The sequence below is a fragment of the Rhizobium sp. R634 genome, from assembly GCF_002211305.1.
In the GTDB taxonomy this organism is placed as follows: Bacteria; Pseudomonadota; Alphaproteobacteria; order Rhizobiales; family Rhizobiaceae; genus Rhizobium.
Genome location: NZ_LOKW01000025.1, coordinates 1 through 56,674 on the forward strand (window position 1 = coordinate 1; position 56,674 = coordinate 56,674).

Sequence of the window (56,674 nt, forward strand, 5' to 3'; positions counted from 1 at the left end):
AACACAAACCAGCAATCGCCAATCCGCTTGAGTTTCTTTAGAACGAAAGACTTCGTCGCCAGCAGCGCCGCCGCCCTCGTTCAGTGAGTGGGCTTATAGAACCAACCCCTTTTCTAAGTCAACAGCCATACCAAAAGTTTTTTGACAATTTTGTAACGGGTTGAAAATCAAGGGATTTTAGCTCGTATCTCCAAAAACAGGCAAAACCCCCGCATGGTGGGGCGGTTTTTGGGATTCATTTTCCGCCGAATCTCGAAGAGTGGCTTCGGCGGGTGGAGACAAGCCCTATATGGGAAGCTTTATAAGGATTTCCAGGGTGCTTGCCTGTCACGCGCCTCACTCGCTAGTTTGGCGAGACGAATGATCCGGCGGAGTGAAAGAATGCTAGTCCTCGACGAAGAACAGACGCGTGCGGCGCTGCCCTGGCCGGAATTGATCGAGGCGATTGCCGCGATGTTCACGAGCGAATGCGTGATGCCGGTGCGCCATCATCACGATATGGAGGTGCCCGGCGAGGAAAGCGCGACGCTGCTTCTGATGCCGGCCTGGGTTCCAGGGCGTTATGCCGGGGTGAAGGCAGTCTCGGTCTTTCCAGGCAATATGCGGCGCGGCCTTCCGGCAATCTCAGGGACCTATCTGCTTTCCTCCGGCGCCACCGGTGAAATGCTGGCCGTCATCGACGGCGGTGAATTGACGGCGCGGCGGACGGCGGCGACATCGGCGCTGGCGGCCCGCTATCTCGCCCGCCCGGATGCGGAGGAACTGCTCGTTTGCGGAACCGGGCGGCTGTCCCTCAACCTGATGCTCGCCCACGGCACGGCACGGCCAATCAAGAGATACAGGATCTGGGGCCGCAACGAGCAGGCGGCAGAGAAGATCGCCGCCGAAGCGCGAGCGCTCGGCCTCGATGCCGAGGCGGTGGCGGACAGACAAGCCGCAGCGCGAACGGCCGATATCATTTCCTGCGCCACGCTTTCCAGCGAACCGCTGATATCAGGCGCATGGCTGAAACCCGGCGCCCATCTCGATCTCGTCGGGGCCTTCAAGCCGAGCATGCGCGAAAGCGACGACGAGGCCATTCGCCGCGCTTCGGTCCATGTCGATACCCGCGCGGGTGCGATGAGCGAGGCCGGCGATATCGTGCAGCCGCTGAAAAGCGGTGTCCTGCCACCGAACGGCATCAGGTCGGAGCTTGCGGAGCTCGTCAGCGGCTCCCAAAGCGGGCGAAGCCAGGACACGGAAATCACCCTGTTCAAGTCGGTCGGCGCGGCGCTCGAGGATCTCGCCGGCGCCATTCTCGCCTATGAGACGGTGGCGGGCTGCAAGTGACAATCAGTGCATCCTTACCGGAGCTTCCGGTTTCGCATGTCCTGCCGGCCGTCGCCTCCGCGCTCGCCGCGCAGAAACGCGCCGTTCTTTCCGCCCCGCCTGGGGCCGGCAAGACGACGCTGGTGCCGCTTTATCTGCTCGACCAGGCCTGGCGCGGCGACGGCAAGATCATCCTGCTGGAGCCGCGGCGGCTGGCGGCGCGGGCCGCAGCAAACCGGATGGCATCCTTGATCGGCGAGCAGGTCGGCCAGACGATCGGCTACCGCATGCGCCTGGATACCAGGATATCGGCGGCGACCCGCGTCGAGGTGGTGACCGAAGGAGTCTTTGCCCGGATGATCCTCGACGATCCGGAACTCTCAGGCGTCTCGGCCGTGCTCTTCGACGAGTTCCATGAGCGTTCGCTGGATGCCGATTTCGGACTGGCGCTGGCGGTCGATGTCCAGTCGGCGCTGCGCGAAGATCTGCGCATCCTCGTCATGTCGGCGACGCTGGACGTGGAGCGCGTGGCCGCCCTGCTCGACCATCCGCCTGTCATCGAAAGCCTCGGGCGCAGCTTTCCGATCGATATCCGTTATCGGGACCGGCCAGGCGGCGAGCGCATCGAGGATGCCGTCACGCGGGCGATTATCGACGCGCATGGCGATGAGGATGGCTCGATCCTGGCTTTCCTGCCCGGCCAGGCGGAAATTACGCGCACCGTCGAGCGCCTGCAGGGGCGATTGGCGCCCGGAACGCTGATTGCGCCCCTCTACGGCAATCTCAGCCAGAAGGAGCAGGACGCGGCAATCCGGCCGGCGCTCAAGGGGACGCGCAAGATCGTGCTGGCAACGTCGATTGCCGAGACGTCGATCACCATCGACGGTGTGAGGATCGTCATCGACAGCGGTCTGCAGCGCCTGCCGGTTTTCGAGGCCTCGACCGGGATCACGCGGCTCGAAACGGTGCGGGTATCGCGGGCTTCCGCCGATCAGCGCGCCGGCCGCGCCGGGCGAACGGAGCCCGGCATCGCCATCCGGCTGTGGCACCAGGGACAAACGGCGGCGCTGCCGGCTTTCACGCCGCCGCAGATCCTTTCCAGCGATCTTTCCGGGCTGGTGCTCGATCTCGCGCATTGGGGCGTGCAGGATCCGGCATCCCTCGCCTTCGTCGATCAGCCGCCGGAAACGACGCTGAAAGAAGCGCGGGCATTGCTCGGCCAGCTCGGCGCGCTCGACAGGGACGGTGCGCTGACGGCCCGCGGCAAGGTGATGCGCGATCTCGCCCTGCCACCGCGGCTTGCCGCCATGGTCGTTTCAGCGGGGGAAACGGGGCATGCTCGCGAGGCGGCGATGATCGCCGTGCTTTTGACCGAACAAGGGTTTGGCGGAACGAGCATCGACATCGAGGAGCGGCTGCGGCGCTTCAAGGCCGAGCGGGGCGAAAGGGCCGAAGCTTCGCGGCGGCTGGCGGGGCGGCTAGCCGCCGACCTCGACAAGATTGCCGCGACGGCGCCGGCGCTTGCCGGTCAGCTGCTGCTGCACGCCTTCCCCGACCGCATCGCGCTTCAGCGCGGCGGGCGCGGGCGGTATGTGATGGCCAATGGCCGGGGAGCGGAACTACTGGAAACCGAGCGGCTGGCCGGCGGCCCGATGCTGGTCATCGCCGATCTCACCGGAAGGGCGGCGCAGGGGCGGATCCTTGCGGCAGCCGAGGTGACGCGCGGCGATATCGAAGCCGAACTGCCCGGCGAGATCAGGACCGACGACCAGACATTCTTCGACCGGCAGAGCCGGCAAGTCAGGGCGCGGCGGGCGACCCGGCTCGGCGCGATCGTCTTCGAGGAGACGCCCTTGCCGCGTCCTTCCGGGGCAGCGGTCACCCGGGCGCTGATGGAGGGGGTGCGCGAGCTGGGGCTCGATCAGCTTGCCTTCTCGAAGGAGGCCCTGCAGCTTCGCGAACGGATCGGCTTCCTTTACCGGACGATCGGCGATCCCTGGCCCGATGTCGGCGACGACGCCCTGCTTTCCCGGCTGGACGAATGGTTCGCGCCGTTCCAGAGCGAGGCCCGCGGTCTCTCCGATATTTCCGCAGGCGGGCTTTCGAACGGGCTGATGTCGCTGGTGCCGCATGAGCTGCAGCGCGATCTTAGCCGGCTTGCGCCGACGCATTTCGAGGCCCCGACCGGCCAGAGGCATCCGATCCAGTATGAAGGCGAGGAGCCGGTGCTGACGATCCGCGTGCAGGAACTTTTCGGGCTGAAGCAGCATCCGGCAATCGCCGGAGGCCGCCTGCCGCTGCTGCTGGAACTCACGTCGCCGGCGCATCGGCCGATCCAGACGACACGCGACCTGCCGGGCTTCTGGGCCGGCTCATGGAAGGACGTGCGCGCCGACATGCGCGGGCGCTATCCCCGCCATCCCTGGCCGGAGCGGCCGGAAGAGGCGCTGCCGACGACACGGGCAAAACCGCGTGGTACATGAGGCGATCCAAGGAGCCCCGGCATGATCGACAAGCCCGGCATAATCGACAAGACGGCGAGCCACACGCTGGAAGACCGGCACAGCAGCCGGAGACTGCGCCTGCAGACGCTGGTGCGGCTGCGCTGGCTTGCCGTCGGCGGACAGGCGGCGACGGTGTTCATCGTTGCCTTCTGGCTGAAATTTCCGCTGCCGCTGATCGCCAGCTGTTCGCTGATCGCCGCTCTTGCCTGGGTGAATTTCTACCTGACGATCCGCTATCCGCCGACGCACCGGCTGGGGCCGCCTGCCGCTTTCGCACTGCTCGGCTTCGATCTTCTGCAGCTCTGCGCGCTGCTCTTCATCACCGGCGGCCTTGCCAATCCCTTTGCCGCGCTCGTCTGCGTGCCCGTCATCATCTCCTTTGCCTCGCAGCCGATCCGCTACAGCACCGCGCTCATCGGCTTTGCGATGGTCTGCGTCACGGTGCTTGCCTTCTCGCCCTTCCCGCTGCCCTGGTTCGACGGGGTCGAGATCAACGTGCACAACGTCATGCAGTTCGGCGTCTGGTGCTCGATCGCCTCGACGATGGCCTTTGCCGCCTTCTATGCCTACCGCGTCTCGATGGAGGCAAGCCAACTCGCCGATGCGCTGGCGGCGACCGAATTGGTGCTGCAGCGGGAAAAGCATCTTTCGCAGCTCGACGGCTTGGCGGCGGCCGCCGCACACGAACTCGGCACGCCGCTTGCGACGATCAGCGTCGTTGCCAAGGAAATGGAGCGGGAACTCAAGGACGACGATCGTTTCCGCGAAGACGTCATGCTGCTGCGCAGCCAGAGCGAACGCTGCCGTGACATCCTGCGGCGGCTGACGACGCTTTCCTCGGAAGGCGAGGCGCATATGCGCCGGCTGCCGCTGTCCTCGATGATCGAGGAGATCGTCGCGCCGCACCGGGAGTTCGGCATCGCGCTCGAACTCATCGAAAAGAGCCCGCGCAAGGGCGAACCGGTCACCGACCGCAATGCCGGCATCATGTACGGGCTCGGCAACCTCATCGAAAATGCCGTCGATTATGCCCGGGAGAAGGTGACCGTGACGGTCGAGCACGATCACGACAAGGTGCGGATCGTCATCGAGGACGACGGCAATGGTTATTCGCCCGACATTCTGACGCGAATCGGCGAGCCCTATGTGACGAAGCGGCAAAAGGAGGATACGGCCGGCGGCCTCGGGCTCGGGCTTTTCATCGCCAAGACGCTGCTGGAACGCTCGGGCGCATCGCTGATTTTCGAGAACCGCGACCCCGAAAGCGCCGGTGCGCGCATCCGCATCGAATGGCCGCGGATGCTGATCGATGCAAATTCGACAAAATGAGATTATGGGCATAAACAGGATTTGCGGTTGACCGCGCTCGGGCGCGGAACCGCCGGGACCCAAGACGATGACAGAACAAAATCACGACAATTTCGCCGCTTCCGATGAAGACCATATCGGTCCCGACGCCAGCCTGCTGATCGTCGACGACGACGGCCCTTTCCTGCGCCGGCTGGCACGGGCAATGGAGACGCGGGGCTTCCAGGTGGAAACGGCTGAATCCGTGGCGGAAGGCGTTGCGAAATCGAAAGGCAGGCCGCCGAAATATGCGGTGGTCGACCTCCGGCTCGGCGACGGCAACGGGCTCGACGTCATCGAAGCGATCCGCCAGCGGCGCGACGACACCAGGATCATCGTGCTGACAGGCTATGGCAATATCGCCACGGCGGTGACCGCCGTAAAGCTCGGCGCCGTCGATTATCTGGCAAAGCCTGCCGATGCCGACGACGTCTTCTCGGCGCTGACGCAGCGCCCGGGGGAAAAGGCGGAGCTTCCCGAAAATCCGATGTCGGCCGACCGGGTGCGCTGGGAACATATCCAGCGGGTCTATGAAATGTGCGAGCGCAACGTGTCGGAAACGGCGCGCCGGCTCAACATGCACCGCCGCACGCTGCAGCGCATCCTCGCCAAGCGCGCGCCGAAATAGGCGAAGCCTCCGTCACACATCGTCCACGGTGAACGGTTTTCCGCTCGCCCATTCGGCCATCATCAGCCTTTGCGCGGCGGCGCGCGAGAAGTTGAGCGTCACGGATTTGCGCGTGGCGGGCGCCATGCGGTGCTCCGGCGCCCCACGAATCATATGGGCGCCGTAGCCGTCCGAAAGGAAAAGCCCGCATTCCTCGGGGAAGATATCGAGCGGCACATCCTGGTGAGTCGCAAAGAACAGCCGGTCGCAATGCAGCCTGTATTCCGGCCATTTGCGATCCACCCTGAAATCCTCGATGGACGTCTTGATTTCGATGATCCAGACCTCGCCCTTCTCCGAAAGCGTGATCAGATCGGCGCGGCGGCCACTCGCCAGCGGCAGTTCCGGCAGCACGGCGTGGCGCATTTCATGCAGCAATATCTGCGTGCCCCGCCGCACCATCATGGCCCTGTCCGACTGCCGGCCGTCGATTAACGGATTGTTATTGTAAACGCTCAAAATCGTCATGGATAACCATCCCAGGGGCTGGCGGGTTGTTGCAAAAAAACCATGCGCTTTTAATTTGCGCGGCAGACCAATTCCTCGCGCTGCAGCAGTCTTGCAAAGCGCAAGTTAATCGAAAATAAACCATAATCAACGATGGTCGAAAGACCTTCTCCTTGCCCCAAAACTTTCAAGAGTCATTCATGCGCATCCGCAATGCATTCCCTGTATTTGGCCTGCTGACGACGCTCGCTCTGGCCGGCTGCTCCACGACATCAGACAGCGCGTCCGTTGACAGCCAGGGCGCAGGCCCGACGGTACAGACGGCACAGATCTTCGATGAAGCCTACGGCGTGACGAAGGATGCTGGATATTCCCTGCCGGCGATCCCGATCAGCCGGGTCAAGCCGCAGTTCCGCCGCCAGGTCGTCAGCTACCAGACCACCGAGCGCCCGGGAACGATCATCGTCAACACGCGCGAGCGCTTCCTCTATTACATCCTCGCCAACGGCAAGGCGATGCGCTACGGCATCGGCGTCGGCAAGCAGGGCTTCGCATGGGCCGGCACCGCCTACGTCGCCTGGAAGCAAGAATGGCCGACCTGGCATCCGCCGAAGGAAATGGCGGTGCGCCGCCCCGACGTCGCCAAATATGTCGAAGACGGCATGGGTCCCGGCCTCAGCAATCCGCTCGGTGCGCGCGCCATGTATCTCTTCAACGAGGACGGCAAGGACACGCTCTTCCGCCTGCACGGCACGCCGGAATGGGCATCGATCGGCACCGCCGCTTCCTCGGGCTGCATTCGTCTGATGAACCAGGACGTCATCGACCTCTATAGCCGCGTGCGCCCTGGCAAGGGCACCTCCAAGGTCATCGTCATCCAGTAAGCTAGATGCCGAATTCGGTATAAAAAAGGCCGCCAGAACCTCGTTCCGGCGGCCTTTTCATATTCACACGGCCTGCTTCGCTTTCAATTCGAGGCGGCGGCGATGAAGCACCGGCTCGGTATAGCCATTCGGCTGCTCCCTGCCCTTCAGGACGAGATCGAGAGCGGCCTGAAAGGCGATCGAGCCGTCAAAATTGCCAGCCATCGGCTGGTAGGCAGGGTCCGACGCATTCTGCCGGTCGACGACGGCGGCCATGCGCTGCATCGTTTCGACGATCTGGGCTTCGGTGACGACCTTGTGATGCAGCCAGTTCGCCATGTGCTGAGCCGAGATGCGCAAGGTCGCGCGGTCTTCCATCAGGCCGACATTGTTGATGTCGGGCACCTTCGAGCAGCCCACACCATGATCGATCCAGCGCACGACATAGCCGAGGATGCCCTGGGCATTGTTGTCGAGTTCGCGCTGGATCTCTTCCGGAGACCAGTTCGGCCGCACTGCCACCGGCACGGAGAGAATGTCCGACAGTTTGGCGCGGGCGCGATCCTTCAGCCCCTGCTGGACCTTGGCGACGTTGACGCGGTGATAATGGGTGGCATGCAGGGTCGCCGCCGTCGGCGACGGCACCCAGGCGGTGTTGGCGCCGGCCTTCGGATGGGCGATTTTCTGTTCCAGCATCGCCGCCATCAGATCCGGCATCGCCCACATGCCCTTGCCGATCTGGGCATGGCCGGAGAGGCCGCATTCGAGGCCGATATCGACGTTCCAGTTCTCATAGGCCGAGATCCAGGCGGCCTGGCGCATGTCGCCCTTGCGAATCATCGGGCCGGCTTCCATCGAGGTGTGGATCTCGTCGCCGGTGCGGTCGAGGAAGCCGGTATTGATGAAGACGACGCGCTCGCGGGCGGCGCGGATGCATTCCTTGAGATTGACCGTCGTGCGGCGCTCCTCATCCATGATGCCCATCTTGATGGTGTTGCGCGCCATGCCGAGCATATCTTCGACCCGCGAGAAGATCTCGACGGCGAAGGCGACCTCTTCCGGCCCATGCATCTTCGGCTTGACCACATACATGGAGCCGGCGCGGGAATTCTTCTTCCGGCCGGCCGGACCAATATCGTAAAGCGCGATCAGGCCGGTGATGACGGCATCCATGATGCCTTCGGGCACTTCGTTGCCGTCGCGATCGAGAATGGCCGGATTGGTCATGAGATGGCCGACGTTGCGCACCAGCATCAGCGAGCGGCAGTGCACCTCGAAGGCGGCGCCATCGGGGCCTGTATATTCCAGGTCGGGGTTGAGCTTGCGGATAAAGCTCGCTCCGCCCTTGGCCACCTCTTCCTGCAGATCGCCCTTCATCAGGCCGAGCCAGTTGCGATAGACGACGACCTTGTCTTCGGCATCGACGGCCGCGATCGAATCCTCGCAGTCCATGATCGTCGTGATCGCCGATTCCAGCCAGACATCGGAAATATGCGCCGGATCGGCCTTGCCGATCGTCGTCGACGCGTCGATGACGATGTCGATGTGGATGCCGTTGTTCTTCAGGAGAATATGCGAGGGCGTGGCGGCGTCGCCGCGATAGCCGGCAAAATGCCCGCTATCCCGCAGCGCTACCTGCTCACCATCGGTCGATCGGACGATGAGCGCTCCATCCTTGACGGCGAAGCTGCCGACATCCTTCCAGCTCCAGTCCTGCAGCGGCACCGACGTATCGAGAAAATCGCGCACCCAGGCGATGACCTTCTCGCCGCGCTTCGGATTGTAAGCCTTGCCCTTTTCGGCGCCGTCGCTTTCCGGAATGGCATCCGTGCCGTAAAGCGCGTCATAGAGCGAGCCCCAGCGGGCATTGGCGGCGTTCAAGGCATAACGCGCGTTCATGACGGGAACGACGAGCTGCGGGCCGGCAATCGAGGCGATTTCCGCATCGACCTTTTCCGTCGAAACCTGGAAATCGGAGCCTTCCGGCAGGAGATAGCCGATCTGGCGCAGGAAGGACTGGTATTCGTCCATATCCGCCGGCGCGCCATGCTGGCGATACCAGTCGTCGATCTTTGCCTGCAGCTCGTCGCGTTTGGTGAGCAGCGCGCGATTCCTCGGGGCGAGATCGTGAACGATCGCCGAAAAATTGGCGAAGAATTTTTCCGCATCGACCGCCAGGCCAGGCAGCACCTCATTGACGAGGAAATCATGAAGGACGGCTTCGATGGCAAGACCGTTCTTATCAATGCGGCTCATGCGAGATTCTCCCTGCAGCGGCTTTCGGAAGCCGACACTTTGCCCGGCTTTCATTCACAGTCAATTCAGCAATAATTCGAAAGATTTATGCTCTTTCCGAAATTATGCGCGGCGTCACGCGCATCGGCAACCCGTTCTGCGGCTGCGTCGTCAGCTTCTGCACCGGCCAGGGATTGGTCTGATCGGTGGAATCAAAGCGATAGCGGTGCATCAGTACAGCGAGAGCAATCACTGCTTCCTGAAGCGCAAAGGTCGCTCCGATGCAGACACGCGGACCCGCCCCGAAAGGCAGGAACTGAAAGCGGCCGATGGAGCCGCGATTTTCCGGCAGGAAGCGTTCGGGCATATAGGCACGCGGCCTGTCCCAGTGACGTTCGTGGCGGTGCAGCGTCCATGGCATGATGAGCACGGTGACACCCGTCTCAATCTCGACCCGCTCGCCCTTGGCGCTCGTCCAGGAATCATCCGATATGGCGGCACGGTTGATCGATGGCGCCGGCGGATAAAGGCGCAAGGCCTCTTCGAAGGCAGCGCGCGTCTGCGGCATCATATCCAGCCACTCTACCGGCTCTACCCCGGTGGCAAGCACCGCGTCAATTTCCTCTTCCATCGCCTCGCGGATATGCGGGCTGTTCGATACGCAATACAGCGTCCAGGCCAATGCGCGGGCCGTGGTCTCATGCCCCGCGCCGATGAAGGTCAGGATATTGTCTTCGATCTCTTCCTTCGTCAGTCCGTCAGGGCCGGCCTGCTCCAGGAGCAGCGTCAGGAAATCCTCGGGCGCGCTGCTGCGGTCCGCCTTCATCTTTGCGAGCCGCATATCCATGGTGTCGCGGACGATGGCGCGGAATTTCTCCAGCACCTTCTGACCGCCGATGCGTGTCACACGTGGAACCCAGGACGGAGCACGCATCAGATCCATCGGATCGACGCGGCCCATGCGATGCAGGAGTTCGTTGACATCGTCGGCGAAATGGCCGCTCGAGGTGACGATTTCGCCTGAAAACAGCGTGTCCGCGAGAATGGCGAAGGTCAGCTCCGTCATGTCGGTGCTGATGTCGAAAATTGCGCCTGCCTCGCCGGCGCTCTCATATTTGCGGACATAGTCCTCGGACTGGCGCAGCATTTGCCCGGCAAAGCCCTGGGCATGACGAGGCGTAAAAACGGGCGCCACCGCCTTGCGCGATCTCTTCCAGACGGGACCTTCGGCGGTCAGAAGGCCGTCGCGGAGGATCGGACGCAGGACGAGCTGGCGAACATCCGACATGCGGTAATTATTGGCATTGTCGACCAGCACATGCTTGATGAGGCCGGGATCGTTGACGATCAGCGTCCTTTGGCCGAAGAAACTGGTGCGGATCCAGGGCAGCGTATAGGACGGCTCGCCCCAGAGCTCGAGCGGATTGCGCAGGATGATGCGGATGATATCAAGCCGGCTCGGCGGCTCTGTGCGCGGTAGCGGCGCCGGCGGAACGAAGGGATCAGGACGCATGTCCATCGTCAAAGCCTTTCGGGGAAGATCGGCGTCTTCCCGGCAAGCTTGAAGCTAGAGCAGGCCCTTGAGTTCGTCCAGCTTGTCGTTGATTAGCCAGCCGTAATAATTCTCCTCCGGCCAGACCGTGGCGCCGGAAGAACGGTTTTTCGCAGCAAGTGCCGCGGCGCGCTGGCGCGAATTGCCGACATTGTAAAGGGTCGCTGTCAGGCCGGGATTGCCCGAGATATCCATGCCGGCAATCTCCTTGTAATCGTCGATCGACCTGCGGATCGAAGCGGCGACGAAGGCGAGCGAGATATCGGGATCCATGATCGCCTTGTAGACGGCGCCGGCATTCTTCTCGTTCAGCTTCGGATATCCCGATACGCGGCTGACCAGATCGGAGAGCATCAGCGCCGTCAACGGATTGACCTGGCCGAGGCCGAAGGTCTGGCCGGCATAGAAAGGCTGGAAGAAGACCGCGCTGAAGCGGTTATTGGGGAAGTTTTCGCCACCGACGGTCTTGCCGCGGAAATCGCTCTCCCAGACGTCTTCCCGGCACGACCAGAGCGTATAGGAATCGCTCTTGCTCTTACATTCGGCAAATTGCGGCCGCGCCACGAAATCGTCGACGCTTTCGCCCTCATAGGCAAAGCGGAAGCTTTCTCCGGCATAGGAGGCAGCCTTGACGTAATAGGCCTGCAGCCGGTCATAGGCGTCGACATTATAGGTATGCTCGCCGACGATGGCGCCGACCACATGGATGGGATTGATGCCGTAAGCGCTGGAGACCTTGCGGATCTTGGCCATCAGCTCGCGATCGGTCGCCAGCAGGTCGTGGACCTTCTCATATTTCACATCGAAGCTGCTTTTGGTGCCCTTGGTGCGCCTGATAGAAGCGCCCGGTATGTCAGGCTGCTCGGCATGGCGGTTGCCTGCCGGAACCGTCTGCATTGCGAAGGCCGGCGCCGAATTCAACAGCGCAGCGGCAATCATAAGGCTTGTCAAAAGGCGTCGCACGATCCGCTATCCCGTCCGTTCATCGTCCTGTTCGCGATGCGGCTGACTGGACCAGAATCTTGGCCGAATAAAGCCGGAGCGGAAAACAAAACGGGCCTTCACTAGAAAGTAAAAGGCCCGCTGTCGAGAGAGAGTTCATCACAATGCGGCATTCAAGCCGGCAAAGACAAGAACCGGTGCGCCGATATCACAGAATGAATCGCGAGAGGTCGGTATTCTGCGCGAGATCGCCGACATGTTCGCGGACATAGGCAGCGTCGATCGTGATCGCCGTGCCGGAGCGATCCGGAGCGTTGTAGGAAATGTCGTCCAGAACCCGCTCCATCACCGTCTGCAGGCGGCGTGCTCCGATATTCTCGACGGAAGAGTTCAAATGCACGGCGACATCGGCAAGCGCATCGATCGCATCTTCGGTGAAATCGAGGCTCAGGCTTTCCGTCTCCATCAGCGCACGATACTGGCGGATGAGGCTCGCCTCCGTCTCGGTCAGGATCCGGCGGAAATCCTCCTTGTTCAGCGCCCGCAATTCGACGCGGATCGGCAGGCGACCCTGCAGTTCGGGGAGAAGATCCGAAGGCTTGGAGACATGGAAGGCGCCCGACGCGATGAACAGGATATGGTCCGTCTTCACCGGCCCGTATTTGGTCGATACGGTCGTGCCTTCGACGAGCGGCAGAAGGTCGCGCTGGACGCCTTCGCGCGAAACGCCGGCGCCCATGCCGCCGTCGCGGGCTGCGATCTTGTCGATTTCGTCCAGGAAGACGATACCGTCATTCTCGGTGGAACGAACGGCCTCGCGCTGGATCACCTCATTGTCGATCAGCTTGTCGGATTCGTCGCGGATCAGATCGGTGTAGGAGGCTTTGACCGTTGTGCGGACCTTCTTGGTGCGCCCGCCCATCGCCTTGCCGAACATTTCCGACAGGTTGAGCACGCCGATATTGGCGCCCGGCATGCCGGGGATCTCGAAACCTCCCATGCCGGAACCGGCATCGGCCACTTCGATATCGATTTCCTTGTCGTCGAGTTCGCCATCCCTCAACTTCTTGCGGAAGCTTTCGCGGGTCGCCGGCGAAGCTGTGGTGCCGACCAGGGCATCCAGCACGCGCTCCTCGGCACTCACATGCGCCTTGGCCTGCACTTCGGCCCGCTTCTTCTCGCGCACCAGGCCGATGCCGACTTCGACCAGATCGCGGATGATCTGCTCGACATCGCGGCCGACATAGCCGACTTCGGTGAATTTGGTCGCTTCGACCTTGATGAAGGGTGCGCCGGCGAGCTTCGCCAGGCGGCGGGAGATCTCGGTCTTGCCGACACCGGTCGGGCCGATCATCAGAATGTTCTTCGGCATGACTTCGTCGCGCAGGCTGGGATCCAGCTGCTGGCGGCGCCAGCGGTTGCGCAGCGCAATCGCAACGGCGCGCTTGGCGTCGTGCTGGCCGATGATGAAGCGATCGAGTTCGGAAACGATCTCGCGAGGGGAAAAAGTCGTCATATCACATCCGTTTCTTGCGGTGGGTCCAAGACCATGAAATGGGCCGGACCGTATATTGAAGTTCTCGTATCGACGTGCCGAAAGCCTGCCTTCTCGTAAGCGCGGATCGCTCGTGTATTGGCCGGATGGGGATCGATCACAATCCGTTTCGCGCCAGCGGCGAAAAGTTCGGCAGCCATCTGCCGAATGATCGCGCTGCCATGGCCCTTGCCCAGCAAATCGCTGTTGCCGATTGAAATATCTAGTCCGATCGTGCCTTTCGGCTGATCCTGATAGGGATGATCCTCTTCAAGATGCGGATCATAGGTTTGGATATAGGCAAGCGGCGCTCCATCCAGTTCCACGATCATCGGCCGGGTTTCCACACTCGTCATCGACGCCTTGATCGAAGCAAGCTCCTCATCGACAGCATCCCACCATTCTGCGATATGCGGTTCGGCCAGCCAGCGGGCGAGCAGAGGGAAATCCTCATCGACCACACCGCGGAATGCGTAGTGTGTGGTGGCGTCAGCTTTCGGCATCCAAGGTTTCCACCACGATGTTGTGGTTCGTGTAGACACAAATATCCGCGGCAATTTCGAGCGCGCGCCGTGCGATCTCCTCTGCCGATTTGTCGGTATCCATAAGCGCGCGCGCAGCCGCGAAAGCAAAGTTGCCGCCCGAACCGATCGCCGTCGTGCCGTGTTCAGGCTCCAGGACATCGCCGTTGCCGGTGATCGCGAGCGTGATCGACTTGTCGGCGACGAGCATCATGGCTTCGAGATTACGCAGGTATTTGTCGGTCCGCCAGTCCTTGGCGAGCTCGACGGCGGCCCGCATCAGCTGGCCGGGATATTGCTCCAGCTTCTTTTCAAGTCTTTCGAGCAGGGTGAAGGCATCGGCGGTGGCCCCGGCAAAACCGGCGATCACTTCGCCCTTGCCGATGCGGCGCACCTTGCGAGCATTGCCCTTCATGACGGTCTGGCCGAGGCTCACCTGGCCGTCGCCCGCCATCACCACCTTGCCGCCTTTTCGAACTGTAATGATCGTTGTCATAAAACACCTGTCTGCCCATGACGCGGGCAATCGCGTTAGGCCGCACACCGGCCTGTTGAGCCCTATGTAAGTGGGCAGGAGCCGATTGCAAATGGGCGGGCTTTTCTCTTCCCCGGCTTCTGGATATTTGCCGATGCGCCTGATAAGGAACGGCCTTATTCCCGATGGAGGGCCATATGGCCGAGACCGCAGCAAGCCGCACCGGCAGCGTTTCCCGCAAGACCAACGAGACTTCGATCTCCGTTTCCGTCAATCTCGACGGCACCGGCAAGTCGAAAATTTCGACGGGCGTCGGCTTCTTCGACCATATGCTCGACCAGCTTTCGCGGCATTCCCTGATCGACATGGAGATCGAATCCAAGGGCGACCTGCATATCGACGACCACCATACGGTCGAGGATACCGGCATCGCCATCGGCCAGGCGATCTCCAAGGCGCTCGGCGACCGGCGCGGCATCACGCGTTACGCTTCAATCGATCTCGCCATGGACGAGACGATGACCAAGGCTGCCGTCGATCTTTCCGGCCGGCCGTTCCTCGTCTGGAACGTCGCCTTCAGCGCGCCGAAAATCGGCACCTTCGACACCGAACTCGTCCGCGAATTCTTCCAGGCGCTCGCCCAGAATGCCGGCATCACCTTGCATATTCTCAACCATTATGGCGCCAACAACCACCATATTGCCGAGACATGCTTCAAGGCCGTTGCCCGCGCGCTGCGTACGGCGACAGAGATCGATCCAAGACAGGCGGGCCGCGTTCCCTCGACGAAGGGCACGCTCGTCTGAGCCTCTCAAGGGAGCGGCGAGAATGACATCAAGCTATATTTTCCTGACGCCGCCCGGCAGCGCGGACACTCGCCCTGACGAGACGCGGACGATCCGCGACGGCTTCACCTGGCTCGGCTTCCTGTTTCCATGGGCCTGGCTGTTGGTCCATCGGTTGTGGCTGGCTGCGATTGCAGCCTTTCTCCTGCAGGCGATCGGCGGTGGGCTGATGGATCAATCCGGTCTCTGGCCGGCGGGCATGGCAATCACGCTGGGCGTCAATCTGCTGGTCGGCCTGGAGGGCCAGAATTTGCGTGTCCGCAACCTCTCCGCCAAAGGCTGGAACGAAGACGGACTCGTTGCAGCCGATACGATCGGCATTGCCGAGGATGTCTATTTCTCCGGCAAGGCAGATATTGTGGAGAGCGATGCCGCCGCGGCGCCGGACTGGGAGAACAAGACCCGGCCGAACCGCCCGCATGGCCAGGCCACATCGCTTGGTCTCTTTGGTTTTGATGGAGGACGCTGACGATGCGCGTCGCGATTATCGACTACGGTTCGGGCAACCTGCGCTCGGCGACCAAAGCTTTCGAACGGGCCGCCCGCGAGGCGGGTATCGATGCGCATATCGATCTCACCGACAAGGCCGAGAATGTTGCCGCGGCCGACCGCATCGTGCTTCCCGGCGTCGGCGCCTATGCCGATTGCCGGCGCGGCCTCGATGCCGTGCCTGACATGACCGAGGTGCTGATCGAGACCGTCGAGAAGAAAGCACGGCCGTTCCTCGGCATCTGCGTCGGCATGCAGCTCATGTCGTCGCGCGGCCTCGAGAAGACCGTGACGCAGGGTTTCGGTTGGGTTCCCGGCGACGTCGTCGAGATGACGCCCGGTGATCCCGCGCTCAAGATCCCGCAGATCGGCTGGAACACGCTCGACCTGAAGCGCGAACATCCCCTGCTCGACGGCATTCCAACCGGGCCGCAGGGACTGCACGCCTATTTCGTCCATTCCTACCATCTTGCCGCCGAAAATGCCGACGACGTCATCGCAACCGTCGACTATGGCGGCCCGATGACCGCTCTCGTCGGACGCAACAATATGGTCGGGGCACAGTTCCACCCGGAAAAGAGCCAGAAGCTTGGCCTGGCGCTGATTGCCAATTTCCTGCGCTGGAACCCGTAATACGGCCGCCTTATTTTCCCTTTATGGAAACGGCGGAACAGGAGTTCGCTCGATGCCGGCTTCGCGGAAATCAGGCAAGGTGTTCTATATGCTGAAGCCCGTTCGCGAGGGGCTGCCGCCCTTCTCGGATATCCGGCTTCCCGATGGCACGATCATTCGCCGCGTCGATGTGGCCATTCATAAAAGAGCGCTTTCCAATGCGGCCAAGGCGTTGAAAGAAAGGCTGGACCGATGATCCACGAATTCCTTGCCGGCAATGAGAATTCGCAGCTGCGCGCCAATGGGATCAATGCCGGTGACATCACCGAGGCCGTGCTGGAATTCTATATCGAAGGCGAGGACGACCTGATCGGACTGCTCGCTTACGCACTTTACGAGCGGCAGAAGCGCGATTTCGTGCTCAGCTACCGCAAGCGCAATGCCGGCCGCTCGCCCAATGAAGCGGAACTTGCCGCCGTCAGCAGCAATTATCTCTCGACCGACCTGCGCAATACGCTGCGCGACCGCGCCTCGCAGATCCTTTCGAGCTATGCCGAGACCTATGTCGAGGCGATGGAGCCGGAAATCCGGCTCGCCGCGGTCAACAGCGCGGCGCTACGCGAAATGAGCGACATCCAAAAATCGATGAAGAAGCGGCTGGGCTTCTGGCGCCAGGTGCGTTCCGGTTTCACGGTCATCCTGCTCCTTCTTCTGCTTTTCGGCGCGGCCACCATTGCCGCTGTCTTTTTTCGCTCGGATATCGTAGATGCGTGGAATGCGCTGATGGTACCGACCACTTTACGGACGTAAGACGACATGATCCTTTTTCCCGCGATCGACCTGAAGGGCGGCCAATGCGTCCGCCTGAAGCTCGGCGACATGCAGCAGGCGACGGTGTACAACACCGATCCGGCCGCCCAGGCGAAATCCTTCGAAGAGCAGGGTTTCGAATGGCTGCATGTGGTCGATCTCGACGGCGCCTTCGCGGGGCATTCGGCCAATGGCGATGCCGTCGAAGCGATCCTGAAGGCAACGAAGAACCCGGTGCAGCTCGGCGGCGGCATTCGCACGCTCGATCATATCGAAGCGTGGCTCGCGCGCGGGCTGCGGCGGGTCATTCTCGGCACCGTCGCGGTCAGAAATCCTGATCTGGTCATCGAGGCCTGCCGGAAATTTCCGGGCCATGTCGCCGTCGGCATCGACGCCAAGGGCGGCAAGGTGGCGGTCGAAGGCTGGGCGGAGGCTTCCGAACTCGGTGTCATCGAGCTCGCCAGGAAGTTCGAAGGCGCCGGCGTCGCCGCGATCATCTATACCGATATCGACCGCGACGGCATTCTTGCCGGCATCAACTGGGCTTCGACCCTGGAGCTTGCCGAGGCCGTCTCCATTCCCGTCATCGCCTCCGGCGGCCTTGCCTCGCTGGACGACGTCAGGCGCATGCTGCAGCCCGATGCGCGAAAGCTCGAGGGCGCGATATCAGGCCGGGCGCTTTATGACGGGCGTATCGACCCAACGGAAGCGCTGGCGCTGATCAAGGCCAGCAGCGCCAAGGAGACCGCGTAATGACCCTCAAGGCCCGTGTCATCCCCTGCCTCGACGTCAAGGACGGCCGTGTCGTCAAGGGCGTCAACTTCCTCAATCTCGTCGATGCCGGCGATCCCGTCGAGGCGGCGAAAGCCTATGACGCGGCCGGCGCCGATGAACTCTGCTTCCTCGACATCACCGCGTCTTCAGACAATCGCGAGACGATCTTCGACGTCGTGTCGCGCACGGCCGACCAGTGCTTCATGCCGCTGACGGTCGGCGGCGGCGTGCGCACCATCGCCGATATCCGCAAGCTGCTGCTTTGCGGCGCCGACAAGGTCTCGATCAATTCGGCGGCCGTCAGCAATCCTGATTTCGTCGCCGAGGCGGCCGACAAGTTCGGCGACCAGTGCATCGTCGTCTCGATCGATGCCAAGCGCCGGCGCACGCAGGCGGTCGGCGGCGACAATCTCAGCGCCTGGGAGATCTATACGCATGGCGGCCGCAACGCGACCGGCATCGACGCCATTGAATTTGCCCAGAAAATGGTGGCGCGCGGCGCCGGCGAACTGCTGGTCACCTCGATGGACCGCGACGGCACCAAGGTCGGCTACGATCTGGAACTGACGCGGGCGATCGCCGATTCGGTGCGCGTGCCGGTCATCGCGTCCGGCGGCGTCGGCGATCTCGACGATCTCGTCGCCGGCGTGAAGGAAGGCCATGCCAATGCCGTGCTCGCCGCCTCGATCTTCCACTTCGGCACCTATTCCGTCGGCGAAGCCAAGCATTATATGGCGAAGTGCGGCATCGACATGCGTCTCGACTGAACCTTGAAAGCGCAGATATGAGCGGATTTTCCCTTTCCGATCTCGAAAGGATCGTCGCGGAGCGGTCGAAAGCCTCGCCGGATCAATCCTGGACGGCCAAGCTTGTGGCCGCCGGCCAGCCGAAAGCTGCAAAGAAGCTCGGCGAAGAGGCGATCGAAGCGGTGATGGCGGCGGTGACCGATGACCGCGACAATCTGACCTATGAAGCCGCCGACGTGCTCTATCATCTCTTGGTCGTATTGCGGATTGCTGAAATACCGTTAGAGAATGTCATGGCCGAACTCGAGCGCAGAACCGCGCAGTCCGGCCTCAAGGAAAAGGCCAGCCGGCAGAGTTCATGAGTATCGCGACTGAGATTATCGGGGTGCCGGAAACGTTGGATCACTTCCAGTCGGAATCCTATTCGCCCTACCATTTCTTCTCTTCCGAACAATGGGCGAAATTTCGAGCCGACACGCCGCTGACGCTGACCAGCGACGAGGTCAAGCGGCTGCGCTCAATGGGCGACCCGATCGATCTCGACGAGGTCCGGCGGATCTATCTTTCGCTGTCGCGCCTGCTGTCGTCGCATGTCGAATCCTCGCAGATGCTTTTCAACCAGCGCAACCGCTTCCTCAGCATGTCGGATGTGACGAAGACGCCCTTCGTCATCGGCATCGCCGGCTCGGTCGCCGTGGGAAAATCGACCACCGCCCGTATCCTGAAGGAGCTCCTCGGGCGCTGGCCCTCCAGCCCGAAGGTCGATCTGATAACCACCGACGGCTTCCTGCACCCGAACGCCGTGCTGCAGCGGGAAAAGCTGATGCAGCGCAAAGGCTTCCCGGAGAGCTACGACACCGGCGCGATCCTGCGCTTCCTCTCCGCGATCAAGGCGGGGCAGCCGGATGTGAGGGCGCCCTGTTATTCGCACCTCGTCTATGACGTGCTGCCGGACGAATACAAGATCGTCGACCGGCCCGACATCCTGATCTTCGAAGGCATCAACGTGCTGCAGTCGCGCGACCTGCCGGCCGACGGCAAGATCGTGCCGATGGTTTCCGACTTTTTCGATTTCTCGATCTATATCGATGCTGCGGAAAGCCAGATCCATAACTGGTATGTGACGCGCTTCATGCGGCTGCGCGAAACCGCCTTCCGCGATCCCAATTCCTATTTCCATCGCTACGCGTCGATCACCGATGCGGAGGCGCTCGAAATTGCCGAAGATCTCTGGACGAACATCAACCTGAAGAACCTGCGGCAGAACATCCTGCCGACGCGGCCGCGCGCCGATCTGATCCTGAAAAAGGGCAAGGATCACCTGATCGAACAGGTCGCGCTGCGGAAACTATAGAGCGTGTCGCGCAAAAGTGTGCGCGGTTTTGCGATAACGACACGCGTAAAAATAAAGACCTAAAGCACGGGGAGCGAATCTGAAAGATCGCGACGTGCTTTAGAAGGCGATTGATTTCAAGGATTGACGCGGCGCAGCGTCAGATTGATGCGGCCGCCATGCTTCAGCAGCGTCGACGTCGCCGGATGGATGCGGTCGACACCATGGAAACAGAGCCTCCCCTCGCCGCCAAGGACGACCAGATCGCCGCTCGACAGCTTGAAAGATAGCGTGCGATCATTACGGCTGAGGCCGCCGACGCGGAAGAGGCAGCTGTTGCCGAGCGAGATCGAAACGACGGGCGCCTGCAAATCCGTCTCATCCTTATCCTGATGCAGGCCCATGCGGGCATCGTCGGAATAGAAATTGACGAGACAGGCTTCCGGCGGCTTCTCGTAGCCCGAGACGTCATTCCAGATGTCGAGCAGGAGCTGCGGCAGATCGGGCCAGGGCTTGCCGGTTGCCGGGTGCGCCGGCTGATAACGATAGCCGCGCTCCTTGTCCGTTACCCAGCCGAGCGGCCCGCAATTGGTCATCCTGACCGACATCGGCTTGCCGGTGCCGGGCATGACGGGCACGAAAAGCGGCGCCTCGGCAACGACGGCGCGGATCACCTCGACCAATTCTTCCTGACGCGCCCGGTCGAGATAGCCGGGGAGATGGCGGATGCCGTTCAGAAGACCGGGCATGTCATTCGCCGCCGCCGGGGCGGCCGCGCATTTTCTTGACTTCGGACCGACCGGATTTTTCTTTCAGGCGCCGCTCGACCGAACCCTTGGTCGGTTTGGTCTTCTTGCGTGGCGGCGGTGGCGGCTTGGCCGCTTCCAGAATCAATTCCTTCAGCCGCTCGCGCGCATCCTCGCGGTTGCGGTCCTGGCTGCGAAAGCGGCTCGCCTCGATCATCAGCACGCCCTCCTTCGACATACGCCGGCCGGCAAGCCTGATGGCATTGGCCTTGACACGATCATTGAGGGAGGGCGAGTTCGGGATGTTGAAAAACAGCTGGACCGCGGTCGAGACTTTGTTGACGTTCTGCCCGCCCGGGCCGCCCGCCAGAACGAATTGTTCCGTCAGTTCCCATCCTGATATGGTGATCCTGTCATCGATATAGAGCGCGTCGCTGGCCATGCGGCGTTCTATCTCATATCAGCCGCCAATTGAAAACATCGGCTTCGCAAGCAAAACCCGGCAATCCTTAGATGCCGGGTTTCACGTGAGTCAAAGACCCTTTTTCTTATTCGGCTGCGACCTTTACGCCCGGGGCAGCATCGCGGACGCCGCCGTCGACGTGGTTCTCGAACTTGGCGAAGTTGGCGATGAACATCGAGACCAGCTTTTCGGCCTGGGCGTCATAGGCTGCCTTGTCGGCCCAGGTCGAGCGCGGGTCGAGAATGCCGCCGTCGACGCCGTTGACGGAGACCGGCACGGCAAAGCCGAAATTCGGATCCGCGCGGAATTCGACCTGGCCGAGTTCGCCGCTCAGCGCAGCGGCGAGAAGCGCGCGCGTCGCCTTGATCGGCATGCGCTTGCCGGTGCCGTAGGCGCCGCCGGTCCAGCCGGTATTGACCAGCCAGCAGCTGACGCCGTGACGGCTGATCAGATCCTTCAGCAGGTTGCCGTATTCTGCCGGATGCCGCGGCATGAAGGGCGCGCCGAAGCAGGTGGAGAAGGTCGCTTCCGGCTCGACGACACCCTTTTCGGTGCCGGCTACCTTGGCGGTGTAGCCGGAGAGGAAGTGGTACATGGCCTGATCGGGGGTCAGGCGCGCAATCGGCGGCATGACGCCGAAGGCATCGGCCGTCAGCATGATGATCGTCTTCGGATGGCCGGCGCGGCCGGTTTCCGAGGCGTTCGGGATGAAATGCATCGGATAGGCGCAGCGGGTGTTTTCCGTCAGCGAACCGTCGTCGAAATTCGGCTCGCGGCGGTCGTTCAGCACCACGTTTTCGAGCACGGTGCCGAAGCGCTGCGTCGTTGCGTAGATTTCCGGCTCGGCCTCGGCCGAAAGACGGATGGTCTTGGCGTAGCAGCCGCCTTCGAAATTGAAGATGCCGTTTTCGCTCCAGCCGTGTTCGTCATCGCCGATCAGCGTGCGTGCCGGATCGGCCGAAAGCGTCGTCTTGCCGGTGCCGGAAAGGCCGAAGAAGACTGCCGCATCGCCATCCGGGCCGACATTGGCCGAGCAGTGCATCGGCATCACGCCCTTGGCCGGCAGCAGGTAATTGAGCACGGTGAAGACCGACTTCTTCATTTCGCCGGCATAGGATGTGCCGCCGATGAGTACGAGACCGTTGGTGAGATCGCAGGCGATCACCGTTTCGGTGCGGCAGCCGTGGCGGGCCGGATCGGCCTTGAAGCTCGGCAGGTCGATGATCGTCAGCTTCGGCACGAAGGTCGCGAGCGCCGCCGTCTCCGGACGGATCAGGAGATTGCGGATGAACAGCGAATGCCAGGCGAACTCGGTGACGACGCGGGTCGGCAGGGCATGGCCTTCCTCGGCGCCGCCGACGAGATCCTGAACGAAAAGATCCTTGCCCGCGGCATGGGCCAGCATATCGGCGCGCAGCAGGGCGAAATGTTCAGGCGAGAGCGGCTTGTTGTTGTCCCACCAGATTTCGCCGTCGGTATTGGCGTCGCGAACAACGAACTTGTCGCGCGGCGAACGGCCGGTGTGCTGGCCGGTGAGAGCCCGGAGCGCGCCCTGAGCGGTCAGTTCGGCTTCACCCCGGCGGATCGATTCCTCATAGAGCGCGGCGGCGGAAAAGTTATAGCGAACGCTGGCTGCGCTGCCCAATCCAACCGTTGCAAGCTCCGTTGCCGGGTTATGAACTCCGAACTTTTCCATGGCTAGTTCCCTTTGCTCAGGCTCGTTGCCGTTAAAACTAAGGGCGAAAATACGGGGAGAAATTTTAAAAGACAAGAGACCGAAATTGAGAAAATTCAGTAATATCAAACAATTAATCGATTTAAATTTCCGCCGTTATTTTTAAATCGTTTGAATGCACCGCGTTGCAACATTTGGATGCACGACTTTGAGTTGCCGGCGAATTTTAAGACAATCCTCCCCTTTATCTTTGCCACAATTTGTTCCACCTTTATCCTCCATAAGCGCATCCGGTCACTGAGACCGCCTGGGGACGACGAAAATCCGGGAGATTGCGCACCGATGATGGAGACCAACACCATGCCGACAATCGCGCTCGTTGACGACGACCGCAACATCCTCACCTCGGTGTCGATCGCACTGGAGGCCGAAGGATATAAGGTCGAGACCTATACGGACGGTGCCTCAGCGCTCGACGGCCTTCTGGCGCGACCGCCGCAGCTTGCGATCTTCGATATCAAGATGCCGCGCATGGACGGCATGGAACTGTTGCGCCGTCTGCGGCAGAAATCGGATATTCCGGTCATCTTCCTTACCTCCAAGGATGAGGAGATTGACGAACTCTTCGGCCTGAAGATGGGTGCGGACGATTTCATCACCAAGCCTTTCTCGCAGCGCCTGCTGGTGGAGCGCGTGCGCGCCGTCCTGCGCCGCGCCTCGAGCCGCGAAGCCGCGGCTGCCGGCGGCACGAGCCCGAGCGGCGCACCAAAGGCCGGCGCCGTGCAGCAGGCCCGCTCGCTGGAGCGCGGACAGCTGGTCATGGACCAGGAACGCCATACCTGCACCTGGAAGGGCGAGGCCGTGACGTTGACGGTGACCGAGTTCCTGATTTTGCATTCGCTGGCGCAGCGCCCGGGCGTCGTGAAAAGCCGCGATGCGCTGATGGATGCAGCCTATGACGAACAGGTTTATGTCGACGATCGGACCATCGACAGCCACATCAAGCGGCTGCGCAAGAAATTCAAGATGGTCGATACCGATTTTGATATGATTGAAACGCTCTACGGAGTGGGATACCGCTTCCGCGAAGCAGCCTGAGCCCAGCGGGCGCGGCGCGAGAGAACGTTCAGGGCTGCGGGCCGGTTCATCCGGCCCCGCCCTTTGAAAGGGCCTGTCATTGGCACAGTTGGTGCAGGAAAGGGATCTGGACGATGCGGAGGGCGTGAGCACCCGTCGCGTCCGAGGCCGCCGTTGGTCGCATCCCTTCACGCTGATCCGCCGCATCTTCGGCAACGCCGTGTTTTCGAGCCTGACGCGGCGCATCCTGTTCTTCAATCTGGTCGCGCTGGTCGTGCTCGTCGGCGGCATCCTCTATCTCAATCAGTTTCGCGAAGGCTTGATCGACGCCCGCGCCGAAAGCCTGTTGACGCAGGGCGAGATCATCGCCGGCGCCGTCTCAGCCTCCGCGTCGGTCGATACGAACTCGATCACCATCGATCCGCAAAAGCTGCTCGAGCTGCAGGCCGGCCAGAGCATCACGCCGGTGCCGAACGACGAGGATCTCGAATTCCCGATCGATCCCGAGAAGGTCGCCCCGGTCCTGCGCCGGCTGATCTCTCCGACGCGCACGCGCGCGCGCATCTTCGATGCCGACGCCAATCTGCTGCTCGATTCGCGCCACCTCTATTCGCGCGGCCAGGTGCTGCGCTTCGACCTGCCGCCGGTCGAGGAAGAGAAGCAGACCTGGAGCGATTGGTTCGTGACGCTGTTCAACAAGGCGCTGCAGCCGGGCAATCTGCCGCTCTATAAGGAAGCGCCAGGCGGCGACGGTTCGATCTATCCCGAAGTCATGAACGCGCTGACCGGCGTGCGCGGCGCGGTCGTGCGCACAACGGAAAAAGGCGAACTCATCGTTTCTGTCGCGGTGCCGATCCAGCGCTTCCGCGCCGTGCTCGGCGTGCTGCTCTTGTCGACGCAGGCTGGCGATATCGACAATATCGTCCATGCCGAACGGCTCGCCATCATGCGGGTGTTCGGCGTGGCGACGCTCGTCAACGTGCTGCTTTCACTAGTGCTGTCGTCGACCATCGCCAACCCGCTTCGCCGTCTTTCGGCAGCGGCGATCCGGGTGCGCCGCGGCGCCAAAACGCGCGAGGAGATTCCCGACTTCTCCGCCCGCCAGGATGAAATCGGCAATCTTTCCATTGCGCTCCGCGAAATGACGACGGCGCTTTACGACCGCATCGATGCGATCGAAAGCTTTGCGGCCGATGTCAGCCACGAGCTCAAGAACCCGCTGACCTCGCTGCGCAGCGCCGTCGAAACGCTGCCGCTCGCCAAATCCGAGGATTCCAAGAAACGGCTGCTCGACGTCATCCAGCACGATGTGCGCCGCCTCGACCGGCTGATCAGCGATATTTCCGACGCCTCGCGCCTCGATGCCGAACTTGCGCGCGTCGATGCCGGCTCCGTCGACATGGAAGTGCTGCTGCGCGACCTGATCGACGTGTCCCGCCAGATCAGGGGCAGCAAGAAGCAGGTGGAGATCGAATATGCGATCGAACGCAAGCCGAACATCAAGACGCGCTTCGTCGTCAACGGCCACGACCTGCGCATCGGCCAGATCATAACCAACCTGATCGAGAATGCCCGCTCCTTCGTGCCTGAGAAGGGCGGCAAGATCACCGTGCGGCTGGTGCGCACACGCTCGCGCTGCGTCACTACCATCGAGGACAACGGTCCCGGCATCCAGGCGGAGAATATCGACCGGATCTTCGAGCGCTTCTATACGGACCGCCCGGAATCGGAAGGTTTTGGCCAGAATTCCGGCCTTGGCCTGTCGATCAGCCGGCAGATTGCTGAAGCCCATGGCGGTTCGCTGAGGGCGGAAAACATCACCGACGGCGAGAACGGACGCATAATCGGCGCGCGCTTCATCCTCGCACTTCCCCTTAACGCCGCCGCATGAGCGAGGCTCCCAACATCCATGCGACGGCGATCGTCGTGGGCAGGACGGGGCTCCTGTTCAGCGGGCCTTCCGGCTGGGGGAAATCGATGCTGGCCTTTACCTGCATGAGCGAGGCCCGCCGGCTCGGCCTCTTCACGGCGCTGGTCGCAGACGACCAGGTGCTTCTCTCGGAAGAGAGCGGCTCGGTGATTGCCTCGTGCCCGCCGTCGATCGCCGGGCTGATCGAGCTTCGCGGCACCGGCATCGTCCGGCAGGATCACGTCCCGCAGGCAATCATGCATTATGCCGTCCTGCCCGGCAGCGCGTCCGGTGAAAACCGCGTCCCTCCCGAGGGCGAAATCGTCAGTCTCGCTCCCGGTTTTTCGCTTCCCGCATTGCGGTTGCTCACAAACATCCCCTCGCCGCTCGCGGTCCTGATGGCGAAAGCGCCGGATATCGGGTGCTGAAGGCTTCCGGATTGATCAATCCGCCTTATATATTTGCATTTTTATCTTGCACTTCGGCTTTTCATCGCCAAGATGTGCCGCCACCGGTGGACGTAATTGCTGCATTGCGATATCTCAGCCACCGTTTGCGGATATGGGAGCAGTAATATCATGATCGGACTTGTGCTTGTCACTCATGGCAAGCTGGCTGAAGAGTTTCGTCATGCTGTCGAGCACGTCGTCGGTCCTCAGAAATTCATCGAGACGGTCTGTATTGGCCCCGAAGACGACATGGACCAGAGACGGCAGGACATTCTGGCAGCCGTTTCCGGTGCAGACGACGGCCATGGCGTCGTCATCCTGACCGACATGTTCGGCGGTACGCCGTCCAATCTCGCAATATCGGTCATGAGCAGCGGCCATACCGAGGTCATTGCCGGCGTCAACCTACCGATGCTCATCAAGCTCGCCGGCGTGCGCGGCGAGAACAACATGGAGAAAGCGCTGGTGGAGGCTTCCGAAGCCGGGCGGAAATACATCAATGTCGCGAGCCGTGTGCTCAGCGGAAAATAACGGGCCTTCATGACGTCGCTTTCCCGGGAACTCCTCATCATCAACAAGCGCGGTCTTCACGCGCGCGCCTCCGCCAAATTCGTGCAGATGGTCGAGAATTTCGATGCCGCCATCACCGTTTCCAAGGATGGAATGACGGTCGGCGGCACCTCGATCATGGGCCTCATGATGCTTGCGGCAAGCCCTGGTTCGAGCGTTCTCGTCTCGGCAAGTGGCAGCCAGGCCGCCGAGGCGCTGGAGGCGCTGGATCAGCTAATCCAGAACAAGTTCGGCGAAGAAATGTGAGCTCATAGCGCCGCGCTTCTTTTGAGACGCGCAAGGGACGCTGTAGCACGTTTTGATTGCTGCATAATTCATCCTCAAATCAATTCCGATTGAAGGAATTATGCAGCGGGCAGAGATCATATAAACATATAAAGACTTCTTTATATCCTTATTGCCATCCCCTGCGAAGCCTGCTAAACGGCGAGCATGCCGTGCGCTTGCTTGCGCCTGCGCCAATTTTTGAGACGTTTTTCAGCCTGGAGACCTCTATGAGCACTGAAAAAGATTATGTCGTCGCCGATATCGGGCTTGCGGATTTCGGCCGCAAGGAAATTACGATCGCCGAAACCGAAATGCCGGGCCTGATGTCCTGCCGCGCCGAATTCGGCCAGGCAAAGCCGCTGAAGGGCGCGCGCATCACCGGCTCGCTACACATGACCATCCAGACGGCCGTGCTGATCGAGACGCTGGTGGCACTCGGCGCCGAAGTCCGTTGGGCCTCCTGCAACATCTTCTCGACGCAGGACCATGCCGCTGCCGCGATCGCCGCTGCCGGCGTTCCGGTCTTCGCCATCAAGGGCGAGTCGCTCGAGGATTACTGGGTCTATACCGACAAGATCTTCCAGTGGGCCGATGGCGGCCTGTCCAACATGATCCTCGATGACGGCGGCGACGCCACCATGTACATCCTGCTCGGCGCCCGCGCCGAAGCGGGCGAGGACGTGCTTTCCAACCCGCATTCCGAAGAAGAGGAAATCCTCTTCGCCCAGATCAAGAAGCGCCTTGCCGCTTCGCCCGGCTGGTTCACCAAGCAGCGCGACGCCATCAAGGGCGTTACCGAGGAAACCACGACCGGCGTCAACCGCCTCTACCAGCTCAGCCAGAAGGGCCTGCTGCCCTTCCCGGCGATCAACGTCAACGATTCCGTCACCAAGTCGAAGTTCGACAACAAGTACGGCTGCAAGGAATCGCTGGTCGACGGCATCCGCCGCGGCACCGACGTTATGATGGCCGGCAAGGTTGCCGTCGTCTGCGGTTACGGCGACGTCGGCAAGGGTTCTGCCGCTTCGCTTTCCGGCGCCGGCGCCCGCGTCAAGGTGACCGAAGCCGATCCGATCTGCGCCCTGCAGGCCGCCATGGACGGTTACGAAGTGGTTCTGCTCGAGGATGTCGTTTCCTCGGCCGATATCTTCATCACCACCACGGGCAACAAGGACGTCATCCGCATCGACCACATGCGGGAGATGAAGGATATGGCGATCGTCGGCAATATCGGCCACTTCGACAATGAAATCGAAGTCGCCGCCCTGCGGAACCTCAAGTGGACGAACGTCAAGCCGCAGGTCGACCTGATCGAATTCCCGAAGGGCAACCGCATCATCCTGCTCTCCGAAGGCCGCCTGCTCAACCTCGGCAACGCGACGGGCCATCCGTCCTTCGTCATGTCGGCTTCCTTCACCAACCAGACGCTGGCGCAGATCGAGCTTTTCACCAAGCCCGGCCAGTACGAGAACAAGGTCTACATCCTGCCGAAGCACCTCGACGAGAAGGTCGCGCGCCTGCATCTCGACAAGCTCGGTGTGAAGCTGACTCAGCTTAGCGAAGAGCAGGCTGCCTATATCGGCGTCTCGCCGAAGGGCCCGTTCAAGTCCGACCACTACAGATATTGATCTCATCATCAATATCCACAAGATGTAGAAGCCGCAGCATTGACAAATGCCGCGGCTTATTTTTTGGACGCTCCCTTCCCGCCGATTCCCTTCCGAAGTATTGTTTTAAGACTTGATTCGTGGCGTCGGACCCGATCCGTCCGCCCCGAAAATGGGATGTCTTGTCGTAATGCGGCACATTGAAGGACGGAGACATACCGCGGATGTCGAAAATGAAAAACAGCCTGCCCCGTCAGGCGGATGACGGCGCTCGCGCCGGTCGCCGCCCGTTTACGGCAGGCCAAGGATATAAATCTGCAACGGCGCACGAGGCCGCAAAGCAAGAGCATGGATCATTGGCGCGCTTCCTGAAAACCTGCGCGGCCGGCACAGCGCTTGCCGCGCTGGCGCGGCCGGTTCTGGCACAGACCGAGCAGCAGGCGGCGGCCTCGGCTCATCTCTTCACATCCTCGCAGGTGGTCGGCGTTTCCGTCGTCATCGGCGTCATATCGGCAGCGCTGCTTTCGACGCTGTGGCTCGTGCGCCAGCGCGGCAATCTGGAAAGCGAGAGCCGCGAAATCCGCTCGGCGCTTTCCGATGCACAGCAGCGCATTTCGCAATACCAGGCGCTGATTGCCGACAAGAACCGGCGGATCGTCATCTGGGACGGCAATACGCGCCCCGAGCTTCTCGGCCAGCTTCCGCCGGAAACCGGCGCACCGCAGGACGGCGAGTTCCTGGCCTTCGGCCTGTGGCTGAAATCACGCTCGGCCGCCGACCTGGAAAAGGCGATCGACCGGCTGCGTGACGGCGCACAGAGCTTCGACATGGTGGTCGAAACTATTCGCGACGAAGTCCTCGAGGCGCAGGGCCGGGTTTCCGGCGGGCGCGCCTTCGTTCGCTTCGTAGCGCTCAACAATCTGCGTGCCGAACTCGCCGAGCTCAGGATCGAGCGCGACCGGCTGATGACCTCGATCTCGGCCTTCCAGACCATGCTCGACGCAATCGACATGCCGGCCTGGCAGCGCGACCCGGCGGGCCGGCTGACCTGGGTCAACCAGGCTTACGGCGAGGCGGTCGAGGCACGCACGCCGCAGCAGGCGATCAATGAAGGCCGCGAGATGCTGACGACCGTGGCGCGCGAACGCATCCGCGCGACGACGACGCCGGAATCGCCCTTCCACGACACGATCTCGACGGTGGTGCGCGGCAACCGCACATTCTTCGACGTCGTCGACGTCAAGGTTCCCGGCGGCTCGGCCGGCATTGCGGTCGACGTTTCCGATATAGAAGCGGTGCGCGCCGAGCTGGAACGGACGCTGAAGAGCCACGCCGAAACGCTCGATCACCTCGCCACCCCCGTCGCCATTTTCGACGGCGACCGCAGGCTGCAATTCTACAACCAGGCCTTCGTCGCCCTCTGGGAGCTGGATATTGCCTTCCTCGAAGGCCGGCCCGACAATAGCGAGCTGCTTGAGCGGCTGCGCGCGGCCAAGAAGCTGCCGGACCAGCTTAACTGGAAAAGCTGGAAGGAAGCAGCCCTTTCCGTTTACCGCGCGCTCGACACGCAATCCGATCTCTGGCACCTGCCGAACGGGCAGACGCTGCGCGTCTTCGCGACTGCCCACCCGCAGGGCGGCGCCACCTGGGTGTTCGAAAACCTGACCGAACAGGTCGATCTCGAAACCCGCTACAACACGCTGGTCAAGGTGCAGGGCGAAACCATCGACCATCTCTCCGAAGGTGTGGCGGTGTTCGGCCCCGATGGGCGTATTCGCCTGTCGAACCCGGCCTTCCGCGCGCTCTGGGGGATCACGGAGGCCGAAGCCAAGCCCGGCACCCATATCCGCGCGCTCGGCGAGGCCTGCGCGCCCTCCTACGACCGGCCGGACGGCTGGAAGACCTTTGCCGAACTGATCACCAGTTTCGACGACGAACGCCGCTCGGGCCAGGGCACGCTCGAACTCTTTTCCGGCCTCGTGCTCGACTATGCCGTCATCCCGCTGCCGAATGCGCAGACCATGCTGACCTTCGTCAACATGACGGACAGCGTACGCGCCGAGCGGGCGCTGACCGAGAAAAACGAAGCGCTGCGCAAGGCCGACGAGCTGAAGAACGATTTCGTGCAGCACGTATCCTACGAGCTGCGCTCGCCGCTGACGAACATCATCGGCTTCACCGACCTGCTGCGCACGCAGGGCGTCGGACCGCTGAACGAGCGGCAGGCCGAATATATCGACCACATCTCGACCTCGTCCTCGGTTCTGCTGACGCTCGTCAACGATATTCTCGACCTGGCGACCGTCGATGCCGGCATCATGCGGCTGAACTATGCGGAGATCGATCTCAACGACCTGCTCGACGACGTCTCGATGCAGATCGCCGATCGCCTTCATGAGAGCGGCGTGGCGCTCGAAATCACCGCGCCGGCCTATCTCGGCTCGATCGTCGCCGATCCGCAGCGGCTGAAGCAAATCCTGCTGAAACTGCTTTCCAATGCCGCGAATTTCTCGCCCGAGGGCACTTCGATCTCGCTGGAATGCCGCCGCGAAGGCACCGATTTCGTCTTCGCCGTCAGGGATAACGGCCCCGGCATCTCCCCCGACATGATCGCGACCGTCTTCGACCGCTTTGCGACGGGAGCAAAAAGCGGTAAACGCGGCGGCGCCGGCCTCGGCCTCTCGATCGTCGACAGTTTCGTCAGCCTGCATCATGGCGACGTGACGATCGACAGCGAACCGGGCAAGGGCACGACGGTGGTCTGCCGCATCCCTTCGGTCGATATCCCGCATTCCGCCGCCGCCGAATGACGACCGGCGACGCGATCTCGCTTTTCCTGAAGGACGAGGCGGCCACCATTCGCTTCGGAGAAGATCTGGCGCTCGCCCTGAAGGCCGGCGATTGCCTGGCGCTCTCGGGCGATCTCGGCGCCGGAAAATCCTCGCTCGCACGCGCCATCCTGCGCGCCATGGCCGATGACGAGGGTCTGGAGGTTCCAAGCCCGACCTTCACGCTGGTGCAATCCTACGATCTCAGAATCCCCGTTTCGCACTTCGATCTCTACCGGCTGGGCGACCCGGCCGAACTGACAGAACTCGGTTTCGACGAGGCACTGCAGAACGGCATCTGCCTGGTCGAATGGCCCGAGATGGCGCAAGGCGAATTGCCTGAAACACGCATCTCGCTGCGGCTCGACCATGAAGGCGCCGGCCGCCGCGCGACGATTGCGGCGGCTGAAAAAACCGCGGCCCGTATCCGCCGCGTGCTTGATATCCGCAGCTTCCTTGCCGATGCCGGCTATGGGGAAGCCAGGCGGCGGTTTCTGATTGGCGATGCGTCGCTGCGCGCCTATGAATCCGTCTATCCAAAAAAGGGAAAACGCAAGATCCTGATGGACTGGCCGCCGCTGCCGGACGGGCCGCCGGTGCTGGACGGCAAGCCTTACCCCAAGGTCGCCCATCTCGCGGAAAACGCCTATCCTTTCGTGGCGATCGCCAATGCTTTGCGCGAACGCGGCTTTGCCGCGCCGGAGATCTACAAGGTCGATTACGAGCGGGGCATCCTGCTGATCGAGGACCTTGGCAGCGAAGGCGTGCTCGATGAAGCCGGGCGGCCGATCGCCGAGCGTTACCGGCAAAGCGTCGCCTGCCTTGCGCATCTTCATTCCATGCAGTTTCCGAGGGATATCCCGGTCTCAGCCACGCATACGCATCACATTCCCGACTTCGACCGCACGGCGATGAAGATGGAAGTGCGGCTGGTGCTCGACTGGCATATTGCCTGGAAGCGCGGCACGCCGCCGACGGATGCCGAGCGCGAGGAATATCTCGCGATCTGGGACGATCTGATCGACGAGCTGAAATCAGCTGAAATCAATCTGCTGCTTCGCGACTTCCATTCGCCGAATATCATCTGGCGCGGGCATGAAAGCGGCGTCCGCAAGATCGGCATCATCGACTTCCAGGATTCGATGATCGGGCCGACCGCCTATGACCTTGCCTCCATCGTCCAGGATGCGCGCGTCACCATCGAACCGGATCTTTTCAGGCAGCTGATGGACGATTACCTGACGATCCGTCGGGCGCAGGCGGGCTTCGACGAAGCCGAATTCATGAAGGCCTGGGCCATCATGTCGGCGCAGCGCAATTGCAAGCTTGCCGGTCTCTGGGTGCGGCTGTTGCAGCGTGACGGCAAGTCCGGCTATCTCAAACATATGCCGCGAACGCTTGCCTATCTCCGGGTCGCGCTCGAGCACGAAACGCTTGCCCCCTTGCGCGATTGGTGCGCAAGGGCTGGAATAGGCCAAAGCGAATCATAAGTTCCGGATCAGCATGACGATCAGACAAGCCATGGTACTGGCCGCGGGTCTCGGGACCCGTATGCGCCCGATCACCGACACGATCCCGAAGCCGCTGGTGAAGATCGACGGCAAACCGATGATCGACTATGCGCTGGATTCGCTCGTCGCTGCCGGCGTCGAACGGGCCGTCGTCAACGTCCACCATCACGCCGGCCAGATGCTCGACCATCTTGGGAAATATCGCGGCCTCGACATCGTCATATCAGACGAGCGGGAGGCGCTGTTGAATTCCGGCGGCGGGCTGGCGAAGGGCCTGACGCTGCTCGGCCGCGATAACCTCTTCGTCATGAACGCTGATCTCTTCTGGATCGGTGAAAAGCCGGGGCGGCCGACGAATCTCCAACGCTTAGCCGGATTCTTCGATGCCGCGCGCATGGACATGGCGCTGCTCTGCGTCCGGATTGAGGATACGACCGGTCATAACGGCAAGAATGATTTCAGCCTTGCCGCGGACGGCCAGCTGACCCGGTATCGCGACGATCCGTCCAATCCCGTCGTCTATGCCGGGGCGATTGTCATGAACCCGGCGCTGTTCGACGATGCGCCACAGGATGCCTTCAACCTCAATATCTATTTCGACCAGGCGATCGCGCGCGGCCGGCTGTTCGGCATGGTGCTCGAAGGCCATTGGCTGACTGTGGGCACACCGGAGGCGATCGGCGAAGCGGAGGAAACGATCCGCAGGTTGCGGGCGTTCGCGTGAGCTTATGGCGGAGCGGCACCAGCCACGCATTCTGACGATCCCGGCGGGCCTTCCCTTCCTGAAAACCCTGGCGGCGACACTGTGCGACGGCCGGCTGACGCCTCTCTTCCGGCATGAGGCCGACGATCCGCTGTCGCTCGCGGGGGTGACGATCTACCTGCCGACCCGGCGCGCCGTGCGCGTGCTGCGCTCGGAATTCGTCGATGTGCTCGGCGGCCGCTCGGCGATTCTGCCCGTCATCCGTCCGCTCGGCGAAACCGATGACGACAGCGGCTATTTCGACGAAGCGCTGCCGGCGACCATCGACCTCGCCCAGCCGCTGTCGAACACCGCCCGCCTGCTGGAGCTTGCCCGCCTCATCCTTGCCTGGCGAAACAAGCTGCCGGAGATCGTCCGCCACATTCATTCGGACTCGCCGCTCGTGGCGCCGGCAAGTCCCGCGGACGCGATCTGGCTCGCCCGCAATCTCGCGGAGCTGATCGATTCCATCGAGACCGAGGATCTCGACTGGTCGGAGCTGTCGAAGCTCGACACCGGCGACTATGCCGCCTGGTGGCAGCTGACGGCGGAATTCCTGCAGATCGCCAGCGCATTCTGGCCGGCACGGCTTTCCGAGCTCGGCAAATCTTCGCCGGCGCGGCACCGGAACGCCATTCTCCGGGCTGAGGCAAACAGGCTTTCGACAATGACGCCGACCGGGCCGATCATCATTGCCGGTTCGACGGGCTCCGTTCCCGCCACCGCCGATCTCATCGCCGCCGTCGCCAATCTGCCCGAGGGCGTGATCGTGCTGCCTGGGCTCGATCTCTCCATGCCGGATCGTCACTGGCCGATGGTCGCGCCGGAGCCGGCGCCCGGACAACATGCCAACCCCGCAAGCCGCAGCCATCCGCAATATGGCCTGTCATCGCTGCTGAAGCGGCTGAAACTCACGCGTGCCGACGTCGCGCCCCTCGATGGCCCCGAGGCCGATCTCGATCGGCGCGCCGAAATCCTGTCACGCGCGCTCACTCCGTCCGAGGCAACCAGCGACTGGGGCGCCTGGAAGAACGACCTGCCCGCCGGCGCCCTATCCTCGGCCTTTGCCGAGGTTTCGCTGATCGAAGCCGCCAACGAGCGCGAAGAAGCGACCGCGATCGCCATTGCGCTGCGGCTCGCGCTGGAAAGGCCGGGCCAGGATGGCGAGAGCCGGGCGGCGCTGATCACGCCGGACCGCAATCTCGCCCGGCGTGTAATGGCCGAGCTCTCCCGCTTCGGCATCCTCGCCGACGATTCGGCCGGCACGCCGCTTGCAGCCACGCCGCAGGGCACGCTGCTGCAATTGCTCCTGGAGGCAGCGCTGCGGCCGGGCGATCCGGTGGCGATCGTCTCACTGCTCAAACATCCGCTCGCCCGTTTCGGACTGGAACGCGACGCGCTGATTTCCGCCACCGAGGCGCTCGAGCTGCTGGCGCTGCGCGGCGGCGTGGCCGAGGTGGATATCGGTGCACTCGAACCGCTGCTTACCCATCAGCTTGCCGAACAAGCCCTGGACAGGCACGCGCCGCAATGGCGAAAGACGCTTCCGCCCGAGGCAGCCGATGCCGCCTACGAGCTCGCGCGCCGGGTCCAGCGGGCAACCGAGCCTCTGGCTTCGGCGCTGATGCGGCACCGGCCGGAAGATCGCGGTCGAACGGCAAGCTTTACCTTGTCCGACTGGGCGGAGCGCACCGGCCGTTGCCTGGAAGCTGTCGCGGTGGATCCGAAAGGCAACCTTGCCGATCTCTGGTCCAATGAAGCGGGCGATGCGCTCGCCTCGCTGCTCGGTGAAGTCATCGATACGGACGGCCAGATGGAAGCCGACGGACCGCAATGGATCGACATCATGGCGGCCCTTGCCGCCGGCCATGCGGTCAAGCCACGGGCGCTCAGCCATCCCCGGCTCTTCGTCTTCGGCACGCTGGAAGCCCGCCTGCAGAGCGTAGATACGATGATCCTCGGCGGCTTGAACGAAGGCTCCTGGCCAGGGCAGACCGCCAACAATCCCTTCATCCCGCGCATGATGAAGACGGAAATCGGCCTGGAGCCGCCGGAACGGCGCATCGGCCAGCTGGCGCATGATTTCGAGATGGCGAACGGCACGCGACATCTGATCTATTCGAGAGCGCTGCGCCAGGGTTCGACGCCGACCGTCGCCTCGCGTTGGCTGCAGCGGTTATTGGCGCTCGGCGGCGAGGCGTTCGAAGCGGAATTGAAAGGACGCGGCAACCGGTTCCTGCAATGGGCGGGCCTCATCGACCGAGGCGAGGTGCAAGCTCCGGCGCAGCGGCCCTCGCCGAAACCGCCGCTGGCGCTGCAGCCGAAATCCTATTCCTTCAGCGAAGTCGGCCGGCTGCGCCGTGATCCCTATGCGATCTATGCGCGCCGTGTTCTGCGGCTCGACCCCGTCGATGCATTCAATCGGGAGCCGGGAGCGGCCGAACGCGGCACGCTCTATCACAAGATCATCGACCGGTTCATCCGCGAGGCGCATGTCGCGGGCACGCCGGAAGCGGTTGCGGCGATGGAACGCATCCTTTCCGAGCTTTTCGACATGGAGAAGCTGCCGCCGCATATCGACGCCGTGTGGCGGCCACGCTTCCGTGAGGTGGCCCGCGCCTTCCTCGCATGGGAAGCCGACCGGCGGCCGGGCATTCGCAAGACGCTGACGGAGGTGCGGGGCGGCGTCGAGCTGGAGCCGATCAATATCCGGCTCACCGGCGTCGCGGACCGTATCGACGTAGTGGGACCGAACGGCGCCGATATCATCGACTACAAGACCGGCTACAATCCCTCGCCGGCGCAGGCGCGCGCGCTTCTCGATCCGCAGCTTGCTCTCGAGGCGGCAGCGCTCAGCGCCGGCGCCTTCCGCGATGCCGGCAGCCTCGTGCCGCAGGATCTGCTCTATGTCCGCCTGCGGCCGGGACGGCGTTTTCTGGTCGACACCGTCAATAACGAGAGCTCGGCGCGCAGCGACAAGGCAAAATCGGCAATGGATCTGGCCGAGGAATCGATCGACCAGCTGGTCAAATTCGTGGGGTTGCTGCAATCCGGCGAAAAAGGCTTCACCTCGCGGCTCATTCCGGCGCAGCAATTCGATTTCGGCGGTGACTACGATCATCTCGCCCGCGTCTCCGAATGGTCGACGGCCGAAAACGAGGAAGGCGGCGGCGATGAATGAAACGACCGACCTTCCCGACAACGACGAGCCGGGCGCCTGGATCGGCTGGACGACGATCCAGCAGGCGATCGCCTCCGACCCGGCGCGTTCAGCCTGGGTGTCGGCCAATGCCGGGTCCGGCAAGACCCACGTTCTGACCCAGCGCGTCATCCGGCTTCTGCTTGCCGGGGCGCGGCCTTCGGCCATTCTCTGCCTCACCTATACGAAGGCGGCGGCGTCGGAAATGTCGAACCGCGTCTTCGAGCGGCTGGCGGAATGGGTGGTGCTCGACGATGAAGATCTCAGCCGGCGGATCAGCCAGATCGAGGGCGCAGCACCCGACAGGATCAAGCTCGCCGAGGCCCGGCGGCTGTTTGCCAAGGCGCTGGAGACGCCGGGCGGCCTGAAGATCCAGACGATCCACGCCTTTTGCGAGGCGCTGCTGCATCAGTTCCCGCTGGAGGCCAATGTCGCCGGGCATTTCTCGGTTCTCGACGATCGCGCCGCGGCGGCGCTGCTTTCCGACGCACGCCGCGCCTTGCTGACGGCGACCGCACCGGCGGGAGACAGCGCGCTTGCCGAGGCCTTTGCCTATGTGCTCAATCTCGGCGACGAATCCGGTCTTGAGAATCTGCTCGGCGACATCGTCGCCAACCGCAATGCCATCCGCCGTTTCACCGCGACGGCCGAACAGCAGGGCGGCGTGGAGATGGTGCTGCGCGGGAGGCTTGGCCTTGCCGCCGATGACACGGAAAGAGGGATCGCGGCACAATATTGGCCGTTGCCGGAGCTTTCGGGCGCCACGCTGGAGCTTTATCTCTCCCTTGCCGACCAGAAGGGCGGTGCGAAGGCGCAGGAGGTTGCCTACGGCCTCAGGCTGGCCGGACGTGAGCGCGACGACACGAAACGCGCGGAAATGCTCGAAAAGATCTTCCTGACGGCGGCGAAGGGCGAGCCGAAGGCGGATTCGCAATTCTTCGTCAAGGCCATGCTTGCCGAAGCGCCGCAGCTGGCCGATGCCATTGCTGCTGCCCGCGCCCATGTCGCGGCGAGCCGCGACCGGCTGAAAATGATGCGGATGTACGGCGCCACCCATGCCGCACTCGTGCTCGCCGACCGGCTGAACCATGACTATGAGGAGCTGAAGAAGCAGCGCAGCCAGCTCGATTTCGAGGACCTGATCACCAGAACGGCCGACCTGTTGACGAAAAACGGCGTCGGTCCCTGGATCCATTACAAGCTCGACCGGGGTATCGACCATATCCTGGTCGACGAGGCGCAGGATACCAGCCCGATCCAATGGAGCGTCATCCAGTCGCTTGCCGAGGATTTCTTCTCCGGCGAAAGCGCCCGGCCGGTCGTGCGCACGCTCTTTGCCGTCGGCGATGAGAAGCAGTCGATCTATTCCTTCCAGGGCGCGCGGCCCGAACGGTTCTCCGAGGAGAGCGACCGGACGCGCCGGCGCGTTTCCGACAGCGGCCAGAGCTTTTCCTCGATCCGGCTGCCGCTTTCTTTCCGGTCGACCGCCGACGTGCTCGAAGCCGTCGACCAGATCTTCACGTCAGCCGACAATGCCCGCGGCCTCAGCGCGGTCGGCGAACCGGTCGTGCATCGCTCCAGCCGCATCGGCCATCCCGGTGCCGTCGATCTCTGGGAGATGGTCGCCCCTGAAATCGTTGTGAAGGAAGAGGACTGGACGGCGCCCTTCGACGCCACGCCGGAAAGCGCGCCGGCCGCAATCCTGGCGCGGCGGATCGCCCATTCGATCGGCGCGCTCGTCGGCCGCGAGACGATCGTCGAAAAAGGCAGGGAGCGCCTCATCGAAGCCGGCGACATCCTCGTGCTGGTGCGCAAGCGCGACGCCTTCGTCAATGCGCTGACGCGCGCGCTGAAGCGCCGCGGCGACATCCCCGTCGCCGGCGCCGACAGGCTGGTGCTGACCAGCCATATCGCCGTGCAGGATCTGCTGGCGCTTGGCCGCTTCCTGCTTCTGCCCGAGGACGATCTTTCGCTTGCCGCCGTGCTCAAGAGCCCGCTTTTCGATCTCTCGGAGGATGATATCTTCGCGCTCGCCGCCCTGCGGAGCGACAATGAGAGCGTCTGGAACCATCTCAAGAAATTCGCCGCCGATGGCACGGAACGTTTCCGTATCGCGTTCGAGAAGCTGGAGCTCTTTCTGCGCCAGTCAAAAAGCCTTTCGGTGCATGATTTCTATGCGCGTGTGCTGGGCAGCCATGGCGGGCGGCGGCAATTCCTGGCGCGTCTCGGCGCCGAGGTCAGCGATATTCTCGATGAGTTCCTGACGTTTACCCTCGACCACGAAACATCCGGCCTTCCCGGGCTGCAATCCTTCATCTCGACCCTGGAACTCGAGGCGCCGGAGGTGAAGCGCGAGCAGGACAAGGGGCGCAACGAGGTCAGGATCATGACCGTGCATGCGTCCAAGGGTCTGGAAGCGCCGATCGTCTTCCTTGTCGACGGCGGCTCGAAAGCCTTTACGCATACCCATCTGCCGAAGCTTCGGCTGATCGAATCGAGGTCTGGCGAGCCGCCGATGCCGGTCTGGGTTCCTGCTTCCGACCTCGCCAACTCGCTGACGCAGAGCGATGCGGCGCGTATTCAGAAGCTGGCGGAAGAAGAATATCGCCGGCTGCTCTATGTCGCCATGACGCGCGCCGCCGATCGCCTCGTCGTCTGCGGCTATCGCGGCGTGCGTGCCAATAACGACACCTGGCATATGATGATTTCGGCTGCGCTGCACGAAAATCATCCCTATGTGGAAAACGCCACATTCGCCGGCCCGGACGGCGAATGGCAGGGCACCAGATGGCGCGTGCCGCGCGTGGAGCTGAGCTTCGAACGCCTCGACCGCAGCCAGCACCACGAAAGCGAGGAGGCCCTGCCGGAGGGCCTGTTGCGGCCTCTGCCGCCGCAGGCCGAGCTGCCGCGGCCGCTCAGCCCTTCCGGGGCCGGCACGATCGTCGACGAAGACGAGGGCGGTCTGCTCGTCACTTCGCCGCTGTTCGGCGAGACGGCGCGCAGCGATCGGTCGCTGGAGAAAGGCAGGCTGATCCATCGCATGCTGCAGGCGCTTCCCGACATTCTGCCTTCGGAACGGCCCGATGCTGCGGAGCGCTATGCCGAGCGGGCGGCCCGGTTCTGGCCGGAGGCCGAGCGGCGCAAACTGGTCGATTCGGTTCTGAAATTATTGGACGAGGAAGGACTGCGGCCCATGCTCGGCGAGCAGGCGCGGCCCGAAGTCTCGATCATGGGAACCCTGACGCTGGACGGCAAGCGCTATGCCGTTTCCGGCCGCATCGACCGGCTTGCCGTGCTTGCCGACCGCGTCGTCATTCTCGACTACAAGACCAACCGGGTGCCGCCGGCGAGCGAGGAGGCGATCCCCTTTGCGCATAAGGCGCAGCTTGCGATCTATCGCGAGATCCTGGCGCCGCTCTATCCCGGCAAGCGCATCGAGTGCATGCTCGTCTACACAGAGAATGCCTCGCTCTATATGCTCAGCGAAACGGCGCTCGGTTTGGCGCTTGCAGGACTCAAGACAAAGTGAAATACCGGACATTGAAAATTCGGCACCACAGCATCACATGTGGTTCAACACATAATTCCGTTAAAGGAGCAGCCTATGGCTACCGTGAAAGTCGATATCAATAACTTCCAGTCGGAAGTTCTGGAATCCGCAGAACCCGTCGTCGTTGATTTCTGGGCTGAATGGTGCGGCCCGTGCAAGATGATTGCTCCGAGCCTCGAAGAAATCTCGGTCGAAATGGAAGGCAAGGTCAAGGTTGCCAAGCTCAATATCGACGAGAACCCGGAACTCGCCGCACAGTTCGGCGTGCGCTCCATTCCGACCCTTGCGATCTTCAAGGGCGGGGAAGTCGCCGATATTTCGGTCGGCGCCAAGCCGAAGACGGCTCTGTCGAACTGGATTTCGAACGCTGCCTAATCGATTGATGTCACATTGACGAAAAAGCCCGGTTTCGACCGGGCTTTTTTCATTTTAGGCTCTTCATGTCGCCGCTCACTTGGGAGGCGTGCCGTTATCGGCAAGCACGTCGCCCACCAAGTAAAGTGAGCCGCCAACCAGAATGCGCGGCGGCAATGCCTCCGGATCGAGCGCGGCCTTTATCGCTTCCAGCGCATCGGCGACCGTCGACATCGGTTCGGCGACGAGGCCGGCATCATAGGCGGCATTCGACAGTATCACCGGATCGATCATTGCATCGCTGCCGCGGATCGGCACGCAGAACACCTTTTCGACCAGGCCTGCGAAGGCCTTGAAGTAACCGACCGGGTCCTTGGTGTTGATCATGCCGATGATCAAGAAAAGCGGGCGCGGCTGGCGCTCCTCAAAATTGGCCATGGCTTCGGCGATGACTTCACCGGCGCCGGGATTATGCCCGCCATCGACCCAGATCTCGGCGCCGGCCGGCGCGTTTTCCAGCAGCCGGCCTTCGCTCAGGCGCTGGAGCCGGCCCGGCCACTCCACGAGATTCATCGCCTTTTCCATCATCGTCTCGGTGACGGTGAAGCCCGCGGCCTTGACGGCGCGAATGGCGGCGGCGGCATTGGCATATTGATGGCGGCCGGGAAGCCGCGGCAGCGGCAGGTCGGCAAGGCCATATTCGTCCTGATAGACGAGCCGGCCATATTCCTCATGCGCCATGAAATCCTGGCCGAAGACCGCGCTCGGGCAATGCAACCGCTCGGCCGTCGACATCAGGACGTCGAGTGCGGCGTCATATTCCTGGTGGCCGATGACGACGGGCAATCCCGGCTTCATGATGCCGGCCTTTTCAGCCGCGATCAGTTCGACCCTGTCGCCGAGATAGGGCTGATGATCGAGCGAGATCGGCATGATGACCGAAACGGCCGGATCGGAAATGACATTGGTGGCGTCGAAGCGGCCGCCGAGACCGACTTCGATGATCGCGGCATCGGCCGGGTGTTCGGAAAACAGGATGAAAGTGACCGCCGTCAGGATTTCGAAGACGGTAATATGCTGCCCGGCATTGGCTTCTGCCACGCGGCGGAGAGCATCGGCGAAGACGGCATCGTCCACGAGCTGGCCGCGTCCGCCCGCCACACCGATGCGATAGCGCTCGTGCCAATTGACGAGATGCGGCGAGGTGTGGACATGGGCGCTATAACCGCCGGCCTCGAGCAAGGCGCGGCAGAAAGCGGTGACCGAGCCCTTGCCATTGGTGCCGGCGACATGGATCACCGGCGGCAGCTTCCTGTGCGGATTGCCGAGCATATCGAGTAGACGGGTGATGCGATCGAGGGACAGATCGAACCCCTTGGGATGCAATCCCATGAGTTTTTCGATCTCTTGCGCTGCCTCACTCACCGCGGTTTGGCCTCTGGGTATCAATTCGGCACCCCGCCTGCTTGTCGGTTATCAGGCGCTCGCCGCCAGGGCGATCGCACCGCTATTCATGTCGTTGGCCGCCGAGACGGGCTTCTTCGTCAGGATCTTCAGGAGACGCGCCAGCGTTTCCGGAATGTCGTGACGTTTGACGACCATATCGACCATACCATGTTCCAGCAGGTATTCGGAGGTCTGGAAGCCCTCCGGCAGCTTCTCACGCAGCGTCTGCTCGATCACGCGCTTGCCGGCAAAGCCGATTTCGGCGCCGGGCTCGGCCAAATGAATATCACCGAGCATGGCGTAGGAGGCTGTAACGCCGCCGGTCGTCGGGTTGGTCAGCACGACGACATAGGGCTGGCCAGATTCCTTGAGCAAATCGACGGCAACCGTCGTGCGCGGCAGCTGCATCAGCGAGAGAATGCCTTCCTGCATGCGCGCGCCGCCGGAAGCGGGGAACATCACCAGCGGGCACTTTTCGGAGGTCGCGCGTTCGAACGCCTTGACGATCGCCTCGCCGGCGGCAATGCCGAGCGAACCGCCGATGAAGTTGAACTCGTGCACGACGGCCACGAGCTTCAAGCCCTGCACCTTTCCGAGGCCGGCGAGGATCGTGTCCTCCTGTTCGGTCTTCAGGCGGCTGTCGCGGAGACGATCGCTATATTTCTTGGAGTCGCGGAACTTCAGCGGGTCTTGGGCGACCTTCGGCTGCGGCAGCGATTCATATTCACTGTTGTCGAAAAGATCGGCGAGACGCGCCTTGGCCGGCATCTTCATGTGATAGCCGGACGCCGGAATGACCCATTTGTTGGATTCCAAATCCTTGTGGAAGACCATCTCCCCGGTTTCCGGGCACTTGATCCAGAGGTTCTCCGGCACTTCGCGACGGCCCAGCATGGAATTGATCCGCGGGCGAACGTAGTTGGTGATCCAGTTCAACTCGATTTCTCCTAACTGAATAGCGCCAATGTGGGAAAACTATTCGGCAGCAACAAGGCGCGCCGAACGGGTTCCCGAGGAAAGGCCGCGCACCAGCGTTGCGACCGCCTGAACCGTGTCCGCCGTGGCTTTTCCATCCTTGGTCAAGCTGGTGGCGACCTGATTGACGATGGCGGTGCCGACGACGACGCCATCGGCCGAGCCGCCGATGACCTTGGCATGTTCCGCCGTCTTGACGCCGAAGCCAACGCAGACGGGCAGCTCCGTATGCTGCTTGATGCGCTGGACGGCGCCCGAAACCAGCGACGGATCGGGCAGCGCCGAGCCGGTGATGCCGTTCATCGACACGTAATAGACGAAGCCGGAGGTGTTTTTCAGCACGGCGGGCAGACGCTTTTCGTCGGTGGTCGGCGTTGCCAGTCGGATGAAGTTGATGCCCTTGCGGATCGCCGGAATGCAGAGTTCGTCATCCATCTCGGGCGGCAGGTCGACAACGATCAGGCCGTCGATGCCGGCGGCCAGAGCATCGTCGAGGAATTTCTCGACGCCGTAGATGTAGATCGGATTGTAGTAGCCCATCATTACGATCGGCGTCGCATCGTTGGTCTTGCGGAAATCGGCCGCCAGCTGCAGCGTCTTCTTGAGCGTCTGGCCGCCTTTCAGGGCACGCTGACCGGCCAGCTGGATCGCCGGACCGTCGGCCATCGGATCGGAAAAGGGCATGCCGAGTTCGATGATGTCGGACCCCGCCTCCGGCAGCGCCTTCATGATGCCGAGAGAGGTGTCGTAGTCAGGATCGCCGCCCATGAAATAGGTCACAAGCGCCGGACGGCCCTCGGCCTTCAGCTCGGCAAAGCGTTTGTCCATGCGTGCGGTCATGTCTTACAGTCCCATTCCCAGAATCTTGCCGACGGTGAAGATATCCTTGTCGCCGCGGCCGGAGAGGTTCATCAGGATGATCTCGTCCTTGCCCATCTTCGGTGCGCGCTTGATGACCTCGGCAATCGCATGCGCGGCTTCGAGCGCCGGGATGATGCCTTCGAGGCGGGTCAGCGTCTGGAAGGCTTCGAGCGCTTCGTGGTCCATGATCGGCACGTAATCGACGCGGCCGATATCGCTCAGCCAGGAATGTTCGGGGCCGATGCCGGGATAGTCGAGACCGGCCGAGATCGAATGGCCTTCCTTGATCTGGCCGTCGCCGTCCTGCAGCAGATAGGTGCGGTTGCCGTGCAGCACGCCCGGCGTACCGGCGGTGATCGAGGCGCAATGTTCTTCGCCCTGCAGGCCCCTGCCGCCGGCTTCGACGCCGACGATCTTCACCGAGGGATCATCGAGGAAGGGATGGAAGATGCCGATCGCATTCGAGCCGCCGCCGACGGCAGCGACGACGAGATCCGGCAGACGGCCTTCGGCCGCCAGCATTTGCTCTTTTGCCTCGGCGCCGATCACCGCTTGGAAATCGCGGACCATCTCCGGATAAGGATGCGGGCCGGCTGCCGTCCCGATCAGGTAGTAGGTATCCTCGACATTGGTCACCCAGTCGCGGAGCGCCTCGTTCATCGCGTCTTTCAGCGTGCCGCTGCCTGCCGTCACCGGCTTCACTTCGGCGCCGAGCAGCTTCATGCGGAAAACGTTCGGCGCCTGACGTTCGACGTCGGTCGCGCCCATATAGACGACGCAGGGAAGTCCGAAGCGCGCGGCAACGGTGGCGGAAGCGACACCGTGCTGGCCGGCGCCGGTTTCAGCGATGATGCGGGTCTTGCCCATGCGCTTGGCGAGCAGGATCTGACCAATGCAGTTGTTGATCTTGTGCGAGCCGGTGTGGTTCAGTTCCTCACGCTTGAAATAGATCTTCGCGCCGCCGAGTTCGGCCGTCAGCCGCTCGGCGAAATAGAGCGGGCTCGGGCGGCCGATGTAATGGGCGCCGAGATGCTTCAATTCCGCCTGGAACACCGGATCCGTTTTCGCCTTGTTCCACTCATCCTGCAGATCGAGGATCAGCGGCATCAGCGTTTCGGCAACGAAACGACCGCCGTAGATGCCGAAACGACCATCTTCGTCAGGTCCGGAACGGAAGGAATTCGGTTTAGGCGTTTCGTTCACTCTCAACTCCCTGAGGTCATGACCGGCGCATCCGCCGTTTCGACCGCATCGAAAAATTCATCGATCATCGCGACGCTTTTGACGCCAGGCTCGGTTTCTACGCCCGAGGAGACGTCGATACCACGCGCCTTGGTCTTCACAAGCGCATCCGCGACATTGTTCTTGTTCAGCCCGCCGGACAGCATGTAGTCGATGCTGCCGTCGAGCCAGCTCAAGAGGCTCCAGTCGAAGGAAATACCGTTACCGCCCGGCAGTTCCGAGCCTTTCGGCGCTTTCGCATCGAACAGGAAGCGGTCGGCAATGCCGATATAGGCCTCGACCCGCTTCAGATCGTCGGCCGTGCGCACCGAAAATACCTTCATGACAGGCAGGCCATAAAGCGCCTTGATGGTCAGCACGTGTTCGGGGCTCTCATTGCCGTGGAGCTGCAGAATATCCGGCTTCAACAGCGAGACGATCTCATCCAGCTCGTCATTTGTGGCATCGACAACGACGGCGACGATCTTCGCCTTGCCGCGGGCCGGTTCGGCAAGTTTTGCCGCCAGGTCCGGCTCGATGTAACGCGGGCTCTTTTCGAAGAAGATAAAACCGATATGGGTCGCGCCGCGTTTCAGCGCACGATCGATCGCTTCTGGCGTCTTCAAGCCACAGATCTTGATATCGGGTTTCATGGCAGCGAAGTGACATGAAATGCGGCAAGAGTCGAGCCAATTTGCGTAGAACGCTGCATTTAGCGGACGCTCAGCTAATCGAAATCAATGGCGTGCAATTGGCTGCCGTGCCGCTTCAGCCAGGATTTCGCGTCCTCCATGCCGGGGCAAAGCTTTTTGCAAAGCGCCCAGAAACGAGGCCCGTGGTTCATCTCCTTGAGATGGGCAACTTCGTGGGCGGCGAGATAATCGATCACCGAAGGCGGCGCCATGACGATGCGCCAGGAAAAACTCAAATTTCCCTCCGACGAGCAGGAACCCCACCGACTGCGGGTATCCTTCATCGAGATCGACCGTATCGGCGCCCGGATCGTTGCGGCATGCATCGTCGCCAGTCGTTCGAGATCGGCCCGCGCCTCCTTCTTGAGGAAGGCCGCGATGCGCCGCCCGACATGTTCGGGCATGCCGCTGACGCGCAGCACGGGGCTGCCGTTCACAGAGACCACCTCCGTCAAGCCGCGCAGGCTGCCGGTGTGCTCGATGCGATGAGAAACGCCGCGCAGGAGGATCTTGCCGCCGTCGCCTAAGCCCGTATCGGTCGAAAACTTCGCAAGCCTGGTGAGCAGCCATCCCTGGTGCCGATCGAGGAAGGCATTGACCTCACGCGCAGCAAGGCCTCTCGGCACCGTCATCTTGAGGGCTCGCCCGCCCGGCTCGATGCGCAGCGTGATGCGCGTCGCCTGGTCATGCTGCTTGATGGTCAGGGGCATGAGCCGGCCGGCGACGTCAAGCGTCCGCGTTTCGGGCGGAGCCGGCTTTCGCGCCTTTGGCCGTGTCTTCAGAAGCGGAAACATGGGAGTTTTCTATACGATTCGCCGGGGAATCTAAACGATTGCCGGGTAGGCAGGCATGGAAAAACCGGCATCGGTGAGATGCCGGCATCTGTTCATTGCTAGCCCATTCACGGCGTCTGAAATTCGGCGACCGGGCCGCCATTGTCATTGCGCCTGGCGTTCTTGCGCTCGCGCATGAAACGGTCGAATTCTTCCTGGTCTTTGGCGCGGCGGAGCTCTCTGAGATAAGCGTCGAATTCCTCGCGCATTTCGTCGAGCTTGCGGCGCTCTTCCTCGATCCGATCGAGCTCAGCCTTGCGCCAATCGTCGAAGGCGACGTTGCCGGTCGAGAAATGCGGGCGGTAACGGCCATGCGAACGGCGGCAGGAGGCGAAGAAGCCATCGGTCGCCTGATTGACGTCGCGCTTGAAGCCGCGCAGACGCTCGCCGAAGATGATATAGGCAAGCATGGCCAGACCCAGAGGCCAGAAAACCATGAAGCCGAGAATCATCAGGGCAATGGTAGCCGGAGTCCAATCCGGTCGAAGCAATGCTGACTGGTTCATCGTGCGGTATCCTTGCTTTCCGCGCCCGGCAAGATACCGAACGCTGAAATCGATGTGGTTACCGCAATAGGTGCCTTCAAGACGATTGCCCGCGAAATCGGACAAGGTCTTGAATCGGTTCTCCTAATTCAGCTGCCGCTGAATCAGCCGGTTCGGCCGCCCTTGATGACGCGCTGAACCGGGCGCTTAATCCCCGAACGGGAATGCTGGCGGACGAAATTGACGATGCGCGGCGCAATCTCGCGGCGGAACCGCGAACCGTTGAAAACGCCGTAATGGCCGACATCCGGCTGGAGATAGTGCATACGCATATCTTCAGGAATGTTCACGCAGATGGTCTGCGCCGCCTTCGTCTGGCCGACGCCCGAAATATCGTCGTTCTCGCCTTCTACGGTCAGAAGCGCCACCTTGCGGATCGCTGCAGGATCAACGCGTTTGCCGCGATGCATCAATTCGCCCTTCGGCAGGGAGTGCTTTATGAAAACCTCCTCCACCGTCTGCAGATAGAACTCGGCGGTGAGATCCATCACGGCGAGATATTCGTCGTAGAAATCGCGATGTTTTTCCGGCTCGCCGTCGTTCTTCACGAGATGCATGAAGAATTCCTTGTGGGCGACGAGATGGCGGTCCAGGTTCATCGACATGAAGCCGGAAAGCTGCAGGAAGCCGGGATAGACAGGACGCATGAAACCCGGCTGCGGCCAGGGCACGTTCATGATGACATTATCGGAAAACCACTGCAGTGAGCGTTCGTGAGCAAGCTTGTTGACCGCCGTCGGGTTGATGCGCGTATCGATCGGACCGCCCATCAGCGTCATAGAGGACGGCGAAAGCGGATCGTTGGCTTCCTCCATCACCGCGGCTGCAGCAAGCACCGGCACGGAGGGCTGACAGACGGCGATGACATGCGTGTCGTGGCCGAGGAAATGCAGCATCTCGATGACGTAATCGACATAATCGTCGAAATCGAAGGTGCCTTCCGTCATCGGCACCATGCGGGCATCGATCCAGTCGGTGATGTAGACATCGGCGCTCGGCAGCAGCGCCTCGACGGTGCCGCGCAGCAGCGTGGCATAGTGGCCGGACATCGGCGCGACGATCAGGATGCGGGGATCGCTGGCGCGGCCGGGTGGTAAATTTCGTGAAAAATGCAGGAGATTGCAGAAGGATCGCGACCAGACGATCTCTTCGCGGACGGAAACCGTCTGATCGCCGACCGTCGTCTGCTTCAGTCCGAATTCCGGCTTTCCGTAGCGCCGCGTCGTACGCTCGAACATTTCGAGACTTGCCGCCATCGTCCGGCCCAACGGTGTGTTGGAAAATGGATTCAGCGGATTGGCATAGGCAAAACGCATGATGTCTGCCGCGGCGCGAAACGGCGCCATGGCGGCATGATTCAATTCATAAAGCTGATAGAACATAGAAGGCGCCACCTTTCTCTATCGAAAAGATGACGTCGATTGATAGACATCGAATCTTTCCGCACGCTGGCACGTAACGCAGACTATCAGGTTTTTGTTGCACAGCAACATAGACGTGCCGTAGCTGCACAGGAAATGCCAAAGTGTTGATCTCTGGCATCACCATAGAGCCGAAAGCTTAAAGTTCAGCTGAGTTAGCGTCGTTAACGATCCGCGACGAAGCTCTGCTTCTGGCTGCCGAGGCCTTCTATGCCGAGTTCGACGACATCGCCATCCCTGAGGAAGCGGGGCGGCTTCATGCCCATGCCGACGCCGGGAGGCGTTCCTGTCGAGATGACGTCGCCGGGATGCAGCGACATGAACTGGCTGAGATAGGAAACGATGTGGGCGACGCCATAAACCATGGTCTTGGAAGAGCCGTTCTGCATCGTTTGGCCGTTGACCTTCAGCCACATGGCAAGGTTCTGCGGGTCGGCGATCTCATCCTTGGTGACCAGCCACGGGCCGATCGGCCCGAAAGTGTCGCAGGACTTGCCCTTGGTCCACTGGCCGGCGCGCTCGGTCTGGAAGGCGCGTTCGGAAACGTCGTGCGAGACGCAGTAACCGGCGACGTAATCGAGCGCGTCGGCTTCGCTGACATATTTCGCCGTCTTGCCGATGACGACGCCGAGCTCGACTTCCCAATCGGTCTTTTCCGAACCGCGCGGGATGAGAACGTTATCGTTCGGACCAACGATCGCCGACGTCGCCTTCATGAAGATCACCGGCTCCGGCGGCACGGTGGCGCCGGTTTCGGCGGCATGGTCGGAGAAATTGAGGCCGATGCAGATGAATTTGCCGGTGCCGGCCACGCAGGCGCCGATGCGGCCCGGGGCAAGTTCCGGGAGGCTCTTCGGATCGATCGCCGCGATCTTTGCAAGGCCCCCTGGCGAGATTGCCTCACCGCCGATATCGCCGACGTGGCCGGAGAGATCGCGGATCTTGCCATCGGAATCGAGAAGCGCCGGTTTTTCACGGCCTGCTTCGCCAACACGCATCAGCTTCATGGAATGCCTCCTCATTGAAAACGGGATTTGCAACCACCTATGAACGAATTATTCATCGGTGTCATTACGGCTTTGACGTGAAGCGGTACGGCCTCCTAGAAAATTTCAGAGAGATCCGGGCCGGCGGGGACGATTTTCGTCGGGTTGAGGCTTTCCACCGAGTAGTAGCCACGCTTGATGTGGTCGACATGCGTAAGGCCGGTTTTCTGAAGACAGTCCGTCCACCCGGCTGCGACGACGACGCGCTTGCCAAGCCGGCAAGCCAAAAATATGACTGGCTTCAGTTCAAGATGAGATGGAGTTCGACATGCACCTCTCCAAGGCCGTCGTGCGCACCGAGCATGCAAGCCGCTATCTTCAGCAGCTCTGCAAGCACTGGAGCCACAAGTTCAGCGTCGATTTCGATCCGCACAAGGGCCGGGTGCCGTTCAGCGACACGGCGGAGGTGACCTTTGCCGCCGACGATGCGGCCCTGACCATGACGCTATCCTTCGCCGATCCCGCGCAGCAGGCAAGGATGCAGGGCGTCATCGACGATCATCTGAAGCGCTTCGCCTTCCGCGAGGAACTCGACATCGTCTGGACCGACTAGAACAGGATGATTTTAGGCCCGGTTGGCCTAAAATCAGAATCCTGTTCTAAATTAAAGAGTTAGAGCATGATGTCATGAGAAACCGCTCACACTTTTCGGCATCATGCTCTAGCCTCACCCCGATTTCATGTCCCCAGGGAACAAGCATGACGAAAAGCAATAACCGCGAATCCCAATATCCGATCGATCCGATGTTTCTCGACCGCTGGTCGCCCCGCGCCTTTACCGGCGAAATCATCGAGGAGGCACAGCTGCTCAGCCTGCTCGACGCCGCCCATTGGGCGCCGTCCTCTTCCAACCAGCAGCCCTGGCGCTTCATCTATGCCCTCAGGGGCTCCGAGCATTGGGAAAAATTCGTCGCATTGCTCGTCGATGCCAATCAGGAATGGGCAAGGAACGCGTCGGCGTTGATCTTCGTGGTGTCGCGCGCCTTCACCGGGGTGGCCGGTTCCGGCGAGGAGAAGCCGAGCTACACGCATTCCTTCGATGCCGGGGCTGCATGGGGCCACCTGGCGCTGCAGGCGCGGCTCTCCGGTTTCTACGCTCATGGCATGGGCGGCATCAAACACGAGGACATCATGAAGACCTTCGGCATCCCTCAGGGTTTCCGCGTCGAGGCCGGCGTTGCCGTCGGCCGCCTGGCCGACAAGAGCGTCCTTTCCGAACGCAACCAGGCGCGAGAATTCCCCAGCCAGCGCAAGCCGCTTTCCGAGGTCGCCTTCAATGGCCGATTTATCGCGAACTGAGCCATAGCCGAACGAATAAAGCCCCGCCGTCTCAGGAACGGCGGGGCTTTTTAATGAAGAAATATCAATTAGATATCGAGATTGGCGACGCTGAGCGCGTTGTCCTGGATGAATTCACGCCGCGGCTCGACTTCGTCGCCCATCAAGCGGGCGAAGAGGCCGTCGGCATCGGTGGCGTCCGCGACCTTGACCTGCAGCAGCGAGCGCACATTCGGATCGAGCGTCGTTTCCCAGAGCTGCTCGGCATTCATCTCGCCGAGGCCCTTGTAACGCTGCATGCTGAGGCCCTTGCGGCCGCTGGCGAAAATCGCGTCGAGCAGGGCGCGCGGCCCTGAAATCTCGATGTCGCCTTCACGGCGATGCAGCGAAGGCGGCGCCTGGTAGATTTCCTTGAGGCGCGATGTCAGCTGATCGATGTGGCGGGCATCCGAGGAACCGATCAGCGCCATGTCGAGCACGACCGCTTCCTTGACGCCGCGGACCATGCGTTCGAGGCGCAGGCCGCCATCGCTGGTCAGATCGCCCTGCCAGCCGCGCTCGGTCTCTTCGGCGATGATGTCGAGACGGCTTGCGACCTCGGTTGCCAGCGCCCGGGCTCTTTCGGTGTCGCTGACGAGCTCGGCATTGAGCGCGCCGGCGATCGCCGCCTGTTCGACGACGGCCCGATTGTAGCGCGAATGGAGATTGTCGAGCAAAGCGCGCATGCGCAGCGCATCGAGAATGACCTCGCGCAGATCCTGACCGGTGCGGACCTCGCCGCTGCCGAGCCTCAAAGCCGCATCTTCGAGACCCTGGGCGATGAGATATTCCTCGAGCGCCTTTTCGTCCTTCAGATACTGCACCGATTTGCCGCGCGCGACCTTATAGAGCGGCGGCTGGGCGATGTAGAGATGGCCGCGCTCGATCAGCTCCGGCATCTGGCGGAAGAAGAAGGTGAGCAGCAAGGTGCGGATATGGGCGCCGTCGACATCGGCGTCCGTCATGATGATGATCTTGTGGTAACGCAGCTTTTCGGCATTGAACTCGTCCTTGCCGATGCCGGTGCCGAGCGCGGTGATCAGCGTGCCGATTTCCTGGCTCGACAGCATCTTGTCGAAACGGGCGCGTTCGACGTTGAGGATCTTGCCACGCAGCGGCAGGATCGCCTGGTTCTCGCGCGAGCGGCCCTGCTTAGCCGAGCCGCCGGCGGAATCGCCCTCGACCAGGAAAACTTCGGACTTTGCCGGATCGCGCTCGGAGCAGTCGGCAAGCTTGCCGGGCAGCGAGGCGATGTCGAGCGCGCCCTTGCGGCGGGTCAATTCACGTGCCTTGCGGGCCGCTTCGCGCGCCGCAGCGGCTTCGACGACCTTGCCGACGAGGATCTTGGCTTCGCTCGGATGCTCTTCGAACCAGGTGTTCAGCGCCTCGTTGACGAGGCTTTCGACGACAGGACGAACTTCCGAGGAAACGAGCTTATCCTTGGTCTGCGAGGAGAATTTCGGATCCGGCACCTTGACCGACAGGACCGCGGTCAGGCCTTCACGACAATCCTCGCCCTGCAGCGTCACCTTTTCCTTCTTGGTGATGCCGGAATTATCGGCATAGGACACCACCTGGCGCGTCAGCGCCGCGCGGAAGCCGGCCATATGGGTGCCGCCGTCACGCTGGGGAATGTTGTTGGTGAAGCAGAGCACGTTCTCGTGATAGCTGTCGTTCCACCACATCGCCACTTCGACGGTGATGCCGTCCTTTTCGCCGCGGATGGCGACCGGCTTGTCGACAAGCGGCTTCTTGGCCCGGTCGAGATAGGCGACGAAGGCCTCGAGGCCGCCGTCATAGCGCATCTCTTCCTGCTTGATATCGGAATGGCGCTTGTCGGCCAGCAGAATGCGGACGCCGGAATTCAGGAAGGCGAGTTCGCGCAGGCGATGCTCCAGTGTGCCGTAGTCGAACTCCGTCATGGTGAAGGTTTCGGTGCTCGGCATGAAGCTCACTTCGGTGCCGGTTGCATCCGGGGCATCGCCCGTGACCTTCAGCGGAGCATCGGCCACGCCATGGGTGAAGCTCATTTCATGGATCTTGCCGTGGCGGCGGATCTTCAGCTTCAGCCAGACGGAAAGCGCATTGACGACGGAAACGCCGACGCCGTGCAGGCCGCCGGAGACCTTGTAGGAATTCTGGTCGAACTTACCGCCGGCATGGAGCTGCGTCATGATGACTTCGGCCGCAGAGACGCCTTCGCCGGTATGGATATCCGTCGGAATGCCGCGGCCGTTGTCGGTGACCGTGACCGAACCATCCGGATTGAGCGTGACGGTGACGATATCGGCGTGACCGGCGAGCGCTTCGTCGATCGCGTTGTCGACGACTTCATAGACCATATGGTGAAGGCCGGAACCATCGTCGGTGTCGCCGATATACATGCCGGGGCGTTTGCGTACGGCATCGAGGCCCTTCAGGACCTTGATCGAATCTGCGCCATATTCGCTGCTTACGCCGTTTTCCGTCGCGGATGTATCGCTCATTCTGTCGAGATTTTCCCTGTTGTCGTAAAGCGGCGGCGGGCCTTGCGAATCACCGGCTTTCTTTACTCTCGTATATAGGTTTTTTGAGGTCAGTTCCCAATGGTAAGCCCCCCGGAACAAGGCATAAAACAGGGGATTATGACGCTTTTCCGTCGTTTTTGGCACCGTTTTCAAGAAGAGCCGATAACCGGGCGATCTCGGCGCTGTCAAGGTCGCGAATCCGCCGCGCCAGCCGATTGGCGAATTCGGTATATTCCGGCGGCAGCCCGGAGGTGTCGATCACGACGCGCGGGTCGGAAGAGCGGGCAAGCAGGAACAATTCCTCGGCCTCGTCCCAGATGATGTTGAAATAGCCGGCGATGCGCTGGAGCAGATCGAAGGTCGGCAGGCCGCGCTTTCCGTGTTCGAGTGCTGAGAGATAGGCGGGGGAGACGTTCAGCGCTTCCGCCATTTCCTTTTGCGAGACGCCCTTGCGCGCTCTCAGCCTGCGAACCGCCTCGCCGAAGGGCGTCATGGCCTTTCCCCATGCCGCCGCGACAGGCGGATATAAAGCGCGCCTTCTCCGCCGTGATGCTGGGCGGCGGATTCATAGGAGGAGATCAGGTAGCGGAATTCGGGCTTGGAAAACCAGAGGGGCACGGCGCGTTTCAGCGCGCCGTCGCTGCCGAGCGAACTGCCCTTGCCTGTTATGACGAGGACATGGCGCATGCCGCGCTCATGGGCGCGGATCAGGAAATCGAGAAGGATGGCATGGGCTTCGCTCTGCACCAGCCCATGCAGATCGATGCGCGCCTCGAGCGCCAGCCGGCCCTTGGCGATCTTGCGTTTGACCGGCCTTTCCAGCGGATGATGCACGCCGGCCGGCCGTTTCGATGCCGAGGGTGCCGCCGGCTGTTCCGGCGCGGATGAGGCGGGCATCTGCTTTTCGGTCTTCTCCCGTTCGGCCGCTGCTTCCGTCTCGGCAAGAAAGGCATCGAGTTCGCTCAGTTCACCCGTCTTGCCGGGCATCGGCCGGGTGCTGCGGGCCACCTTGCCCCAGAGGATCCTCTCATCGGCGCTGAGCTTACGATCCCTGGCCATCAATCGAAGCGTCCGGCGGCGGCATTGGGGATGAGGATGGCGAAATCGGCATGGTTGCGAACGGTGCCCGCACTTTCTCCCGCCAGATCCCCCGAGCCGGTGAAGATGTCGCCGCGCGCCGGGCCGACGATCGCCGAGCCGGTATCGAGCGCCAGCATCAACCGTCGGAAGGGCCGGCCATGATCGAGATGGGTAAGGCTTTCGGCGCGAATGAAAAAGGGAAAGCCGAAAGTGTGGATGATCCGATCGACCGCCAGCGAGCGCCCGGCGAGAAGCGGCACCTTGGCGGCCGCAATCGGACCGGCCTCAAGATCGGCGACCGCCGCGTCCCGGAAGAAAATATAGGAGCGGTTGTGCCATAGCACCTCGTCCACCCGCTCGGGATTGCGCGCCAGCCAGGCGCGGATCGACTGCATCGAAATCTCGGCACGGTCAATTTCGCCGCGCTCGATCAGCAGCTTGCCGATCGCCGAGAAAGGATGGCCGGCCTTCGCCGCGTAGGTGATGCGGCCGATGCGGCCATCCCTGTAGCGCAGCCGGGCGGCGCCCTGCACATGCACGAAGAAGACATCGACCTTCGATTTTGCCCAGGCGATTTCAAGGCCGCGGCCTTCGAGGAAGCCCTGGTCGATTTGACGGCGATCCGGATAGACGGCGACGCGGCCGTCCTGCAGACGGCCGAAAACATAAGCCGCATCCAATTCGGCGGGGCGATTGGTCTCATCGAGATCGATCAGATCGTCCGGGCGGCGATAGAAGGGAAAGCGGAAAATCTCGTCCTGATGGTCCGACACCTCGATCTCGGGCTCGTAAAAAGCGGTGACGAAGCCCGGATTGCCGTCTTTGCGGCGGATCAGAAAAGGCCGACAGTGCCTCTCGAAGAAGGCGCGCGCCGACGCCGGGGAGGAAGGCGTGAAATCTTCGGCGGCGATCAGAAGCGGAAGCAGATCGTCCGAACTCAGGCCAAGCGTACCGGTGCGGTAGGGTTTGACCTCGGTGATCTGCCGAAGGCAGCTCCGCATGACTTCAAAAAGGCCGGAGGGATTATCATCCTTCCAGCCTTCCAAATGATCGAAACTCACAGCCTGCAGGACGAAGTCCGATGCCTGGTCACTCATGTTCCGATTCGGTCGCCACAAGTTTCCAGTTCGGATCGCGCGAGCGGGTATCGCGGGCGAAGGTCCAGAGATCGTTGACCTCGGCGACGTTTTCGGCGTCGCCCTCGATCAGCGCATCCGCCTTGTCATAGGTCGCCGATATCAGCTGGCTGATGATGCGCACAGTGATCTGCGCCTCGCTGCCCTTCGTCTCGGCATGGGTGATTTCGGCCTTGTCGATGCCGACGAAGGTAGATTTCACCTTCTCGCCCCGGCTTTCCCGTTCACCGATCGCGGCGTCGAAGCCGTCATAGACTTCGCGGGACAAAAGGTTCTTCAGGGTTTTCCGGTCGCCGTCGGCATAGGCCATGACGATCATTTCGTAGGCCATCCGGGCGCCGTTTAGAAATTCCTTCGGAGTGAAGGAAGGATCAGCTTTGTTCAATGCGCGCAGCGATTCGTTGAGCGGCGTGCCCGGCGCAGCAACGGCATCGATGGCGGAAAAGCGATCCTCATCCTCGCTCGCGGCGTCGCGGCGCGGCAGCGTCACGACCTTACCGCCATCGGCGGTGTCGGCCGGCGCCGCATCCCGCGGCGTATAGAGATCGCGCGGCGGCTTCTCATTTCCCGTGCGGCGGCCGAGCACGGAGCGCAGCTGAAAGAAAATCAGCACCGCCGCCACCAGGAAGAATAATGTGATGAA

General features: G+C 62.1%; 52 protein-coding genes (1 of these 52 cut by a window edge). 28 read left to right on the plus strand and 24 right to left on the minus strand.

Features of this window, described 5'->3' with window-relative positions:
* Nucleotides 1–381 precede the first annotated feature (381 nt).
* The 4 genes from ATY77_RS23015 (at nucleotide 382) to ATY77_RS23030 (ending at nucleotide 5,787) form a co-directional block, all read left to right on the plus strand.
* Nucleotides 382–1,329 carry an ornithine cyclodeaminase family protein gene (locus tag ATY77_RS23015; RefSeq protein WP_088689000.1) on the plus strand — a complete coding sequence of 316 codons (948 nt, stop codon included), beginning with the start codon at nucleotides 382–384 and terminating at the stop codon, nucleotides 1,327–1,329.
* Nucleotides 1,326–3,791, plus strand: coding sequence for an ATP-dependent helicase HrpB (gene hrpB / locus ATY77_RS23020; RefSeq protein ID WP_088689001.1), 2,466 nt, complete (start codon nucleotides 1,326–1,328; stop codon nucleotides 3,789–3,791). The genes ATY77_RS23015 and hrpB overlap by 4 nt, the downstream gene beginning before the upstream one ends.
* Nucleotides 3,792–3,812: 21 nt before the next feature.
* Nucleotides 3,813–5,141, plus strand: coding sequence for an ActS/PrrB/RegB family redox-sensitive histidine kinase (locus tag ATY77_RS23025; RefSeq protein ID WP_088689002.1), 1,329 nt, complete (start codon nucleotides 3,813–3,815; stop codon nucleotides 5,139–5,141).
* 67 nt (nucleotides 5,142–5,208) lie between these two features.
* Nucleotides 5,209–5,787 (plus strand): ActR/PrrA/RegA family redox response regulator transcription factor, encoded by a 579-nt coding sequence (locus ATY77_RS23030; RefSeq protein ID WP_025396545.1) that lies wholly within the window; start codon nucleotides 5,209–5,211, stop codon nucleotides 5,785–5,787.
* A gap of 12 nt (nucleotides 5,788–5,799) precedes the next feature.
* Here the strand turns inward: ATY77_RS23030 and ATY77_RS23035 are convergent, their stop codons facing one another.
* Nucleotides 5,800–6,294, minus strand: a complete 495-nt coding sequence (locus ATY77_RS23035; protein WP_088689003.1) for an MmcB family DNA repair protein — start codon at nucleotides 6,292–6,294, stop codon at nucleotides 5,800–5,802.
* A gap of 179 nt (nucleotides 6,295–6,473) precedes the next feature.
* Between ATY77_RS23035 and ATY77_RS23040 the strand changes: the two genes are divergently transcribed.
* On the plus strand, nucleotides 6,474–7,157 hold the full coding sequence (locus tag ATY77_RS23040; protein ID WP_088689004.1) for a L,D-transpeptidase: 684 nt from the start codon (nucleotides 6,474–6,476) through the stop codon (nucleotides 7,155–7,157).
* Nucleotides 7,158–7,220: 63 nt separating this feature from the next.
* Here ATY77_RS23040 and ATY77_RS23045 read toward each other — a convergent pair whose 3' ends face one another.
* The 6 genes from ATY77_RS23045 to hslV form a co-directional block, all read right to left on the minus strand.
* Complete coding sequence (locus ATY77_RS23045; protein WP_088689005.1) at nucleotides 7,221–9,392, minus strand: malate synthase G; 2,172 nt, start codon at nucleotides 9,390–9,392, stop codon at nucleotides 7,221–7,223.
* Nucleotides 9,393–9,477: 85 nt separating this feature from the next.
* Entirely contained in the window at nucleotides 9,478–10,890 is a 1,413-nt protein-coding gene (locus ATY77_RS23050; protein ID WP_088689006.1) for a cytochrome P450, read from the minus strand.
* Nucleotides 10,891–10,938: 48 nt separating this feature from the next.
* Nucleotides 10,939–11,886: a DUF1402 family protein gene (locus tag ATY77_RS23055; protein WP_088689007.1), complete on the minus strand. Its 948-nt coding sequence runs from the start codon at nucleotides 11,884–11,886 to the stop codon at nucleotides 10,939–10,941.
* 187 nt (nucleotides 11,887–12,073) lie between these two features.
* Nucleotides 12,074–13,381, minus strand: a complete 1,308-nt coding sequence (hslU, locus tag ATY77_RS23060) for an ATP-dependent protease ATPase subunit HslU (protein ID WP_088689008.1) — start codon at nucleotides 13,379–13,381, stop codon at nucleotides 12,074–12,076.
* Nucleotides 13,378–13,902: a GNAT family N-acetyltransferase gene (locus tag ATY77_RS23065; RefSeq protein ID WP_088689009.1), complete on the minus strand. Its 525-nt coding sequence runs from the start codon at nucleotides 13,900–13,902 to the stop codon at nucleotides 13,378–13,380. Before ATY77_RS23065 ends, hslU begins: the two co-directional genes overlap by 4 nt.
* Nucleotides 13,889–14,416, minus strand: a complete 528-nt coding sequence (gene hslV / locus ATY77_RS23070; RefSeq protein ID WP_088689010.1) for an ATP-dependent protease subunit HslV — start codon at nucleotides 14,414–14,416, stop codon at nucleotides 13,889–13,891. The genes ATY77_RS23065 and hslV overlap by 14 nt, the downstream gene beginning before the upstream one ends.
* Before the next feature lie 176 nt (nucleotides 14,417–14,592).
* Between hslV and hisB the strand changes: the two genes are divergently transcribed.
* From hisB to coaA, 9 genes are read left to right on the plus strand one after another with little or no spacing between them, the layout of a single operon-like run.
* A complete protein-coding gene (gene hisB, locus ATY77_RS23075) occupies nucleotides 14,593–15,201 on the plus strand; it encodes an imidazoleglycerol-phosphate dehydratase HisB (protein ID WP_088675351.1) in 609 nt (202 codons plus the stop codon).
* Between the two features lie 22 nt (nucleotides 15,202–15,223).
* Nucleotides 15,224–15,709, plus strand: a complete 486-nt coding sequence (locus ATY77_RS23080) for a DUF2628 domain-containing protein (RefSeq protein WP_088675352.1) — start codon at nucleotides 15,224–15,226, stop codon at nucleotides 15,707–15,709.
* A gap of 2 nt (nucleotides 15,710–15,711) precedes the next feature.
* Nucleotides 15,712–16,362 (plus strand): imidazole glycerol phosphate synthase subunit HisH, encoded by a 651-nt coding sequence (hisH, locus tag ATY77_RS23085; protein WP_088675353.1) that lies wholly within the window; start codon nucleotides 15,712–15,714, stop codon nucleotides 16,360–16,362.
* Between the two features lie 52 nt (nucleotides 16,363–16,414).
* Complete coding sequence (locus ATY77_RS23090) at nucleotides 16,415–16,597, plus strand: hypothetical protein (protein WP_088689011.1); 183 nt, start codon at nucleotides 16,415–16,417, stop codon at nucleotides 16,595–16,597.
* A complete protein-coding gene (locus ATY77_RS23095) occupies nucleotides 16,594–17,151 on the plus strand; it encodes a hypothetical protein (protein WP_088675355.1) in 558 nt (185 codons plus the stop codon). Before ATY77_RS23090 ends, ATY77_RS23095 begins: the two co-directional genes overlap by 4 nt.
* 6 nt (nucleotides 17,152–17,157) lie before the next feature.
* Nucleotides 17,158–17,904 (plus strand): 1-(5-phosphoribosyl)-5-[(5-phosphoribosylamino)methylideneamino]imidazole-4-carboxamide isomerase, encoded by a 747-nt coding sequence (gene hisA, locus ATY77_RS23100; RefSeq protein ID WP_088689012.1) that lies wholly within the window; start codon nucleotides 17,158–17,160, stop codon nucleotides 17,902–17,904.
* Nucleotides 17,904–18,692 (plus strand): imidazole glycerol phosphate synthase subunit HisF, encoded by a 789-nt coding sequence (gene hisF, locus ATY77_RS23105; protein WP_088689013.1) that lies wholly within the window; start codon nucleotides 17,904–17,906, stop codon nucleotides 18,690–18,692. The genes hisA and hisF overlap by 1 nt, the downstream gene beginning before the upstream one ends.
* A gap of 17 nt (nucleotides 18,693–18,709) precedes the next feature.
* Complete coding sequence (locus ATY77_RS23110) at nucleotides 18,710–19,033, plus strand: phosphoribosyl-ATP diphosphatase (protein WP_088675358.1); 324 nt, start codon at nucleotides 18,710–18,712, stop codon at nucleotides 19,031–19,033.
* Nucleotides 19,030–20,025 carry a type I pantothenate kinase gene (gene coaA, locus ATY77_RS23115; protein ID WP_088675359.1) on the plus strand — a complete coding sequence of 332 codons (996 nt, stop codon included), beginning with the start codon at nucleotides 19,030–19,032 and terminating at the stop codon, nucleotides 20,023–20,025. Before ATY77_RS23110 ends, coaA begins: the two co-directional genes overlap by 4 nt.
* 116 nt (nucleotides 20,026–20,141) lie before the next feature.
* Here coaA and ATY77_RS23120 read toward each other — a convergent pair whose 3' ends face one another.
* The 3 genes from ATY77_RS23120 to ATY77_RS23130 form a co-directional block, all read right to left on the minus strand.
* A complete protein-coding gene (locus tag ATY77_RS23120) occupies nucleotides 20,142–20,753 on the minus strand; it encodes an alpha-ketoglutarate-dependent dioxygenase AlkB (protein ID WP_088689014.1) in 612 nt (203 codons plus the stop codon).
* 1 nt (nucleotide 20,754) lies between these two features.
* Nucleotides 20,755–21,192 (minus strand): alternative ribosome rescue aminoacyl-tRNA hydrolase ArfB, encoded by a 438-nt coding sequence (gene arfB / locus ATY77_RS23125; RefSeq protein ID WP_088689015.1) that lies wholly within the window; start codon nucleotides 21,190–21,192, stop codon nucleotides 20,755–20,757.
* 106 nt (nucleotides 21,193–21,298) lie between these two features.
* Entirely contained in the window at nucleotides 21,299–22,909 is a 1,611-nt protein-coding gene (locus ATY77_RS23130) for a phosphoenolpyruvate carboxykinase (protein WP_088689016.1), read from the minus strand.
* Between the two features lie 339 nt (nucleotides 22,910–23,248).
* Here ATY77_RS23130 and ATY77_RS23135 point away from each other — a divergent pair, with 339 nt between their 5' ends.
* The 12 genes from ATY77_RS23135 (at nucleotide 23,249) to trxA (ending at nucleotide 40,972) form a co-directional block, all read left to right on the plus strand.
* Nucleotides 23,249–23,986, plus strand: a complete 738-nt coding sequence (locus ATY77_RS23135) for a response regulator transcription factor (RefSeq protein WP_189636746.1) — start codon at nucleotides 23,249–23,251, stop codon at nucleotides 23,984–23,986.
* Between the two features lie 79 nt (nucleotides 23,987–24,065).
* A complete protein-coding gene (locus ATY77_RS23140) occupies nucleotides 24,066–25,856 on the plus strand; it encodes a sensor histidine kinase (RefSeq protein WP_088675364.1) in 1,791 nt (596 codons plus the stop codon).
* Complete coding sequence (locus ATY77_RS23145; RefSeq protein ID WP_088689017.1) at nucleotides 25,853–26,302, plus strand: serine/threonine protein kinase; 450 nt, start codon at nucleotides 25,853–25,855, stop codon at nucleotides 26,300–26,302. The genes ATY77_RS23140 and ATY77_RS23145 overlap by 4 nt, the downstream gene beginning before the upstream one ends.
* Before the next feature lie 150 nt (nucleotides 26,303–26,452).
* A complete protein-coding gene (locus ATY77_RS23150) occupies nucleotides 26,453–26,854 on the plus strand; it encodes a PTS sugar transporter subunit IIA (protein ID WP_088675366.1) in 402 nt (133 codons plus the stop codon).
* A 9-nt stretch (nucleotides 26,855–26,863) separates the two neighbouring features.
* Entirely contained in the window at nucleotides 26,864–27,139 is a 276-nt protein-coding gene (locus ATY77_RS23155) for an HPr family phosphocarrier protein (protein WP_088675367.1), read from the plus strand.
* A 248-nt stretch (nucleotides 27,140–27,387) separates the two neighbouring features.
* A complete protein-coding gene (ahcY, locus tag ATY77_RS23160) occupies nucleotides 27,388–28,788 on the plus strand; it encodes an adenosylhomocysteinase (RefSeq protein ID WP_088675368.1) in 1,401 nt (466 codons plus the stop codon).
* A gap of 203 nt (nucleotides 28,789–28,991) precedes the next feature.
* On the plus strand, nucleotides 28,992–31,577 hold the full coding sequence (locus tag ATY77_RS23165) for a PAS domain-containing sensor histidine kinase (RefSeq protein ID WP_088689018.1): 2,586 nt from the start codon (nucleotides 28,992–28,994) through the stop codon (nucleotides 31,575–31,577).
* Nucleotides 31,574–33,085, plus strand: coding sequence for a tRNA (adenosine(37)-N6)-threonylcarbamoyltransferase complex ATPase subunit type 1 TsaE (gene tsaE / locus ATY77_RS23170; RefSeq protein WP_088689019.1), 1,512 nt, complete (start codon nucleotides 31,574–31,576; stop codon nucleotides 33,083–33,085). Before ATY77_RS23165 ends, tsaE begins: the two co-directional genes overlap by 4 nt.
* Nucleotides 33,086–33,098: 13 nt before the next feature.
* Complete coding sequence (locus ATY77_RS23175) at nucleotides 33,099–33,830, plus strand: nucleotidyltransferase family protein (RefSeq protein ID WP_088689020.1); 732 nt, start codon at nucleotides 33,099–33,101, stop codon at nucleotides 33,828–33,830.
* 4 nt (nucleotides 33,831–33,834) lie between these two features.
* A complete protein-coding gene (addB, locus tag ATY77_RS23180) occupies nucleotides 33,835–37,029 on the plus strand; it encodes a double-strand break repair protein AddB (protein WP_088689021.1) in 3,195 nt (1,064 codons plus the stop codon).
* Entirely contained in the window at nucleotides 37,022–40,576 is a 3,555-nt protein-coding gene (gene addA / locus ATY77_RS23185) for a double-strand break repair helicase AddA (RefSeq protein ID WP_088689022.1), read from the plus strand. Before addB ends, addA begins: the two co-directional genes overlap by 8 nt.
* A 75-nt stretch (nucleotides 40,577–40,651) precedes the next feature.
* On the plus strand, nucleotides 40,652–40,972 hold the full coding sequence (gene trxA, locus ATY77_RS23190) for a thioredoxin (protein WP_004672616.1): 321 nt from the start codon (nucleotides 40,652–40,654) through the stop codon (nucleotides 40,970–40,972).
* 75 nt (nucleotides 40,973–41,047) lie between these two features.
* On the opposite strand, the gene ATY77_RS23195 is transcribed toward trxA, so the two are convergent.
* The 9 genes from ATY77_RS23195 to ATY77_RS23235 all read right to left on the minus strand — a co-directional run bounded on the left by ATY77_RS23195 (nucleotide 41,048) and on the right by ATY77_RS23235 (nucleotide 49,952).
* Nucleotides 41,048–42,400: a folylpolyglutamate synthase/dihydrofolate synthase family protein gene (locus ATY77_RS23195; protein WP_190237687.1), complete on the minus strand. Its 1,353-nt coding sequence runs from the start codon at nucleotides 42,398–42,400 to the stop codon at nucleotides 41,048–41,050.
* Nucleotides 42,401–42,427: 27 nt separating this feature from the next.
* Nucleotides 42,428–43,333: an acetyl-CoA carboxylase, carboxyltransferase subunit beta gene (accD, locus tag ATY77_RS23200; protein WP_088689024.1), complete on the minus strand. Its 906-nt coding sequence runs from the start codon at nucleotides 43,331–43,333 to the stop codon at nucleotides 42,428–42,430.
* A gap of 39 nt (nucleotides 43,334–43,372) precedes the next feature.
* Complete coding sequence (trpA, locus tag ATY77_RS23205) at nucleotides 43,373–44,212, minus strand: tryptophan synthase subunit alpha (protein ID WP_088689025.1); 840 nt, start codon at nucleotides 44,210–44,212, stop codon at nucleotides 43,373–43,375.
* 3 nt (nucleotides 44,213–44,215) lie between these two features.
* Nucleotides 44,216–45,436 (minus strand): tryptophan synthase subunit beta, encoded by a 1,221-nt coding sequence (gene trpB / locus ATY77_RS23210; protein WP_088689026.1) that lies wholly within the window; start codon nucleotides 45,434–45,436, stop codon nucleotides 44,216–44,218.
* Between the two features lie 2 nt (nucleotides 45,437–45,438).
* Nucleotides 45,439–46,107, minus strand: a complete 669-nt coding sequence (locus ATY77_RS23215) for a phosphoribosylanthranilate isomerase (RefSeq protein ID WP_088689027.1) — start codon at nucleotides 46,105–46,107, stop codon at nucleotides 45,439–45,441.
* 74 nt (nucleotides 46,108–46,181) lie between these two features.
* Nucleotides 46,182–46,940 (minus strand): SprT family zinc-dependent metalloprotease, encoded by a 759-nt coding sequence (locus ATY77_RS23220; RefSeq protein ID WP_088689028.1) that lies wholly within the window; start codon nucleotides 46,938–46,940, stop codon nucleotides 46,182–46,184.
* Between the two features lie 107 nt (nucleotides 46,941–47,047).
* The gene (locus ATY77_RS23225) at nucleotides 47,048–47,485 is read right to left on the minus strand and encodes a DUF2852 domain-containing protein (protein ID WP_088689312.1); all 438 of its coding nucleotides are present in this window, start codon (nucleotides 47,483–47,485) and stop codon (nucleotides 47,048–47,050) included.
* Nucleotides 47,486–47,628: 143 nt separating this feature from the next.
* Nucleotides 47,629–48,906 carry a polyhydroxyalkanoate depolymerase gene (gene phaZ, locus ATY77_RS23230; protein WP_088689029.1) on the minus strand — a complete coding sequence of 426 codons (1,278 nt, stop codon included), beginning with the start codon at nucleotides 48,904–48,906 and terminating at the stop codon, nucleotides 47,629–47,631.
* A gap of 203 nt (nucleotides 48,907–49,109) precedes the next feature.
* Nucleotides 49,110–49,952 (minus strand): fumarylacetoacetate hydrolase family protein, encoded by an 843-nt coding sequence (locus ATY77_RS23235; protein WP_088689030.1) that lies wholly within the window; start codon nucleotides 49,950–49,952, stop codon nucleotides 49,110–49,112.
* Between the two features lie 307 nt (nucleotides 49,953–50,259).
* On the opposite strand from ATY77_RS23235, the gene ATY77_RS23240 reads away from it, so the two are divergent.
* Both ATY77_RS23240 and ATY77_RS23245 read left to right on the plus strand, forming a co-directional pair.
* The gene (locus ATY77_RS23240) at nucleotides 50,260–50,544 is read left to right on the plus strand and encodes a DUF2218 domain-containing protein (protein WP_088689313.1); all 285 of its coding nucleotides are present in this window, start codon (nucleotides 50,260–50,262) and stop codon (nucleotides 50,542–50,544) included.
* Between the two features lie 146 nt (nucleotides 50,545–50,690).
* A complete protein-coding gene (locus ATY77_RS23245; RefSeq protein ID WP_088689031.1) occupies nucleotides 50,691–51,290 on the plus strand; it encodes a nitroreductase family protein in 600 nt (199 codons plus the stop codon).
* A gap of 68 nt (nucleotides 51,291–51,358) precedes the next feature.
* Here ATY77_RS23245 and gyrB read toward each other — a convergent pair whose 3' ends face one another.
* The 5 genes from gyrB to ATY77_RS23270 form a co-directional block, all read right to left on the minus strand.
* Entirely contained in the window at nucleotides 51,359–53,794 is a 2,436-nt protein-coding gene (gene gyrB, locus ATY77_RS23250) for a DNA topoisomerase (ATP-hydrolyzing) subunit B (RefSeq protein WP_088689032.1), read from the minus strand.
* Nucleotides 53,795–53,930: 136 nt separating this feature from the next.
* Nucleotides 53,931–54,308, minus strand: coding sequence for a helix-turn-helix transcriptional regulator (locus ATY77_RS23255; protein ID WP_088675385.1), 378 nt, complete (start codon nucleotides 54,306–54,308; stop codon nucleotides 53,931–53,933).
* Nucleotides 54,305–54,874 carry a Smr/MutS family protein gene (locus ATY77_RS23260; RefSeq protein WP_088675386.1) on the minus strand — a complete coding sequence of 190 codons (570 nt, stop codon included), beginning with the start codon at nucleotides 54,872–54,874 and terminating at the stop codon, nucleotides 54,305–54,307. The genes ATY77_RS23255 and ATY77_RS23260 overlap by 4 nt, the downstream gene beginning before the upstream one ends.
* Complete coding sequence (locus ATY77_RS23265) at nucleotides 54,874–55,992, minus strand: murein transglycosylase A (protein ID WP_088689033.1); 1,119 nt, start codon at nucleotides 55,990–55,992, stop codon at nucleotides 54,874–54,876. The genes ATY77_RS23260 and ATY77_RS23265 overlap by 1 nt, the downstream gene beginning before the upstream one ends.
* Nucleotides 55,985–56,674: the 3' portion of a Tim44/TimA family putative adaptor protein gene (locus tag ATY77_RS23270; RefSeq protein ID WP_088675388.1), read on the minus strand. 15 nt of this gene lie beyond the right edge of the window; the window shows 690 of its 705 coding nt (coding positions 16–705); the start codon falls outside the window, past its right edge; the stop codon is at nucleotides 55,985–55,987. Before ATY77_RS23270 ends, ATY77_RS23265 begins: the two co-directional genes overlap by 8 nt.

Bases quoted from the DNA above. Each gene is read 5' to 3' on its own strand.
- ATY77_RS23015 (WP_088689000.1), top strand. From the start codon at position 382: ATGCTAGTCCTCGACGAAGAACAGACGCGTGCGGCGCTGCCCTGGCCG.
- ATY77_RS23245 (WP_088689031.1), top strand. From the start codon at position 50,691: ATGACGAAAAGCAATAACCGCGAATCCCAATATCCGATCGATCCGATG.
- ATY77_RS23175 (WP_088689020.1), top strand. From the start codon at position 33,099: ATGACGATCAGACAAGCCATGGTACTGGCCGCGGGTCTCGGGACCCGT.
- ATY77_RS23265 (WP_088689033.1), bottom strand. From the start codon at position 55,992: ATGAGTGACCAGGCATCGGACTTCGTCCTGCAGGCTGTGAGTTTCGAT.
- gyrB (WP_088689032.1), bottom strand. From the start codon at position 53,794: ATGAGCGATACATCCGCGACGGAAAACGGCGTAAGCAGCGAATATGGC.
- hslU (WP_088689008.1), bottom strand. From the start codon at position 13,381: ATGACGACTTTTTCCCCTCGCGAGATCGTTTCCGAACTCGATCGCTTC.
- ATY77_RS23220 (WP_088689028.1), bottom strand. From the start codon at position 46,940: ATGTTTCCGCTTCTGAAGACACGGCCAAAGGCGCGAAAGCCGGCTCCG.
- hisF (WP_088689013.1), top strand. From the start codon at position 17,904: ATGACCCTCAAGGCCCGTGTCATCCCCTGCCTCGACGTCAAGGACGGC.
- ATY77_RS23030 (WP_025396545.1), top strand. From the start codon at position 5,209: ATGACAGAACAAAATCACGACAATTTCGCCGCTTCCGATGAAGACCAT.
- addB (WP_088689021.1), top strand. From the start codon at position 33,835: ATGGCGGAGCGGCACCAGCCACGCATTCTGACGATCCCGGCGGGCCTT.
- ATY77_RS23090 (WP_088689011.1), top strand. From the start codon at position 16,415: ATGCCGGCTTCGCGGAAATCAGGCAAGGTGTTCTATATGCTGAAGCCC.
- ATY77_RS23045 (WP_088689005.1), bottom strand. From the start codon at position 9,392: ATGAGCCGCATTGATAAGAACGGTCTTGCCATCGAAGCCGTCCTTCAT.
- ATY77_RS23165 (WP_088689018.1), top strand. From the start codon at position 28,992: ATGTCGAAAATGAAAAACAGCCTGCCCCGTCAGGCGGATGACGGCGCT.
- coaA (WP_088675359.1), top strand. From the start codon at position 19,030: ATGAGTATCGCGACTGAGATTATCGGGGTGCCGGAAACGTTGGATCAC.
- ATY77_RS23255 (WP_088675385.1), bottom strand. From the start codon at position 54,308: ATGACGCCCTTCGGCGAGGCGGTTCGCAGGCTGAGAGCGCGCAAGGGC.
- trxA (WP_004672616.1), top strand. From the start codon at position 40,652: ATGGCTACCGTGAAAGTCGATATCAATAACTTCCAGTCGGAAGTTCTG.
- hisH (WP_088675353.1), top strand. From the start codon at position 15,712: ATGCGCGTCGCGATTATCGACTACGGTTCGGGCAACCTGCGCTCGGCG.
- ATY77_RS23040 (WP_088689004.1), top strand. From the start codon at position 6,474: ATGCGCATCCGCAATGCATTCCCTGTATTTGGCCTGCTGACGACGCTC.
- ATY77_RS23240 (WP_088689313.1), top strand. From the start codon at position 50,260: ATGCACCTCTCCAAGGCCGTCGTGCGCACCGAGCATGCAAGCCGCTAT.
- ATY77_RS23065 (WP_088689009.1), bottom strand. From the start codon at position 13,902: ATGCCGAAAGCTGACGCCACCACACACTACGCATTCCGCGGTGTGGTC.
- ATY77_RS23095 (WP_088675355.1), top strand. From the start codon at position 16,594: ATGATCCACGAATTCCTTGCCGGCAATGAGAATTCGCAGCTGCGCGCC.
- ATY77_RS23145 (WP_088689017.1), top strand. From the start codon at position 25,853: ATGAGCGAGGCTCCCAACATCCATGCGACGGCGATCGTCGTGGGCAGG.
- hisA (WP_088689012.1), top strand. From the start codon at position 17,158: ATGATCCTTTTTCCCGCGATCGACCTGAAGGGCGGCCAATGCGTCCGC.
- hslV (WP_088689010.1), bottom strand. From the start codon at position 14,416: ATGACAACGATCATTACAGTTCGAAAAGGCGGCAAGGTGGTGATGGCG.
- ATY77_RS23215 (WP_088689027.1), bottom strand. From the start codon at position 46,107: ATGAAACCCGATATCAAGATCTGTGGCTTGAAGACGCCAGAAGCGATC.
- ATY77_RS23260 (WP_088675386.1), bottom strand. From the start codon at position 54,874: ATGGCCAGGGATCGTAAGCTCAGCGCCGATGAGAGGATCCTCTGGGGC.
- ATY77_RS23225 (WP_088689312.1), bottom strand. From the start codon at position 47,485: ATGAACCAGTCAGCATTGCTTCGACCGGATTGGACTCCGGCTACCATT.
- ATY77_RS23155 (WP_088675367.1), top strand. From the start codon at position 26,864: ATGACGTCGCTTTCCCGGGAACTCCTCATCATCAACAAGCGCGGTCTT.
- ATY77_RS23080 (WP_088675352.1), top strand. From the start codon at position 15,224: ATGACATCAAGCTATATTTTCCTGACGCCGCCCGGCAGCGCGGACACT.
- tsaE (WP_088689019.1), top strand. From the start codon at position 31,574: ATGACGACCGGCGACGCGATCTCGCTTTTCCTGAAGGACGAGGCGGCC.
- trpA (WP_088689025.1), bottom strand. From the start codon at position 44,212: ATGACCGCACGCATGGACAAACGCTTTGCCGAGCTGAAGGCCGAGGGC.
- ATY77_RS23110 (WP_088675358.1), top strand. From the start codon at position 18,710: ATGAGCGGATTTTCCCTTTCCGATCTCGAAAGGATCGTCGCGGAGCGG.
- ahcY (WP_088675368.1), top strand. From the start codon at position 27,388: ATGAGCACTGAAAAAGATTATGTCGTCGCCGATATCGGGCTTGCGGAT.
- addA (WP_088689022.1), top strand. From the start codon at position 37,022: ATGAATGAAACGACCGACCTTCCCGACAACGACGAGCCGGGCGCCTGG.
- ATY77_RS23235 (WP_088689030.1), bottom strand. From the start codon at position 49,952: ATGAAGCTGATGCGTGTTGGCGAAGCAGGCCGTGAAAAACCGGCGCTT.
- ATY77_RS23150 (WP_088675366.1), top strand. From the start codon at position 26,453: ATGATCGGACTTGTGCTTGTCACTCATGGCAAGCTGGCTGAAGAGTTT.
- ATY77_RS23130 (WP_088689016.1), bottom strand. From the start codon at position 22,909: ATGGAAAAGTTCGGAGTTCATAACCCGGCAACGGAGCTTGCAACGGTT.
- ATY77_RS23035 (WP_088689003.1), bottom strand. From the start codon at position 6,294: ATGACGATTTTGAGCGTTTACAATAACAATCCGTTAATCGACGGCCGG.
- ATY77_RS23120 (WP_088689014.1), bottom strand. From the start codon at position 20,753: ATGCCCGGTCTTCTGAACGGCATCCGCCATCTCCCCGGCTATCTCGAC.
- ATY77_RS23135 (WP_189636746.1), top strand. From the start codon at position 23,249: ATGCCGACAATCGCGCTCGTTGACGACGACCGCAACATCCTCACCTCG.
- arfB (WP_088689015.1), bottom strand. From the start codon at position 21,192: ATGGCCAGCGACGCGCTCTATATCGATGACAGGATCACCATATCAGGA.
- ATY77_RS23050 (WP_088689006.1), bottom strand. From the start codon at position 10,890: ATGGACATGCGTCCTGATCCCTTCGTTCCGCCGGCGCCGCTACCGCGC.
- ATY77_RS23025 (WP_088689002.1), top strand. From the start codon at position 3,813: ATGATCGACAAGCCCGGCATAATCGACAAGACGGCGAGCCACACGCTG.
- phaZ (WP_088689029.1), bottom strand. From the start codon at position 48,906: ATGTTCTATCAGCTTTATGAATTGAATCATGCCGCCATGGCGCCGTTT.
- hisB (WP_088675351.1), top strand. From the start codon at position 14,593: ATGGCCGAGACCGCAGCAAGCCGCACCGGCAGCGTTTCCCGCAAGACC.